Raw genomic sequence first — 57,671 nt, 5'->3', positions numbered from 1 at the left:
CGCCATTTTGCTGGCGCTGGGAATGCCGGTCGCCTTCGCCGTCGGCCTGAGCGCCGTCGCCGGGGCGCTGTGGATCGATTTGCCGCTGGAGGCGCTGATGATCCAGATCACCAGCGGGGTGAACAAATTTACCCTGCTGGCGATCCCGTTCTTTATCCTCGCCGGGGCGATCATGGCTGAAGGGGGCATCGCCCGCCGGCTGGTGAACTTTGCCTATATTTTTGTCGGCTTTATTCGCGGCGGCCTGTCGCTGGTGAACATCGTGGCCTCGACCTTTTTCGGCGCGATTTCCGGCTCGTCGGTGGCGGATACGGCCTCGATCGGCAGCGTGATGATCCCGGAGATGGAGAAGAAGGGCTATCCGCGCGAATACGCGGCGGCGGTGACCGCGAGCGGATCGGTGCAGGCGATTTTGATCCCGCCGAGCCACAACTCGGTGATTTACTCGCTGGCGGCGGGGGGCACGGTCTCTATCGCCACGCTGTTTATCGCGGGGATCCTGCCGGGGCTGCTGCTGGGCATGGGGCTGATGGTGCTGTGCTTATGCTTTGCGCATAAGCGCGGCTACCCGAAAGGGGAAAAAATTCCGTTTAAGCAGGCGCTGAAAACCATGCTGGACGCGCTGTGGGGGCTGATGACGGTGGTGATTATCCTCGGCGGGATTTTGTCCGGGATCTTTACCGCAACCGAATCCGCCGCCGTGGCCTGCCTGTGGGCGTTCTTCGTCACCATGTTTATCTACCGCGACTACAAGTGGAGCGAGCTGCCGAAGCTGATGTGCCGGACGGTGAAAACGGTCACCATTGTCATGATACTGATTGGCTTTGCGGCGGCGTTTGGCGCGGTGATGACCTATATGCAGCTTCCGTCACGCATCACCGAGTTCTTCACCTCGCTCTCGGATAACAAGTACGTGATCCTGATGTACCTCAACGTCATGCTGCTGCTGATCGGCACGCTGATGGACATGGCACCGATCATACTGATCCTGACGCCGGTGCTGCTGCCGGTGACCAACTCGCTGGGGATCGACCCGGTGCATTTCGGGATGATCATGATGGTGAATCTGGGGATCGGGCTGATCACGCCGCCGGTGGGATCGGTGCTGTTCGTGGCAAGCGCGGTGAGCAAGCAGAAGATCGAACACGTGGTGCGGGCGATGCTGCCGTTTTACGGCATGCTGCTGCTGATACTGGGGATGGTGACGTACATTCCGGCGATATCGCTGTGGCTGCCGGGGGTGTTAGGGATGCAGTGAGGCGTTGGGTTTTCTCCCTCTCCCTGTGGGAGAGGGCCGGGGTGAGGGCATCAGGCCGCACCCCCACTTTTTAGTTCTTACGCAACAATCGCAACGCGTTCGCGGTCACCAGCACCGTTGCCCCGGTATCCGCCAGCACCGCCAGCCACAGCCCGGTGATGCCAAGCAGCGTCGTCACCAGGAAAATGCCCTTCAGACCCAGCGCAATACCAATGTTCTGCCGGATATTGGCGCGGGTCGCGCGTGCCAGGCCAATCATCTGCGCCAGCCCGGTCAGGCGGTTGTGCGTCAGCGCCGCATCGGCGGTTTCCAGCGCCACGTCCGTGCCGCTGCCCATCGCAATCCCGATGGTGGACGCCTTCATCGCCGGGGCATCGTTAATGCCGTCGCCGACCATCGCCAGCGGCGCACGGGCGTTCAGCTCCGTCACCGCGCTGACCTTGTCCGCAGGCAGCAGCCCGGCCCGGAACTCCAGCCCCAGCTCGCCCGCAATCGCCGCCGCCGCGCGCGGATTGTCCCCGGTCAGAATAACGCCCTGAACGCCGAGTTCATGCAGCGCGGCGACCGCCTCTTTCGCATCCTCGCGCAGCGTATCGCGCAGGGCCAGCACGCCCTTCGCCACGCCGTCCTGCATCACGCTCACCACCGTCTGTCCGGCCTGCTCCAGCGCATGAACCTGTGCGGCAGGGGAGTGACCCGCCGCGACAATCACGACCTTCGTCCCCTCGACGACGGCCTCGATCCCGGAGCCAACCAGCGCACGCTGTGCGCTTGCCGCCGGGATCGTTAATCCCCGCGACTGCGCTTCACGCACAATCGCCTGCGCCAGCGGGTGCGTCGAGCCTTGCTCTACCGCCGCGGCCAGCGCCAGCAGCGCGTCTTCGCTCATATCCTGCGGATAAATTCCGGTCACCTGCGGTTTACCCACGGTCAGCGTCCCGGTTTTATCGAACGCGACCTGCTGAACCTGGCTCAGCTGCTCCAGCGCGGCACCGCCTTTAATCAGCGCCCCGCGACGGGCGGCGGCGGCAAGGCCAGAGGTAATGGCCGCAGGCGTTGAAATCACCAGCGCACACGGGCAGCCAATCAGCAGCAGCGTCAGCCCCTTGTAGATCCACCCCTCCCACGGCGCGCCAAACAGCAGCGGCGGAACGAGGGCCACCAGCAGCGCCACCAGCATAATGGCGGGCGTGTAGATACGGCTGAAGCGGTCGATAAAACGCTCGACGGGCGCGCGGCGCTCTTCGGCTTCTTCAATAAGCTTCAGAATGCGGTCAATGGCGCTATCGCCCGGCTCGGAGAGCACCGTCAGCTGCACCAGACGGTCAACGCTGGTGGCGCCCGCAGGCACTTTTTCACCCGCCGCGCGCTCGACCGGAATCGACTCCCCGGTCAGGGCGCTTTCGTCGAAGCTGGCCGTGATGGAGATAAGCATCCCGTCGGCAGGCAGACGCCCGCCCGCGGAGACCTCAATCACATGCCCCGGGCGCAGGGCGCTGATGGCCACGGTCTTACGTTCGCCGTTCACCACCTGCGTGGCGGTTTCAGGCTTGAGCGCCATCAGCGCGCTAACGCCCTTACGCGCGCGGCTTGCGGCCCAGCCCTCAAGGCGCTCGCCAATCAGGAACAGCAGCAGCACCATCGCCGCCTCCGCCGTCGCGCCGATAAACAGCGCGCCAATGGCGGCCACGCTCATTAGGGTTTCAATGGCGAACCAGCTTCCGCTTTTCATCAGCTGCAGGGCCTGACGCGCAATCGGGAACAGCCCGACCAGCGTGGTGGCGATAAAGGCCAGATTGCCGAGAGGATGGTTGAACTGCTCCAGCCCCCAGCTAATCGCCATCATCACAATAAGCGCGATCAGGGGCAGGTTTTCTTTAAGAGGTGAGGATGTTTGCGCAGGCGCCGCTTCGCTTCGCAGGGAATAGCCCGCCTTGCTGACGGCGGTTTCAACCTGTTTACTGATGTCGGTTTCGGCGCTGACCAGCAGTTTTTCCGTGGCGAACAGCACCTGAACGTGGCTCACGCCCGGCACCTGTTTGACCGCGTTTTCCACCTTGCGGGCGCAGGCGGCGCAGTCCATGCCGTTAACCACCCAGCTATAGCGAGTGCCGCTTTCGGGCAGCGGTTGAGTTTGCGTTTCGCACGCGCCTTCGCAGCAGCAGGCGTCTTTTGCAGGCTCGGGAGTGAGTTTAAGTGCCGAAAATTGCGGCACTTTTTTGCTTGTCTCTGGCGTCGACATGGTAGTCTCCGGTAATGATAATTTTCTCATTAGCCGCAGCATACACTCTGGAGTCGACTCCAGAGTCAAGCGTTATTTAGATGTACAGGGAACGCACAATCAGGAAGTGTCCGGCGAAGTAGCAGGCCGCCGCAATGGCGTTATCTGCCCGGAAACGGCGGCGATAATGGCTGCCCAGCCAGACAATATTGCCGATCAGCAGCAGCGCGGCGCCGAAGAAGGCGGACATCGCCGTCGACGTTGGGCGGAAGAACCACAGTTCGCCCGCCAGCCACACCATCACCAGCGTCATGGCGATAAAGGTACAGATGGGCCAGCGCATCTCTTCAAGCCGCGTCCAGATCACCGCGATCAGCAGCGCGCCAATCGCCAGCAGCACCAGCGGCAATGGCCAGAAGAAAGAGAGCGTCATCTGGCTGGCAAAATATAGGGTATAAAGCAGGTGCGACAGGAAGAAGGCACCCACGGCGTAGAGCAACCGCTGGCGCGGAAGCAGGGTTAAGGCATCACCAATCAGCGACGCGCACAGGCCCGCGAGCACCAGATAGCTGATGGCGTTAAACATCGGTGCCTGCCAGGCGAGCAGAAGCAGGAGAAGCAGTGTGACGGGTTTAAATAACCAGCGCTGCCACGCAGGCCCGCGATAAGATGCATCGACGAAGAGCCACGCGGACAAACAGACAGCGATAAATGACCAAAGCATATTAACTCCCTGTATCTGTTAAGACTGAATAATCAGTTTCTGATTCAGTGTAGTGACGCGGGCGGGCGTTTGGCAATGACGGATAAGGCAAGGTATCCTGAATTCCGCATAATCTGATGGGATTTAAGAATGAGCAAGATGCCGCTTTTTTTCATTGTGGTGGTGGCGATTATTGTTATCGCCGCGTCGTTTCGTTTTGTTCAGCAGCGCCGGGAAAAGGCCGACAACGACGCCGCGCCGCTGCTCCAGAAACAGGTCGTGGTGACCAACAAACGTGAGAAAGCGCTCAACGACCGCCGTTCGCGCCAGCAGCAGGTAACGCCCGCGGGCACCGTGATGCGCTATGAGGCGAGCTTCCGACCACAGGGCGGCGGGCTGGAGATGACGTTCCGCCTGGAGGCGCAGCAGTATCATCAGCTGACCGTGGGGGAGAAAGGGACGCTAAGCTACAAAGGGACGCGGTTTGAAGGATTCAGGGCGGAGCAGTAACGCCGGGCGGCACTGCGTTTGCCCGGCCTACGGGGTTTTGTAGGCCCGGTAAGCGAAAGCGCCACCGGGCGATAGCGCGCACCTTACTTGTTCGCCTGCGCCTTAAACTTCTTCATCCATACCAGCAGTTCAAACACGCCGAAAATAAACACCCGCAGCTGCTGCCAGCCTGTCATCTGCGGGCCGTCCTTCGGCAGGCCGTTTTTCAGCATCACCATCTGCAACGCGTGCATAAACGAGGTAAAAATCAGCGCCACGTTGACGAAAATATTCATCGGGCGCGGGAACGGGTGGACCAGGTTCAGCAGCAGAAACGCCCAGACGCCCAGCATCAGTAAACGGCCCAGATTAATCAGTACCGGCATCGGATTCTCCTTGTGCGTGTCGGTGATACAGACGATAGGCCACCTGGCCTGCCACCTTTTCTCGGTGCAAATCCCAGTGCGCAGGCACGGGCGGTAAACCGTTTTCGACTTCGCTTTCTACGTAAATTTGCGCGCCATCCGCCAGCCAGCCGTTATTTTCCAGCAGCGCCAGAGTCTCTTCCAGCAGCCCCTTACGAAACGGCGGATCGACAAACACCACGTCGTGCGCCGTGCCCGGCTGCGCCAGAAACGCGAGGCTGTTGGTGTTCACCACTTTCGCGTTCGTCGCTTTCAGGGTAGCCAGATTCTGCTGAAGCTGCTGGGACACGCTGCGATCCATCTCCAGCAGGGTAGCGCTGGCGGCGTAGCGGGAAAGGGCTTCCAGACCTAAAGCTCCGCTTCCGGCGAAGCAGTCCAGGCAACGGGCATCTACCATAGAAGGGGCGAGCCAGTTAAACAGCGTTTCTCTTACGCGGTCGGTCGTTGGGCGCAAGCCGGGGCTATCCGGCACCGGCAATTTCCGGCCTCGCCACTGGCCGCCGATAATACGAATTTGTCCGGCCTGGCGGTTGGTTTTTTTCATTTCAGGAAAGCTCTGTTAACAATTGGCCTGCGATTGCGGGCGGTGATGTCAATTAAGTAAAGTGTTAGACTATTTCATCATTTTTTTAGCTTCCATGTATATAGCGCCGCGAGGAGTGTAGTCGCAGATGGCAAAACAAAAAAAACGTGGCTTCTTTTCCTGGCTGGGCTTCGGTGAAAAAGAGCAAGAAACAGAACAGAAAACCGAAGAGCAACAGGCCGTTGAGGAGCAAACGCCACCTGAAACGCCTGTTGAAACCGCCGCGAGTGTAGAGGCAGAAGAACCCGTCCACAGCAAAGAAGAGATTGAATCCTTTGCTGAAGAGGTGGTTGAGGTCACCGAGCAGGTTCAGGAGAGCGAAAAGCCAGAACCCGTTGTGATTGAACCCGTTACCGAAGCGCCGCAGGCGGTGATTGAACACGAAGCGCTGCCGCTGCCGGAAGAGGTGAAGGTCGAAGAGGTCTCTGCCGAAGAGTGGCAGGCTGAAGCGGAAACCGTGGAAATTGTTGAAGCGGTAGAAGAAGAGGCGGAACGCGAGCCGGAACTCACCGACGAGGAGCTTGAAGCGCAGGCGCTGGCGGCAGAGGCCGCTGAAGAGGCGGCGATCGTGGTGCCGGTTGCGGAAGAAGACGAGCCGGTTGAAGAGATTGCCCAGGAGCAGGAAAAGCCGACCAAAGAGGGCTTCTTCGCGCGCCTGAAACGCAGCCTGCTTAAAACCAAAGAGAACTTAGGTTCCGGATTTATCAGTCTGTTCCGCGGCAAGAAGATCGACGATGATCTCTTTGAAGAGCTGGAGGAGCAGCTGCTGATTGCCGACGTTGGCGTTGAAACGACCCGTAAAATCATCACCAGCCTGACCGAAGGGGCGAGCCGCAAACAGCTGCGCGACGCCGAAGCGCTGTACGGTTTGCTGAAAGATGAGATGGGCGAAATTCTCGCAAAAGTTGACGAACCGCTTAATATTGAAGGCAAAACGCCATTTGTTATTCTGATGGTTGGCGTGAACGGCGTGGGTAAAACCACCACTATCGGCAAGCTGGCGCGTCAGTTCGAGCAGCAGGGCAAATCGGTGATGCTGGCGGCGGGTGACACCTTCCGTGCGGCGGCGGTTGAGCAGTTGCAGGTCTGGGGCCAGCGCAACGACATCCCGGTGATTGCGCAGCATACCGGCGCGGATTCCGCCTCGGTTATCTTTGACGCTATCCAGGCGGCCAAAGCGCGTAACGTGGATGTGCTGATTGCCGATACCGCAGGGCGTTTGCAGAACAAATCGCACCTGATGGAAGAATTGAAGAAAATCGTCCGCGTGATGAAGAAGCTGGACGAAGACGCACCGCATGAAATTATGCTGACTATCGATGCCAGCACCGGGCAGAACGCCATTAGCCAGGCGAAGCTGTTCCATGAAGCGGTAGGACTGACCGGGATCACGCTGACCAAGCTGGACGGCACCGCCAAAGGCGGGGTGATCTTCTCCGTGGCCGACCAGTTCGGCATTCCTATCCGTTATATCGGTGTGGGCGAGCGTATTGAGGATTTACGTCCGTTTAAATCGGACGACTTTATTGAGGCACTTTTTGCCCGAGAGGATTAACAATGATTCGCTTTGAACACGTCAGCAAGGCCTATCTCGGTGGGAGACAAGCGCTGCAAGGGGTAACGTTCCACTTGCAGCCAGGCGAGATGGCATTCCTGACCGGCCATTCCGGCGCGGGGAAAAGTACCCTGCTCAAGCTTATCTGTGGGATCGAACGGCCAAGCGCCGGGAAAATCTTCTTCAGCGGCCACGACATCAGCCGTCTGAAAAACCGTGAGGTGCCGTTCCTGCGTCGCCAGATCGGCATGATTTTCCAGGATCACCATTTGCTGATGGATCGCACCGTCTTCGATAACGTGGCGATCCCGCTGATTATCGCCGGTGCCAGCTATGATGACATTCGCCGCCGCGTATCGGCGGCGCTGGATAAGGTCGGGCTGCTGGACAAAGCGAAGAACTTCCCGATCCAGCTTTCCGGCGGTGAACAGCAGCGCGTGGGCATTGCCCGTGCGGTGGTGAACAAACCCGCCGTTCTGCTGGCGGATGAACCTACCGGTAACCTCGACGATGCCCTGTCCGAAGGGATTTTGCGTCTGTTTGAGGAGTTCAACCGCGTAGGGGTAACGGTATTGATGGCAACGCACGACATGGGGCTTATCTCCCGTCGTTCATACCGTATGCTGACGCTGAGCGACGGTCATTTGCACGGAGGCCTGGGTGAATAAGCGTGACGCAATGAATCAAATCCGGCAGTTCGGAAACCGTTTTGACCGTTTCCGTAAACCGCAGGGTGGCGGCGGTGATAACCGCAATACGCCGAAGCGCGCGAAGGCGGCGCCTAAACCGAATTCGCGTAAAACCAACGTTTTCAACGAGCAGGTGCGCTACGCCTTCCACGGCGCGTTGCAGGATCTGAAAAGCAAACCGCTGGCGACCTTCCTGACGGTGATGGTGATCGCCATCTCCCTCACGCTGCCGAGCGTGTGCTACATGGTCTATAAGAACGTAAACCAGGCGGCTTCGCAGTACTATCCTTCGCCGCAAATCACCGTCTATCTCGACAAAGCGCTCGACGATGACGCCGCCGCGCAGGTGGTGGGGCAGCTTCAGGCCGAGCAGGGGGTCGATAAGGTTAACTATCTCTCCCGTGAAGAGGCGCTGGGCGAGTTCCGCAACTGGTCAGGCTTTGGCGGTGCGCTGGATATGCTGGAAGAGAACCCGCTGCCTGCGGTGGCGGTGGTCAATCCGAAGCTCGATTTCCAGGGCACCGAAGCGCTCAACACGCTGCGTGACCGCATTACCCGCATCAAAGGCATCGATGAAGTGCGCATGGACGACAGCTGGTTTGCGCGTCTGGCGGCGCTGACCGGGCTGGTAGGGCGCGTGTCGGCAATGATCGGCGTGTTGATGGTGGCGGCGGTGTTCCTCGTCATCGGTAACAGCGTGCGCCTGAGCATCTTTGCCCGTCGCGATACCATTAACGTGCAAAAACTGATTGGTGCGACGGATGGATTTATCCTCCGCCCGTTCCTTTACGGCGGCGCGTTATTAGGTTTTTCTGGTGCATTTCTTTCATTGATATTGTCAGAAATTTTGGTGCTGCGGCTCTCGTCTGCCGTCACCGAAGTGGCGCAGGTTTTCGGCACGCGATTTGATATCAGTGGCTTAGGCTTCGATGAGTGCCTGTTACTGCTGCTGGTCTGCTCGATGATTGGGTGGATCGCCGCGTGGCTGGCGACGGTGCAACATTTACGTCACTTTACTCCCGAATAATAAAAGCGTGGTATAATCTTTCCCTGCACCGAGCTGTTCGCTTGCAGGGAAAGAGTCCCTGTTTTCTCTTCCCCCGCACTATCATCTCCATGTCACATTTTGTGCGTAATTTATTCACGCGTTGCACTGGAACTTGTGGATAAAATCACTGTCTGATAAAAGAGTGAATGCTATTCTCGTTGCTCAAACGCTTTGGCATGGTTGTTGCCTGATGGGGATAACCTGGGCCAGAAGAGACCAAATTGAGAGGAATGAATGACCAAAGAAATGCAAACTTTAGCTTTAGCCCCTGTTGGTAACCTGGAATCTTACATCCGGGCTGCGAACACCTGGCCGATGTTAACGGCCGAGGAAGAAAAGGAGCTTGCTGAAAAGCTGCATTACCAGGGCGATCTGGAAGCAGCTAAAACGCTGATCCTGTCTCACCTGCGCTTTGTTGTTCACGTTGCTCGTAATTATGCGGGCTACGGCCTGCCGCAGGCAGACTTGATTCAGGAAGGTAACATCGGTCTGATGAAGGCTGTACGTCGCTTCAACCCGGAAGTGGGTGTGCGACTGGTTTCCTTCGCCGTACACTGGATCAAAGCCGAAATTCATGAATACGTTCTGCGTAACTGGCGTATCGTGAAGGTCGCCACGACAAAAGCGCAGCGTAAACTGTTCTTCAACCTGCGTAAAACCAAGCAGCGTCTGGGCTGGTTCAATCAGGATGAAGTTGAAATGGTGGCGCGCGAGCTGGGCGTTTCCAGCAAAGACGTGCGTGAGATGGAATCCCGAATGGCCGCGCAGGACATGACCTTTGACATGTCTTCCGACGACGACGCATCTGACAGCCAGCCAATGGCGCCGGTCCTGTACTTGCAGGATAAAACCTCTAACTTTGCCGACGGCATCGAAGAGGACAACTGGGAAGACCAGGCCGCGAACAAGCTGACTCATGCGATGGAAGGCCTCGACGAGCGTAGCCAGGATATTATCCGTGCCCGCTGGCTGGACGAAGACAACAAGTCCACCCTCCAGGAACTGGCTGACCGCTACGGTGTCTCCGCTGAACGTGTTCGTCAGCTTGAGAAAAACGCCATGAAAAAACTTCGCGCCGCTATCGAAGCGTAATTTCTGCGAAGTACCGATAACCCTCGAATGAAAATTCGGGGGTTTTTGTTTTTTTAGCGCCCGATCTGGCGAATTTTCACCCTCTGGCAAACACTTACTGATGCGCTAAGCATGTGAATGTCTCAGGGGGACAGGGTGAAAAATAAAGAACTGAACGACCGGCGTTTGCAGGCGACGCCGCGCGGTATCGGCGTGATGTGTAACTTCTATGCCGACAAAGCCGAAAACGCTACGCTGTGGGATGTTGAAGGCAATGAGGTCATCGATTTTGCCGCCGGGATCGCCGTGCTGAACACCGGACATCGCCATCCAAAAGTTATCGCCGCCATCGAAAAACAACTCCACGCCTTTACCCATACCGCGTATCAAATCGTCCCGTACGAAGGCTACGTCGCGCTCGCTGAACGCATCAACGAACGCGTGCCGATTGATGGCCCGGCCAAAACGGCCTTCTTCTCAACGGGGGCCGAAGCGGTCGAAAACGCGGTAAAAATTGCCCGCTCCTATACCAAACGCCCCGGCCTTATCACCTTCGGCGGCGCGTTCCACGGCCGTACCTTTATGACCATGGCGCTCACCGGCAAAGTCGCGCCGTATAAAATCGGCTTCGGCCCGTTCCCTGGCTCGGTCTACCACGCGCAATACCCCAATACGCTGTACGGCGTGAGCTCTCAGGATGCGATTAAAAGCGTCGAGCGCATCTTCAAGGCCGATATCGCCCCGGATCAGGTGGCGGCCATCATTCTTGAACCTGTTCAGGGCGAGGGCGGTTTCAACGTCGCCCCCGCTGATTTTATGCAGGCGCTGCGCGCGCTGTGTGATACCCACGGCATTCTGCTGATTGCCGATGAAGTGCAGTCCGGCTTTGCCCGCACCGGGAAACTGTTCTCAATGGAGCACCACTGCGTGAAGCCCGATCTGATCACCATGGCGAAAAGCCTGGCGGGCGGAATGCCGCTGTCGGCGGTCTCGGGCCGGGCAGAGGTGATGGATGCGCCCGCGCCGGGCGGTCTGGGCGGGACTTACGCTGGTAACCCGCTGGCGATTGCCGCCGCCCACGCGGTGCTGGACGTGATTGAGGAAGAAGATCTCTGCACCCGCTCGGCGCATCTGGGTCATCATCTGGTCGAGGTGCTTAACAAAGCGAAAGCGGATTGCCCGTATATCGCTGATATTCGCTCGCAGGGCTCAATGGTGGCGGTAGAGTTTAACGATCCCGACACCGGGCAACCGTCGCCGGAATTTACCCGCCAGGTGCAGGAGCGCGCGTTGCAGGAAGGGCTGCTGCTGCTGAGCTGCGGCGTATACGGCAACGTGATCCGCTTCCTTTATCCGCTCACCATCCCCGAAGCGCAGTTCCGCCAGGCGCTGGATATTATTTCTGCCTCGCTGACTCGATAAAGCCCAACGCCCGGCCTGAACCGTGGCCGGGCTTATCATATATTCATTTCAAATTTGCTATTCCAAAATCATAAAAATGGGGTATGTTTTAGCAGAGTGTGCTGAAAAAGCGCGGGCGGCATACCTATAATTGAAATAAAGCGCTACACAACAACATCACAACAATCGTTATAACCATAACAATGGGGATTCTCAGGATGAACATGAAGGGTAAAGCGTTACTGGCAGGATGTATCGCGTTGGCATTTAGCTCCGTGGCGCAGGCAGATATCAAAGTCGCCGTCGTCGGCGCAATGTCCGGCCCGGTAGCCCAGTACGGCGACCAGGAATTTACGGGAGCAGAACAGGCGGTTGCAGACATTAATGCGAAGGGCGGTATTAAAGGCGAAAAGCTGCAAATCGTAAAATATGATGATGCCTGCGACCCGAAACAGGCGGTTGCGGTTGCGAACAAAGTGGTTAACGACGGCATTAAGTACGTTATCGGCCACCTGTGCTCCTCCTCTACTCAGCCTGCGTCTGACATCTACGAAGACGAAGGTATTCTGATGATCACCCCGGCGGCGACCGCACCGGAGCTGACCGCGCGTGGCTACAAGCTGATCCTCCGCACCACCGGTCTGGATTCCGATCAGGGCCCGACCGCTGCGAAATACATTGTCGACAAAGTGAAGCCGAAGCGCATCGCTATCGTGCATGACAAACAGCAGTACGGCGAGGGTCTGGCACGCTCCGTGCAGGACAACCTGAAAAAAGCGAAGGCTGACGTGGTCTTCTTCGACGGTATCACCGCCGGTGAGAAAGACTTCTCCACGCTGGTGGCGCGTCTGAAGAAAGAGAATATCGATTTCGTTTACTACGGCGGCTACCACCCGGAAATGGGTCAGATCCTGCGCCAGGCGCGTGCGGCTGGTCTGAAAACCCAGTTTATGGGACCAGAAGGCGTGGCGAACGTTTCCCTGTCTAACATCGCGGGCGAGTCTGCCGAAGGGCTGCTGGTGACCAAGCCGAAGAACTATGACCAGGTTCCGGCGAACAAACCGATCGTAGACGCCATCAAGGCGAAGAAACAGGATCCAAGCGGCGCGTTCGTCTGGACCACCTACGCGGCGCTGCAATCCTTGCAGGCGGGCCTGAACCAGTCGGCCGACCCGGCTGAAATCGCGAAATACCTGAAGGCGAACTCCGTGGAAACCGTGATGGGGCCGCTGTCATGGGACGAGAAGGGCGATCTGAAGGGCTTCGAGTTCGGCGTGTTTGACTGGCATGCTAACGGTACGGCGACTGACGCCAAATAATTCTGGTGCAGGTTGATGCCCTCACCCTAACCCTCTCCCACAGGGAGAGGGGATTGTCCGGTGTTCTCCCTCTCCCCGTGGGAGAGGGCCGGGGTGAGGGCATCAGGCCGCACAAATCAACCCTGGCGTTTTTCCCACCCGTTCGTCTGCGCCGTAAACCCTAACGCCTGCATAAACGCCGCCATCACGCCGCGATCTTCTACGCCCACGTCGGCCATCCACCAGGCGGTCACGCTCGGGTTTTCACGTATCACTTCTTCAATCAAATACTGCCCGACGCCGCGACGGCGGGTCACGTCACGCACGCGCAGCGAGTCCAGCGCGCCCTGCGTACCGCTCAGGGTGACGCGCACGGCGGCCAGCAGACGCTCGTTAAAGCGGGCGGCGTAAATGCGGTGATTCTCGTCGACGGCCAGCGACGAAGAGGAGTATTCCGGCCAGATCTTGCCCAGGTCGATATGATCCTGGTCGCTAAAGGTCACCAGACGGACGATTGTCAGTTTCATTAGCTACATGTCCAAATCAAAAAGAGTAGGGGCAGTGTACTCAATTTATTCCACCAGCGGCTTTCTCTTTTTAATCCATTTGCCAGGTGATTAGTTTTTTGACAGGGCGATGTGCAGTCTGAAAACACATGGATCGAAAAATAAGCAGGATTTTTACCTGAAAGGTAGTGATTTATTCGGCGCTTTGTACCGTTATTTTATGCTGCCAACTGCGCTTTTATTTGTTTATCTCTGCCAGAATTCAGAATATTATCTTTGCTTAATCGCCTGAAAAATAGAGATTTTAGTCTGGTTTTTGTAAAAAGACTGCGCTAAATCATTAAAGGCACTGGTAAAAATAGCGTTGTTCATTAAAAGTACAGAATGCTTTTTAACCATAATAAAACAAAATATAAACATCACGAATGGGGATTCAGAGATGAAACGGAACGCGAAAGCATTAATCGCGGGAATGGTTGCACTGGCGATTTCGCAGGCAGCTATGGCGGAAGATATTAAGGTTGCGGTTGTAGGCGCAATGTCCGGTCCGGTTGCCCAGTGGGGCGATATGGAGTTCAACGGCGCGCGTCAGGCAATCAAAGACATCAATGCCAAAGGCGGGATCAAAGGCGACAAGCTGGTGGGCGTGGAGTATGACGACGCCTGCGATCCTAAACAGGCCGTCGCGGTCGCCAACAAAATTGTTAACGATGGCATCCAGTACGTGATCGGCCATCTGTGCTCATCGTCCACCCAGCCCGCGTCGGATATCTACGAAGACGAAGGCATTCTGATGATCACCCCGGGCGCGACTAACCCGGAACTGACCCAGCGCGGCTATGAGCACATCATGCGTACCGCCGGGCTGGACTCCTCTCAGGGCCCTACCGCCGCGAAATTCATCCTCGACAACGTCAAGCCACAGCGCATTGCCATTATTCATGACAAGCAGCAGTACGGCGAAGGCCTGGCGCGCTCCGTGCAGGACGGCCTGAAAAAAGGCGGCGCGAACATCGTCTTCTTTGACGGCATTACCGCAGGCGAGAAAGACTTCTCCGCGCTGATCGCCCGTCTGCAAAAAGAGAATATCGACTTCGTCTACTACGGCGGCTACTACCCGGAAATGGGCCAGATGCTGCGTCAGGCGCGCGCCACCGGCCTGAAAACCCAGTTTATGGGGCCAGAGGGCGTGGGCAATGCCTCCCTGTCCAACATCGCGGGCGATGCGGCGGAAGGGATGCTGGTAACAATGCCAAAACGCTATGACCAGGATCCGGCGAACAAAGCTATCGTGGATGCGCTTAAGGCGCAGAAGAAAGATCCGAGCGGTCCGTACGTCTGGATCACCTACGCGGCGGTGCAGTCTCTGGCGACCGCGCTGGAGCGCACCGGCAGCAAAGAGCCGCTGGATATTGTGAAAGATTTAAAAGCACACGGGGCGAACACCGTGATTGGGCCGCTGAACTGGGATGAGAAAGGCGATCTGAAGGGATTTGAATTTGGTGTCTTTAAGTGGCACGCCGACGGTTCATCCTCGGTCGCCAAATAATTATCCCACCGCCCGGTGCGCCGGGCGGGTATAAAAAGGTTTGCATATGTCCGAGCAGTTTCTCTATTTCTTGCAGCAGATGTTTAACGGCGTCACGCTGGGAAGCACCTACGCGCTGATCGCCATCGGCTACACGATGGTTTACGGCATTATCGGCATGATCAACTTCGCCCACGGCGAGGTCTACATGATCGGCAGCTATGTCTCCTTTATGATTATCGCCGCGCTGATGATGATGGGCATCGACAGCAGCTGGCTGCTGGTCGCCGCCGGGTTTGTCGGTGCGATTGTGATTGCCAGCGCCTACGGCTGGAGCATCGAACGCGTCGCCTATCGGCCGGTGCGCAGCTCCAAGCGCCTGATCGCGCTCATCTCCGCCATCGGGATGTCTATTTTCCTGCAAAACTACGTCAGCCTGACCGAAGGGTCGCGCGACGTGGCGCTGCCAAGCCTGTTTAACGGCCAGTGGATTGTGGGGGCGAGCGAAAACTTCGCGGCCACCATCACCACCATGCAGCTGGTTATCTGGGTCGTGACCTTCATCGCGATGCTGGCGCTGACGCTGTTCATCCGTTACTCCCGCATGGGGCGCGCCTGCCGTGCCTGCGCGGAAGACCTCAAAATGGCGAGCCTGCTTGGGATTAACACCGACCGCGTGATTGCGCTGACCTTCGTGATCGGCGCCGCCATGGCTGCGGTCGCAGGTGTCCTGCTCGGTCAGTTCTACGGCGTAATCAACCCGTACATCGGCTTTATGGCCGGGATGAAGGCCTTCACCGCAGCGGTACTGGGCGGTATCGGCAGTATTCCGGGCGCGATGATTGGCGGGCTGATCCTCGGCGTGGCGGAAGCGCTCTCCTCGGCGTATCTCAGTACCGAATACAAAGACGTGGTGTCGTTCGCCCTGTTGATTCTGGTGCTGCTGGTCATGCCTACCGGTATTCTGGGCCGTCCGGAGGTAGAGAAAGTATGAAACCGATGCATTTTGCAATGGCGCTGCTCTCTGCCGCCATGTTCTTCATCCTCGCGGGCGTCTTTATGGGCGTCCAGTTAGGGCTCGATGGCACAAAGCTGGTGGTTAACACCGCGCCGGATATCCGCTGGCAGTGGGTCTTTATCGGCACAGCAGTGGTGTTCCTGTTCCAGCTGATCCGCCCTGTGTTCCAGAAGACGCTTAAAAACGTTTCCGGGCCGAAGTTCGTCTTACCGGCGATCGACGGCTCAACCGTGAAGCAGAAGCTGTTCCTCGTGGCGCTGCTGGTGGTTGCGGTAGCGTGGCCGTTTATGGTGTCGCGCGGCACGGTGGATATCGCCACCCTGACCATGATCTACGTGATTCTGGGCCTCGGCCTGAACGTGGTGGTCGGGCTGTCTGGCCTGCTGGTGCTGGGCTACGGCGGTTTTTACGCTATTGGTGCCTACACCTTCGCGCTGCTGAACCACTATTACGGCCTCGGCTTCTGGACCTGCCTGCCGCTGGCGGGGCTGGTCTCTGCCGCTGCGGGCTTCCTGCTCGGCTTCCCGGTGCTGCGCCTGCGCGGTGACTATCTGGCGATTGTGACCTTAGGCTTCGGCGAAATCGTGCGTATTCTGCTGTTGAACAACACCGAAGTGACCGGCGGCCCGAACGGCATCAGCCAGATCCCGAAACCGACCTTCTTCGGCCTGGAGTTCAGCCGCAGCGCCCGTGAGGGCGGCTGGGATACCTTCAGCAACTTCTTCGGCGTGAAGTACGACCCGTCCGACCGCGTGATCTGGCTCTATCTGGTGGCGCTGCTGCTGGTGGTGATTACCCTGTTTGTGATCAACCGACTGCTGCGGATGCCGCTGGGCCGCGCGTGGGAAGCGCTGCGTGAAGACGAAATCGCCTGCCGCTCCCTGGGCCTGAACCCGACCCGCATCAAGCTGACCGCGTTTACCATCAGCGCCGCGTTTGCCGGTTTCGCCGGGACGCTGTTCGCCGCGCGTCAGGGCTTTGTCAGCCCGGAATCCTTCACCTTTGCCGAATCCGCCTTTGTGCTGGCGATTGTGGTGCTGGGGGGGATGGGCTCGCAGTTTGCCGTTATCCTTGCCGCCATCCTGCTGGTGGTGTCGCGCGAGCTGATGCGTGACTTCAACGAGTACAGCATGCTGATGCTGGGCGGTTTGATGGTGCTGATGATGATCTGGCGTCCGCAGGGCTTGCTGCCGATGACCCGCCCACAGCTGAAGCTGAAACGCACCCAGGCAAAAGGAGAGCAGGCATGAGCCAGCCATTATTATCCGTTAACGGCCTGATGATGCGTTTTGGCGGCCTGCTGGCGGTCAACAACGTAAATCTGGATCTGCACAAGAAAGAGATTGTCTCCCTGATTGGCCCGAACGGCGCGGGGAAAACCACGGTCTTTAACTGCCTGACCGGCTTCTACAAGCCGACGGGCGGCACTATCATGCTACGCGACCAGCATCTTGAAGGCTTACCGGGCCAGCAGATTGCCCGCATGGGCGTGGTGCGTACCTTCCAGCACGTACGCCTGTTCCGCGAGATGACGGTGATTGAGAACCTGCTGGTGGCACAGCATCAGCAGCTCAAAACCGGGCTGTTCTCCGGCCTGCTGAAAACCCCGGCCTTCCGCCGCGCGCAGGATGAAGCGCTCGACCGCGCCGCCACCTGGCTGGACCGTATCGGCCTGCTCCAGCACGCCAACCGTCAGGCGAGCAACCTGGCCTACGGCGATCAGCGCCGTCTGGAGATCGTGCGCTGCATGGTCACCCAGCCGGAAATCCTGATGCTCGACGAACCCGCTGCCGGCCTAAACCCGAAAGAGACCAAAGAGCTGGACGAGCTGATTGCCGAGCTGCGCGATCATCACGACACCACCATTCTGCTGATTGAGCACGACATGAAGCTGGTGATGGGCATTTCTGACCGTATCTACGTGGTAAACCAGGGCACGCCGCTGGCAAACGGGACGCCGGAAGAGATCCGCAACAACCCGGACGTGATCCGCGCATACCTTGGTGAGGCATAAGATGGAAAAAGCGATGTTAACGTTCGACAAGGTGAATGCGCACTACGGCAAGATCCAGGCGCTGCACGACGTTAGTCTGCATATCAATCAGGGGGAGATCGTCACCCTGATCGGAGCCAACGGCGCGGGTAAAACCACGCTGCTCGGCACCCTGTGCGGCGATCCGCGCGCCACCAGCGGGCGGATTGTGTTTGATGATAAAGACATTACCGACTGGCAGACCGCCAAAATCATGCGCGAAGCGGTAGCGATTGTCCCGGAAGGGCGTCGCGTGTTTTCCCGCATGACGGTGGAAGAGAACCTGGCGATGGGCGGTTTTTTTGCTCACCGCGACCAGTATCAGACCCGCATCAAGTGGGTGTATGAACTCTTCCCGCGCCTGTGGGAGCGCCGCATCCAGCGTGCGGGCACCATGTCCGGCGGTGAACAGCAGATGCTGGCAATCGGCCGCGCGCTGATGAGCCAGCCGCGCCTGCTGCTGCTCGACGAGCCGTCGCTCGGGCTTGCGCCGATCATCATCCAGCAGATTTTCGACACCATCGAGCAGCTTCGCAAAGAGGGGATGACCATCTTCCTCGTGGAGCAAAACGCCAACCAGGCGCTGAAGCTCGCCGACCGTGGCTACGTGCTGGAAAACGGCCGCGTGGTGCTCTCGGATACCGGCGACGCGCTGCTGGCGAACGAAGCGGTGCGGAGCGCGTATTTGGGCGGTTAATCGCATTTCCCCCTCACCCTAACCCTCTCCCTCAAGGGAGAGGGAACCGATCGCCTTTCTCCCTCTCCCTGTGGGAGAGGGTCGGGGTGAGGGCACCAGACCGCACTCAACCACATAAACCCCTTCACATAACCATCATCCCTCTGACGCCTGGTTGTCACGATTCTGTAAATAAACAGTTATTTTTCTGTCATTCGAGCATGTCATGTTACCTCGCGAGCATAAAACGCGTGATATCGCGCATCCGGCACAATAAGAGAGATGACAATGACATCGTTACGACACACGGCTTTGGGTCTGGCACTGGGTCTGGCTTTTGCGACGAACGCAATGGCCGTGACGACCATTCCGTTCTGGCATTCCATGGAAGGGGAGTTGGGTAAAGAAGTTGACTCCCTGGCGCAGCGTTTCAACGACACCCACCCGGATTACAAAATTGTGCCGGTGTACAAAGGCAACTACGAGCAGAGCCTGAGCGCGGGCATCGCGGCGTTCCGTACCGGCAACGCCCCTGCGCTGTTACAGGTTTATGAAGTGGGTACCGCCACCATGATGGCCTCCAAAGCCATCAAGCCGGTCTATGAAGTCTTCAAGGACGCGGGCATCAGCTTCGACGAGTCTCAGTTCGTGCCGACCGTGTCCGGCTACTACACCGATTCCAAAACCGGGCATCTGCTGTCCCAGCCGTTCAACAGCTCCACCCCGGTGCTGTACTACAACAAAGACGCCTTTAAGAAAGCCGGGTTAGATCCGGAACAGCCGCCAAAAACCTGGCAGGATCTGGCCGCGTACACCGCGAAGCTGAAAGCCGCAGGCATGAAGTGCGGCTACGCCAGCGGCTGGCAGGGCTGGATCCAGATTGAAAACTTCAGCGCCTGGCACGGCCTGCCGGTTGCCACCAAAAACAACGGCTTCGACGGCACCGACGCGGTGCTGGAGTTCAACAAGCCGGAGCAGGTGAAGCACATCGCGCTGCTGCAAGAGCTGAACAAGAAGGGCGATTTCAGCTATTTCGGGCGTAAAGACGAATCCACCGAGAAGTTCTACAACGGCGACTGCGCCATCACCACCGCTTCTTCCGGCTCGCTGGCGGATATCCGTCACTACGCCAAATTCAACTACGGCGTGGGCATGATGCCCTACGACGCTGACGTGAAGGGCGCGCCGCAGAACGCCATCATCGGCGGGGCGAGCCTGTGGGTGATGCAGGGCAAAGACAGCGGCACCTATAAAGGCGTCGCCGAGTTCCTCGACTTCCTGGCGAAGCCGGAAAACGCCGCCGAGTGGCATCAGAAAACGGGCTATCTGCCGATTACCAAAGCCGCGTATGACCTGACTCGCGAGCAGGGCTTCTACGACAAGAACCCGGGGGCGGATATCGCGACGCGCCAGATGCTGAACAAGCCGCCGTTGCCGTTCACCAAAGGCTTGCGTCTGGGCAACATGCCGCAGATCCGTACCATCGTGGACGAAGAGCTGGAAAGCGTGTGGACCGGTAAAAAAACGCCACAGCAGGCGCTGGATTCAGCGGTAGAGCGCGGGAACCAGCTGCTGCGCCGCTTTGAGCAGTCGACGAAATCGTAAACGGGTTGTGCGGCCTGATGCCCTCACCCCAGCCCTCTCCCACGGGGAGAGGGTGAAAACCGAAACCGCCACCCGGCACTGTTCAGGAACCAAATCTCAATGTCATCATCCCGTCCGGTGTTCCGTTCCCGCTGGCTGCCGTACCTCCTGGTCGCGCCGCAGCTGGTGATCACCGTTATCTTCTTTATCTGGCCTGCGGGCGAAGCGCTGTGGTATTCGGTACAAAGCGTCGATCCGTTCGGGCTCTCCAGCCAGTTTGTTGGCCTCGCGAACTTCGCCGCCCTCTGGCACGACAGCTACTACATCGACGCCTTCTGGACGACGATCAAATTCAGCACCCTCGTCACCGTGAGCGGGCTTGTCGCCTCGCTGTTCTTCGCCGCGCTGGTGGATTACGTGGTGCGCGGCAGCCGGATTTATCAGACCCTGATGCTGCTGCCCTACGCCGTGGCGCCCGCCGTCGCCGCCGTGCTGTGGATCTTCCTGTTTAACCCCGGTCGGGGCCTGATTACCCATTTTCTGGCGGAATTCGGCTACGACTGGAACCACGCCCAGAACAGCGGTCAGGCGATGTTCCTGGTGGTGTTCGCCTCGGTGTGGAAGCAGATCAGCTATAACTTCCTGTTCTTCTTTGCCGCGCTGCAATCCATTCCGCGCTCGCTGGTGGAAGCCGCCGCAATTGACGGCGCAGGCCCGGTGCGCCGCTTCTTCAGGCTGGCGCTGCCGCTGATCGCCCCGGTGAGTTTCTTCCTGCTGGTGGTCAATCTGGTGTACGCCTTTTTCGACACCTTCCCGGTGATCGACGCCGCCACCGCTGGCGGGCCGGTACAGGCCACCACCACGCTGATTTATAAAATCTACCGCGAAGGCTTTGCGGGGCTCGATCTCTCAGCCTCAGCCGCCCAGTCGGTGGTGCTGATGTTCCTCGTCATCATCCTCACGGTGGTGCAGTTCCGCTATGTTGAAAGTAAGGTGCGCTACCAATGATTGAGAACCGTCGCGGGCTGACGATTTTCAGCCATACCATGCTGATTCTCGGGATTATCGTCATCCTGTTCCCGCTATATGTGGCCTTTGTCGCCGCCACGCTCGACACCAAAGCGGTGTTCGACACGCCGATGACGCTCATCCCCGGCACGCACCTTTTTGAGAACATGAAAACCATCTGGACGCAGGGCGTGGGCGCTAACAGCGCGCCGTTCTGGCTGATGATGCTCAACAGCTTCATCATGGCGTTCGGCATTACGGTGGGCAAAATCACGGTGTCGATGCTCTCGGCCTTCGCCATCGTCTGGTTCCGCTTTCCGCTGCGTAACCTCTTCTTCTGGATGATTTTCATCACCCTGATGCTGCCGGTCGAAGTGCGTATCTTCCCGACGGTGGAGGTGATCGCTAACCTCGGGATGCTCGACAGCTACGCGGGGTTAACCCTGCCGCTGATGGCCTCGGCCACCGCCACCTTCCTGTTCCGCCAGTTCTTTATGACCCTGCCGGACGAGCTGATTGAGGCCGCGCGCATTGACGGCGCGTCGCCGATGCGCTTTTTCCGCGACATCGTGCTGCCGCTGTCGAAAACCAACCTCGCGGCGCTGTTTGTGATCACCTTTATCTACGGCTGGAACCAGTACCTGTGGCCGCTGCTGATTATTCAGGACGTCAACCTCGGCACCGCCGTGGCGGGCATCAAAGGCATGATCGCCACCGGCGAAGGCACCACCCTCTGGAACCAGGTGATGGCGGCGATGCTGCTCACCCTTATCCCACCCGTAGTCATTGTTTTAGCCATGCAGCGTGCGTTTGTCCGCGGCCTGGTCGATAGCGAGAAATAAGATGGCAGGTTTAAAACTTCAGGCAGTTACCAAAAGCTGGGACGGTAAAACCCAGGTCATTCAGCCGCTCACCCTCGACGTGGCGGACGGCGAGTTTATCGTGATGGTCGGCCCGTCCGGCTGCGGCAAATCTACCCTGCTGCGCATGGTGGCGGGGCTGGAGCGCGTTACGTCCGGGGATATCTGGATCGACCGCCAGCGCGTCACCGAGATGGAGCCGAAGGACAGGGGCATCGCGATGGTGTTCCAGAACTACGCGCTTTATCCGCACATGAGCGTGGAAGAGAACATGGCCTGGGGGCTGAAAATTCGCGGGATGGGCAAGGGCCATATCGAGGAGCGTGTGAAAGAGGCGGCGCGCATTCTGGAGCTGGACGGACTGCTGAAGCGCCGCCCGCGCGAGCTCTCCGGCGGGCAGCGTCAGCGCGTGGCGATGGGCCGCGCCATCGTGCGCGATCCGGCGGTGTTCCTGTTCGACGAGCCGCTCTCGAACCTCGACGCTAAGCTGCGCGTGCAGATGCGCCTGGAGCTTCAGCATCTGCACCGTCGTCTGAAAACTACGTCGCTTTACGTCACCCACGATCAGGTCGAAGCCATGACCCTCGCCCAGCGGGTGATGGTGATGAATAAAGGCATCGCCGAGCAGATTGGCACCCCGGTGGAGGTGTACGAAAAACCGGCCACCCGCTTTGTGGCGAGCTTTATCGGCAGCCCGGCGATGAACCTGCTGGAAGGGCGCATCAGCAGTGCGGGGACGCACTTTGAGCTGGAAAGCGGGATGGCGTTGCCGATCAACTGGTACTATCGCGGCTACGCCGGGCGTAAAATGACGCTCGGCATCCGCCCGGAGCATATTGCGCTCAGTACCCAGGCGGAAGGTGGCGTGCCGCTGGTGATGGACACGCTGGAGATGCTCGGTGCAGACAACCTGGCGCACGGACGCTGGGGCGAGCAGAAGCTGGTGGTGCGGCTTGCGCATCAGGAGCGCCCGAAAGCGGGCAGCACGCTGTGGCTGCATCTGCCGGAAAATCACCTGCACTTTTTTGACGGTGAAACAGGACAACGCATATGAGTAACTGGCCCTATCCCCACGTCGTCGCCCACCGCGGCGGCGGCAAGCTGGCACCGGAGAACACCCTGGCAGCCATCGACGTGGGCGCGCGTTTTGGTCACACGATGATCGAGTTTGACGCCAAGCTGTCGAAAGACGGCGAAATCTTCCTGCTGCACGACGATAACCTCGAGCGCACCAGCAACGGCTGGGGCGTGGCGGGCGAACTGCCGTGGCACGACCTGCTGAGGGTGGATGCCGGAAGCTGGTTTAGCCGCGAGTTTACGGGCGAACATTTACCGCTGCTTGCAGAGGTCGCGGACCGCTGTCGTCAGCACGGCATGATGGCGAATATCGAAATCAAACCCACCACCGGCACCGGGCCGCTGACGGGGAAGGTGATTGCGCTGGCCGCGCGCGAGCTGTGGCAGGGGATGACACCGCCGCTGCTCTCGTCGTTTGAGATTGACGCGCTGGAAGCCGCACAGAAGGCGGTACCCGAGCTGCCGCGCGGGCTGCTGCTGGATGAATGGCGGGAAGACTGGCGCGAACTCACGACCCGCTTAGGCTGCGTGTCGATTCACCTTAATCACAAGCTGCTGGACGAGGCGCGGGTGAAGGTGTTGAAAGAGGCGGGGCTGCACATTCTGGTGTACACCGTCAACAAACCCCAGCGCGCCGCCGAGCTGCTGCGCTGGGGTGCCGACAGTATCTGTACCGATGCGATTGACCGCATCGGCCCGGACTTTAGTTCTGCGGATTATTAAGCATTCCACCGCTCGGCTGGGCCGGCAGCATATGCTGCTGGCCGCTGCTGAGCGTATTGCCCCCGCCTAACATCCCGCCGTTTTTGTTTTGCAGCGGCTGCTCACGCACCTGACCCTGCTGAATACGCTGGGTATTGGTGTTCATCTGGTTTTGCAGATTTTGCTGCTGCATCTGGGTCTGGGTGCGTAACTGCTGGTTGAGCATCCCTTTCTGCTGCTGTTGCTGGCTCATCATCTCGTTTTGCATACGCTGCTGGCTCGGAATGACGTAGCCCTGCTGGTTAGGGTTGTTCAGGGTGTTGAGTGGCTGTGCGAGCGCGGCGAACGGAAGCAGCGCGGTCAGAATCAATAAGCGTTTCATTGTCATCTCCTCCTTTTGAGGCCTTCCTTAAGTTTACCCTGATTTCACCATGACGATGATTTTTTAGGAGTTGTGAACCAGGCTTAAGCGGGGAATATGGGCCCCTTCACCTGGAGAACAATAATGATGAAACCAACGTTTTTGCGCTGGGTAGCGATCGCTGCGCTGATGGCCGGCGGCACGTTTAGCGTGGCGGCCAACCCGCCAGCGGCTCCGCCAGTGTCCTACGGCGTGGAGGAGGATGTTTTCCATCCCGTGCGGGCGACGCACGGCATGGTGGCCTCGGTGGATGCGCTGGCCACGCAGGTGGGTGTCGATATTCTCAAACAGGGCGGTAACGCGGTGGATGCGGCGGTGGCGGTGGGCTACGCGCTGGCGGTGACGCACCCGCAGGCGGGTAACCTGGGCGGCGGCGGCTTTATGATGCTGCGCACCAAAGAGGGCAAAACCACGGCGATCGACTTCCGCGAAATGGCGCCGAATCAGGCGTCGCGGGATATGTTCCTCGACGATCAGGGCAACCCTGACAGCAAAAAATCCCTGACCTCGCATCTGGCGTCCGGCACGCCGGGCACCGTCGCGGGCTTCTCGCTGGCGCTCGAAAAATACGGCACCCTGCCGCTCAATAAAGTGGTGCAGCCTGCCATCAAGCTGGCGCGGGACGGCTTCGTGGTGAACGACGCGCTGGCGGACGATCTCAACACCTACGGCAGCGAAGTGATCCCGAATCACGAGAACAGCAAGGCGATCTTCTGGAAAGAGGGGGAGCCGCTGAAGAAGGGCGACAGGCTGGTGCAGAAGAACCTCGCCAAAAGCCTGGAGCTGATTGCTGAAAACGGCCCGGATGCATTCTATAAAGGCGCCATTGCCGACCAGATTGCCGACGAGATGAAAAAGAACGGCGGGCTGATTACCAAAGCGGATCTGGCGGAATACAAAGCGGTGGAGCGCGAGCCGATTAGCGGCACCTACCGGGGCTATGAGGTCTTCTCCATGCCGCCGCCGTCCTCCGGCGGCATTCATATCGTGCAGATCCTCAACATTCTGGAAAACTTCGATATGCACAAGTTCGGCTTCGGCAGCGCGGACGCCATGCAGGTGATGGCGGAAGCGGAAAAACGCGCCTACGCCGACCGCTCGGAATACCTCGGCGACCCGGACTTCGTGAAGGTGCCGTGGCAGGCGCTGACCAACAAAGCCTATGCCAAATCCATCGCCGACGAGATTGATATCAACAAGGCTAAGCCGTCGAGCGAGATCCGCCCCGGCAAGCTGGCCCCGTACGAGAGCAACCAGACCACCCACTTCTCGGTGGTGGATAAAGAGGGTAACGCGGTGGCGGTGACCTACACGCTCAACACCACCTTCGGCACCGGAATTGTGGCGGGCAACAGCGGCATTCTGCTCAATAACGAAATGGACGACTTCTCCGCCAAGCCGGGCGTGCCGAACGTCTACGGCTTAGTGGGTGGCGACGCCAACGCCGTCGGGCCGAAAAAACGTCCGCTGTCCTCCATGTCGCCGACCATCGTGGTGAAAGACGGGAAAACCTGGCTGGTGACGGGCAGCCCGGGCGGTAGCCGCATCATTACTACCGTGCTGCAAATGGTGGTCAACAGCATCGACTTCGGCATGAACGTGGCGGAAGCGACCAACGCCCCGCGCTTCCACCACCAGTGGCTGCCGGACGAGCTGCGCGTGGAGAAGGGCTTTAGCCCGGACACGATTAAACTGCTGGAGCAGCGCGGTCAGAAGGTGGCGGTGAAAGAGGCGATGGGCAGCACCCAGAGCATTATGGTCGGGCCGGACGGTGCGCTGTTCGGCGCGTCGGATCCGCGTTCGGTGGATGATTTAACGGCGGGGTATTGAACAGTTGCCGGGTGGCGCTGCGCTTACCCGGCCTACGTTTTTATTCCCTCTCCCTGTGGGAGAGGGTTAGGGTGAGGGCAACAAACTACTTCATCCGCGCCATATAATACGCATCAACATACTCGCCGTTGCGCAGGGCGAACTTCTTGCCGGTCCCTTCGATTTCAAAACCAAACTTGCGGTACAGCGCCAGCGCCGACGGGTTATCGCTAAACACCGTCAGCTCAATACGTTCGATGCGCAGCCAGTTATCGCACAGGTTGATCATCTCACGCATCAGCGCGCTGCCCACGCCACGGCCCTGAGCATGGGCGGCAACGCTGATGCCAAAGCTCGCCACGTGGCTGCGTCGCGGACTGGCTTCGATCTGGAGCGCCAGGTCGCCGACGATCGTGTCGTCAATGCAGGCCACCAGACGTCGTTGCCCCGGTTTAGGCAGCAGGCGTTCCTGCCAGTACTGGAGGGAAGGATGAGGTAGCTGTAGCGTGTCGTGATACACCCCTGGATGCGTATAATTCTGGCGGAAAGCCTCGGCATCGGTCAGTTCAGCGTGGCGTATCACTATCTCACTCATTCCTTAATCCTCAGTTAGTTAACGGTCACTTCCAACATCAGCGAGTTTGAAAGCGGAGTCAATCGCTAATTTTTGCAAAAAGTATTGGACAAGTGCGAATGAGAATGATTATTATTGCTCTGCATTCAGGACGACCCCTACGGGAACCTGAAAGCACGACATTGCTCACATTGCTTCCAGTATTACTTTAGCCAGCTTCTAGCTGGCTTTTTTTTGCGCGTTTTCCGCTACTTCGCTTTCCTGCTCTCGGTGGCTTTCGGCGCAGCACCCGCTTCCGATACGCTCTCTTTCACCAGGCCCACCACGTTGGTTTTTTCCACGACGGCAGGCAGCACTTCGGCATTGCCGCTGAAGGCACCGCCTTTTTTCACCGCCAGCGTGCGATAGGCGATGGTGCCGGATACCTGACCATGCTCGCAGATTTCAATGGTGTCGCTGCTGCACTGTCCGGTGACGCTGCCGTCGATAATCAGCTCGCGGCTGATGATGTTCCCCTCGACGCGGCCGCCGCGCATGATTTTGATCATGCTCTCTTTCGACTCGATATTGCCGATAAGCTCGCCGTGAACGTAAACGTGGCCGCCCGATACGATATTGCCCTCAAAACGCACGTCGCTGGCGATCACCGTGGTGCCGTGTTTTTCGGCGGCGGTTGGCTCTTTTTCGCTCACGGCGGCGGGCGGGGTAACGTCTGGCGTCTGCACGTCAGCCACTTTGCTTTTCTTAAACATAACAATAACCTGCCTGAATAAAGGGGGGAGAATAAAGGCCACTAAAGACAAGGCCGCGAAAGACCACGCGAATCGCGTTTCTTCGAAACACCAGAAGATCAGCGCAATCAGCCAGAAGAGGAGCGCACTGCTTAAAGCGAGATGTTTTCTTTCCATAGAAACCCGGCGCGACTCCTTCGCGGTACACAGAATTGAGCGCACCTTATCCGGTTTTTTCACCGCAGGGTCAAGGCAACGCCGCGATTTTCAGATTTGATAAAGCACTATTGTTAATATTCTCACGAGGTTGCGCTAAGGTGGAAGGAGTGACCATAACAAGGATTGAGCCATGACATTACATTGCGCATTTATTGGATTTGGTAAAAGCACGACCCGGTATCACCTTCCGTATGTCCTCAACCGTAAAGACAGCTGGCACGTCGCCCATATTTATCGCCGCAGCGCGAAGCCAGAAGAGCAATCCCCCCCGTATTCCCACATTCATTTCACCAGCGATCTGGATGAGGTGCTGAACGACCCGCAGGTGAAGCTAGTAGTGGTATGTACCCACGCCGACAGCCATTTCGACTACGCGAAACGGGCGCTGGAAGCGGGCAAAAACGTGCTGGTGGAAAAACCCTTCACCCCAACCATTGCCGAAGCGAAAACGCTGTTTGAACTGGCAAAAAGCAAAGGGCTGACCGTCACGCCGTATCAGAACCGTCGCTTTGACAGCTGTTTCCTGACGGCGAAAAAGGCGATTGAGAGCGGCAAGCTCGGTGAGATTGTGGAAATCGAAAGCCACTTTGACTACTACCGCCCGGTGGCGGAAACCAGGCCGGGCCTGCCGCAGGACGGCTCCTTCTATGGCCTGGGCGTCCACACGATGGACCAGATTATCTCCCTGTTTGGTCGCCCGGATCACGTGGCGTATGACATCCGCAGCCTGCGCAACAAGGCCAATCCGGACGATACCTTTGAAGCCCAGCTGTTCTACGGCGACCTCAAAGCTATCGTCAAAACCAGCCATCTGGTGAAAATCGACTACCCGAAATTTATCGTTCACGGCACCAAAGGCTCGTTTGTGAAGTACGGCATCGATCAGCAGGAGACCAGCCTGAAGGCCAATATCATGCCGGGCGAACCGGGCTTTGCGGCGGATGATTCCGTGGGCGTGCTGGAGTACGTCAACGACGCGGGCGTGACGGTGAAAGAGGAGCTGAAGCCGGAAACCGGCGACTATGGACGCGTCTACGATGCGCTGTTTGACACCCTCACTCACGGCACACCGAATTACGTCAAGGAATCTGACGTTCTCACTAACCTTGAAATCCTCGAACGGGCCTTCGAGCAGGCTTCTCCTGCCACGGTAACCCTCGCGAAATAAGCAAAATCGGCTCCTCTGCGCTTGTTCATAATTTTTGAACAGAGGAGTCAATTTTCACCCTCTATGATCCCAGACCGTTTGCGTCCACACTTACTCCATCGAAACGAACTGAGGGTGAAAACAATGATCTACTTACGCAAAGCAAACGAACGTGGTCACGCGAATCATGGCTGGCTGGACTCATGGCATTCATTCTCGTTTGCCGACTACTACGACCCGAACTTCATGGGCTTCTCCGCACTTCGCGTGATTAACGACGACGTGATTGATGCAGGCCAGGGCTTCGGTACTCACCCGCACAAAGACATGGAAATCCTGACCTACGTGCTGGAAGGGGCGGTTGAGCACCAGGACAGCATGGGCAACAAAGAGCAGGTGCCGGCGGGCGAGTTCCAGATTATGAGCGCGGGTACCGGGGTGCGTCACTCGGAGTACAACCCGAGCAAAACGGAAAAACTGCACCTGTATCAAATCTGGATCATCCCAGAAGAAACCGGCATCACGCCGCGCTACGAGCAGCGCCGCTTCGACGCCAAACAGGGCAAACAGCTGGTGCTGTCCCCGGATGCGCGTGAAGGTTCCCTGAAAGTGCATCAGGATATGGAGCTGTACCGCTGGGCGCTGGCAAAAGACGAACAGTCTGTGCATCAGATTGCCGCGAACCGCCGCGTGTGGATCCAGGTCGTGAAGGGCGAAGTGTCCATTAACGGCACCAAAGCCACCACCGCCGATGGTCTGGCCGTGTGGGACGAGCAGGCGCTCTCCGTTCACGCCGACAGCGAAAGCGAAATTCTGCTGTTCGACCTGCCGCCGGTGTAATAAATCATAAATAAATGCCCATCCTTCCCTTTGACAGGGGAAGGATGGGCTTTGTCCGTGATAAACTGAGCAAATCTCTCACTTCAAGATTTCTCAGGACGATGAAAAAGAAACGCCCCGTACTTCAGGATGTCGCCGATCGCGTCGGTGTGACCAAAATGACGGTCAGCCGGTTTTTACGTAACCCGGAACAGGTTTCCGTGGCGTTGCGTGGCAAGATTGCCGCGGCCCTTGATGAACTGGGTTATATCCCCAACCGCGCACCCGATATTCTCTCCAATGCGACCAGCCGTGCGGTGGGCGTCCTGCTCCCTTCCTTAACCAACCAGGTTTTCGCCGAAGTGCTTCGCGGCATTGAAAGCGTCACCGACGCGTTCGGTTATCAGACCATGCTCGCGCACTACGGGTACAAGCCGGAACTGGAAGAGGAACGTCTTGAATCGATGCTTTCCTGGAACATCGACGGGCTGATCTTAACGGAACGTACCCACACACCCCGCACGCTCAAAATGATTGAAGTGGCCGGCATCCCGGTGGTGGAACTGATGGACAGCCAGTCCCCGTGCCTCGATATCGCCGTGGGCTTCGATAACTTCGAGGCAGCGCGTCAGATGACGGCGGCCATCATCGCGCGCGGTCATCGTCACGTCGCCTATCTGGGGGCGCGTCTTGATGAACGTACTATCATCAAACAGAAGGGATACGAGCAGGCGATGCTCGACGCCGGTTTAACCCCGTACAGCGTGATGGTGGAGCAATCCTCTTCCTATACGTCGGGTATTGAGCTGATGCGTCAGGCGCGTCGTGAGTATCCGCAACTGGACGGTATTTTCTGTACCAATGACGACCTTGCGGTAGGGGCGGCGTTTGAGTGTCAGCGTCTGGGGCTGAAGATCCCGGATGATATGGCGATTGCCGGTTTCCACGGCCACGACATCGGCCAGGTGATGGAGCCGCGTCTGGCGAGCGTCCTGACCCCGCGCGAGCGCATGGGCCGTATTGGCGCAGAACGCCTGCTGGCGCGCATTCGTGGCGAAGTGGTTACCCCTAAAATGTTAGATTTAGGTTTCACCTTGTCACCAGGTGGATCTATTTAATCCGACAAATTTGAAGTAGCTCACACTTATTCACTTCTCGCACGTTTGGATATTGCTTCTCTTTTGCCCCGGCAGGACAATGTTACCGATAACTGTTACCCGTAACAATTGACTGAGGGACACCCTTTGAGCACGACTAATCACGATCACCACGTTTACGTTTTGATGGGCGTTTCCGGTAGCGGTAAGTCAGCCGTGGCCAGCGAAGTGGCGCATCTTATTCATGCGGCGTTTCTTGATGGCGACTTCCTCCATCCGCGCAGCAACATCATGAAAATGGCGTCCGGCGAGCCGCTGAACGACGACGACCGCAAACCGTGGTTGCAGGCGCTGAATGACGCCGCGTTCGCGATGCAGCGTACCAATAAAGTGTCGCTGATCGTCTGCTCCGCGCTGAAAAAAACCTACCGCGACCTGCTGCGTGACGGCAATCCGAACCTCTCTTTCATCTATCTGAAAGGCGATTTCGACGTCATTGAAAGCCGTCTGAAGGCGCGTAAAGGCCACTTCTTCAAAACCCAGATGCTGGTAACGCAGTTTGAAGCGTTGCAGGAGCCGGGTGCGGATGAAGACGATGTATTAGTGGTTGATATCGATCAGTCACTGGAAGGTGTTGTCGCCAGCACCATCGAGGTTATTAACAAAAGGCAGTAAGTTTTGAGTACATTAACGCTTGTTTTAACGGCAGTTGGCTCCGTATTGCTGCTGCTGTTTTTGGTGATGAAAGCGCGTATGCACGCTTTCGTTGCTTTGATGGTGGTGTCTATTGGTGCAGGTCTTTTTTCCGGCATGCCGCTCGACAAGATCGCAGCGACAATGGAAAAGGGGATGGGCGGCACGCTGGGTTTCCTGGCGATTGTCGTGGCGCTTGGCGCGATGTTTGGCAAGATTTTGCATGAAACGGGGGCCGTCGATCAGATTGCCGTCAAGATGCTGAAATCCTTCGGCCACAGCCGTGCGCACTATGCGATTGGTCTGGCAGGGCTGATTTGCGCGCTGCCGCTGTTCTTTGAAGTGGCCGTGGTGCTGCTGATTAGCGTTGCGTTTTCGATGGCGCGCCACACCGGCACTAACCTCGTGAAGCTGGTCATTCCGCTGTTTGCGGGCGTGGCGGCGGCCGCAGCCTTCCTGCTGCCGGGACCTGCGCCGATGCTGCTGGCCTCCCAGATGCACGCGGATTTCGGCTGGATGATCCTGATTGGCCTGTGCGCGGCGATCCCGGGGATGATTATCGCCGGCCCGCTGTGGGGCAACTTCATCAGCCGTTACGTTGAGCTGCACATTCCTGACGATATCTCCGAGCCGCACCTGGGCGAAGGCAAAATGCCTTCCTTCGGCTTCAGCCTGTCGCTGATCCTGCTGCCGCTGGTGCTGGTGGGTCTGAAAACCATCGCCGCGCGCTTCGTGCCGGTCGGGTCTTCTGCCTATGAATGGTTTGAGTTTATCGGCCACCCGTTCACCGCGATTCTGGTGGCGTGTCTGGTGGCGATTTACGGCCTGGCGATGCGTCAGGGGATGCCGAAAGACCGCGTGATGGAGATCTGCGGCGCGGCGCTGCAACCGGCGGGTATCATTCTGCTGGTGATCGGTGCGGGCGGCGTGTTCAAGCAGGTGCTGGTCGATTCCGGCGTGGGCCCGGCTCTGGGCGAAGCGCTGACCGGGATGGGCCTGCCGATTGCGCTGACCTGCTTCGTGCTGGCGGCGGCGGTGCGTATTATCCAGGGCTCTGCAACCGTAGCGTGCTTAACGGCGGTGGGTCTGGTGATGCCGGTGATTGAACAGCTGAACTACTCCGGTGCGCAGATGGCTGCACTTTCTATTTGTATCGCGGGTGGTTCGATTGTGGTCTCACACGTGAACGACGCTGGCTTCTGGCTGTTCGGTAAATTTACCGGCGCCACCGAAGCGCAGACCCTGAAAACCTGGACGCTGATGGAAACCATCCTCGGTACGACGGGTGCGATTGTCGGGATGATTGCGTTTACGCTGTTGAGCTGATTTGGGTTTTGTCGGGTGGCAGGCAGAGGAGTTTGTGCGGCCTGATGCCCTCACCCCGGCCCTCTCCCACGGGGAGAGGGTGCAAACATTAAAAAAGGCAACTTACGTTGCCTTTTTGCGTTTACCTATCCTTTCATCCACGCCCGGATCCCGTCCAGGAACATCTGGGTTGCCATCATTACCAGAATCAGCCCCATCAGACGCTCCAGCGCGTTCACCCCTTTCTCACCCAGCAGGCGCAGGAACAGCGACGATTGCAGCAGGATGATGAACGTCCCGCCCCAGGCGATCAGCAGGGCTATCACCAGATGGCTCATCTGATTCGGATACTGATGCGACAGCAGCATCAACGTCGCCAGAATCGTCGGCCCGGCGACCAGCGGGATCGCCAGCGGCACGATAAACGGCTCCTCACCCGCAGGCAGGCCGCTGCTGCTGCCCTCGGCGCTCGGGAAAATCATCTTGATAGCGATCAGGAACAGGATAATCCCGCCGGAGATCGAGACCGTTTCCGCGCGCAGGTTAAGGAAGGCGAGGATCTTCTCGCCCGCGAACAGAAAGATAAACATCACCAGCAGGGCGATGAGCAGTTCGCGGATCATAATGGCCCGGCGGCGCTTCGGTTCGGTGTGCTTCAGTACCGACATAAAAATCGGCAAATTCCCGAGGGGATCCATAATCAGGATCAACAAAACCGCGGCGGAAATGATTTCACTCATCGTTACTTATCCCTGATACTTATTTTGAACATGATGATGATTAGCTGCTTTTCTGATTGCCGCGCGATCATCGATTAATTTCGCTTGCGACTTTGGCAGCATTTTGTAAGGTGAAGCATATCCCAGTTCAATACTGGCTTGCACAATCAGCACACACCTCTCCAGGAAAAAAATGCTATGAAAAACGTTGGTTTTATCGGCTGGCGCGGAATGGTCGGCTCTGTTCTCATGCAACGCATGGTTGAAGAGCGCGATTTTGACGCCATCCGCCCGGTCTTCTTCTCCACTTCCCAGCTCGGTCAGGCGGCGCCTGCATTTGGCGGCGCGACCGGCACGTTGCAGGACGCATACGATCTGGAAGCGCTGAAGGCACTCGACATTATTGTGACGTGTCAGGGCGGCGATTATACCAACGAAATCTATCCAAAGCTGCGTGAAAGCGGCTGGCAGGGCTACTGGATTGACGCCGCGTCTTCGCTGCGCATGAAAGACGATGCCATCATTATTCTTGACCCGGTTAACCAGGATGTCATCACCGACGGCCTGAACAACGGGGTGAAAACCTTCGTCGGCGGTAACTGCACCGTCAGCCTGATGCTGATGTCCCTGGGCGGCCTGTTCGCGCAGGATCTGGTGGAGTGGGTCTCTGTTGCCACCTATCAGGCGGCGTCCGGCGGCGGCGCGCGCCACATGCGTGAGCTGCTGACCCAGATGGGCCAGCTGCACCAGAGCGTGGCGACCGAGCTGGCAAACCCGGCGTCCGCTATTCTCGATATCGAGCGTAAAGTCACGCAGCTGACCCGCAGCGGCGAGCTGCCGGTAGATAACTTCGGCGTGCCGCTGGCCGGTGGCCTGATCCCGTGGATCGACAAACAGCTGGATAACGGCCAGACCCGCGAAGAGTGGAAAGGCCAGGCCGAGACCAACAAAATCCTCGCGACTGCGAGCACCATTCCGGTTGACGGCCTCTGCGTGCGCATCGGCGCGCTGCGCTGCCACAGCCAGGCCTTCACCATTAAACTGAAAAAAGATGTTTCTATCCCGACCGTCGAAGAGCTGCTGGCCGCGCACAACCCGTGGGCGAAAGTGGTGCCAAACGATCGCGATATCACCATGCGTGAACTGACCCCGGCGGCCGTAACCGGCACGCTGACCACGCCGGTAGGCCGCCTGCGCAAGCTCAACATGGGGCCGGAGTACCTCTCCGCGTTCACCGTGGGCGACCAGCTCCTGTGGGGCGCAGCAGAGCCGCTACGCCGTATGCTCCGCCAGCTGGCGTAATAATCTGTTAACTACCGGGGGTGATTTTCACCCCCTTTTTTTGCGTACTACATGGAGTAAAACGCGGATGTCTTATTTTTTATCAGGAGTGATGTAGAGCGTTGGCTATGCTTTAAGGAAGATTTATTTCTTACCTGAGGTAGGACGGAGCAGAGAGGAGCACCGTTCAGGTCACATTAAAAAATCGCACCCGGGCGCATATAAGGGGCGATCACAAAAAAACAGGATGAGTATCATGTCTGATCGTGTGGATAGACACGTTATTAATGCGCTTATTGCGGGTCATTTTGCCGACCCTTTTTCAGTGTTGGGAATGCACCGTACAGACGCCGGACTGGAGGTTCGGGCGCTGTTACCAGACGCGACAGAAGTATGGGTTATTGAGCCGAAAACCGGCCGCAAAGTCGGTAAGCTGGAATGCCTCGACTCGCGCGGCTTTTTTTCGGGCGTCATGCCCCGTCGTAAAAATCCTTTCCGCTACCAGCTCGCCGTTATCTGGCACGGCCAGCAAAACCTGATTGACGACCCTTATAGCTTCGGCCCGCTGCTGAAGGAGATGGACGCCTGGCTGCTCTCCGAAGGCACCCACCTGCGCCCGTATGAAACGCTCGGCGCACATGCGGATACGATGGACGGCATTACCGGCACCCGCTTTGCCGTCTGGGCACCTAACGCCCAGCGCGTGTCCGTGGTTGGGCAGTTCAACTACTGGGATGGACGCCGCCACCCGATGCGCCTGCGCCGTGAAACCGGCATCTGGGAGCTGTTCATCCCCGGCGCGCACAACGGCCAGCTCTACAAATTTGAGCTGATCGACGTTAACGGCAAGCTGCGCATTAAGGCCGACCCTTACGCTTTCGAAGCGCAGATGCGCCCGGACACCGCCTCGCTGATTTGCGGCCTGCCGGAAAAAATTACCCAAAGCGAGGAGCGCAAGCAGGCCAACCGCTTTGACGCGCCTATATCTATTTATGAAGTGCATCTGGGCTCATGGCGTCGCCACACCGACAACAACTTCTGGCTCAGCTACCGCGAGCTGGCCGATCAGCTGGTGCCTTACGCCAAATGGATGGGCTTCACCCACATTGAGCTGCTGCCGGTTAACGAGCACCCGTTCGACGGCAGCTGGGGCTATCAGCCCACCGGGCTATATGCGCCGACCCGCCGCTTCGGCACGCGCGACGACTTCCGCTATTTCATCAGCGCCGCCCACGCAGCGGGGCTGAACGTGATCCTCGACTGGGTGCCGGGCCATTTCCCGTCCGACGATTTTGGCCTGTCCGAATTTGACGGTACCGATCTCTACGAACACAGCGACCCGCGTCAGGGCTATCACCAGGACTGGAACACCCTGATCTACAACTATGGCCGTCGCGAAGTGACCAACTATCTGGTGGGCAACGCGCTCTACTGGATCGAACGCTTCGGCATTGACGCCCTGCGCGTCGACGCGGTGGCGTCGATGATTTACCGCGACTACAGCCGCAAAGAGGGGGAGTGGGTCCCTAACGAATTTGGCGGGCGTGAAAACCTCGAAGCTATCGATTTCCTGCGCAACACCAACCGCATTCTCGGCGAGCAGGTCGAAGGCGCGGTGACGATGGCGGAAGAGTCCACCGACTTCCCGGGCGTGTCCCGTCCGCCGTCAATGGGCGGGCTGGGCTTCTGGTACAAGTGGAACCTGGGCTGGATGCACGACACGCTGGATTACATGAAGCTCGACCCGGTGTACCGCCAGTATCACCACGACAAGCTCACCTTCGGGCTGCTTTATAACTACACCGAAAACTTCGTGCTGCCGCTCTCACACGATGAGGTGGTACACGGCAAAAAATCCATTCTCGACCGGATGCCGGGCGACGCGTGGCAGAAGTTTGCCAACATGCGCGCCTACTACGGCTGGATGTTCGCCTTCCCCGGCAAAAAGCTGATGTTCATGGGCAACGAATTTGCCCAGGGCCGCGAGTGGAATCACGACACGAGTCTGGACTGGCACCTGCTGGAAGGCGGCGACAACTGGCACCACGGCGTGCAGCGTCTGGTGCGGGATCTGAACCTGACCTATCGCCACCACAAAGCCCTGCACGAGCTGGACTTCGACCCGTACGGCTTCGAGTGGCTGGTGGTGGATGACCACGCGCGCTCGGTATTTATCTTCGTGCGCCGCGACAAGGCGGGCAATGAGATCATCGTTGCCAGCAACTTTACGCCGGTTCCTCGCCATCAGTACCGCTTCGGCGTGAATCAGGCCGGGAAATGGCGCGAAATCCTGAATACCGATTCGATGCACTATCACGGCAGCAACGAGGGTAACGGCGGCCTGGTGCAAACCGATGCCATCGAAAGCCACGGTCGCCCTGACTCTCTGAGCATCACGCTGCCGCCGCTCAGTACCATCTGGCTGGTTCGGGAGGGGGAATGACGCAGCTGACGGCAGGCAGGCCCGCTCCGCTCGGGGCGAGCTTTGACGGCAAGGGGGTGAACTTCACCCTCTTTTCAGCCCATGCGGAGCGGGTCGAGCTGTGCGTGTTTGACGGAAAAGGCCACGAGCATCGCTACGACCTGCCGGCCCGCACGGGGGACACCTGGCACGGCTATCTGGCCGGTGGAAAGCCGGGAATGCGCTACGGTTTTCGCGTTCACGGCCCGTGGGAGCCTGCTCTGGGGCACATCTTTAACCCGGCGAAGCTGCTGGTGGATCCTTGCGCCCTGCGCGTGGAGGGCGAGTTTAAAGACGACCCGATCTTCCACGCGGGCTACGACGCGCCGGACGGCCGCGACAGCGCGGTGCTGGCTCCTAAAAGCGTGGTGGTGAAAGACCAGTACGACTGGGAAGAGGATGCGCCGCTCAGAACGCCGTGGGGCAATACCGTCATCTACGAAGCGCACGTTAAAGGGCTGACCTATCTGCACCCGTCGATCCCAAACGAGATCCGCGGCACATACCGGGCGCTCGCGCATCCGGAAATGATCGCCTATTTAACGCATCTCGGGATCACCGCGCTGGAGCTGCTGCCCGTCGCCTGTTTTGCCAGCGAGCCGCGCCTGCAACGGCTCGGGCTGACCAACTACTGGGGCTATAACCCGCTGGCGATGTTCGCGCTCGATACCCGCTATGCGGTCGATCCGGAGCGCGCGCGGGATGAGTTTCGCGATGCGGTTAAAGCGCTGCATCAGGCGGGGATCGAGGTGATTCTGGACGTGGTGTTGAACCACAGCGCGGAAGGCGATCTCGACGGCCCGATGCTCTCCCTGCGCGGAATTGATAACCGTAGCTATTATTGGATCAGGGAGGATGGCGATTACTACAACTGGACCGGTTGCGGTAACACGCTGAATCTCAGCCATCCGGCCGTAACCGACTACGCTTATGAGTGCCTGAAATACTGGGTCGAGACCTTCCACATCGACGGTTTCCGTTTCGACTTAGCCACGGTGATGGGCAGAACCCCGGCGTTCGACCCGCAGGCGCCGCTGTTTGAGGCGATCAAAAACTGCCCGGTGCTCTCGCAGGTCAAGCTCATCGCCGAGCCGTGGGACATCGGGGAAGGCGGTTATCAGGTGGGGAACTTCCCGCCGCTGTTTGCCGAGTGGAACGATCGCTATCGCGACAGCGTACGCCGCTTCTGGCTGGAGAGAAGTTTGTCTCTTGGCGAGCTGGCCGGGCGCTTTGCGGGCTCCAGCGATCTGTATAAACGTGACGGAAAAGCGCCGTCGGCGACCATTAACCTGGTGACGGCGCACGATGGTTTTACCCTGCGCGACTGCGTTTGTTTCAACCAGAAACACAATGAGGCAAACGGAGAAGAGAATCGCGATGGCACTAACAATAACCATAGCTTTAATCATGGTATAGAAGGGCTGGGCGGTAGCCTCGACATCATCGAGCGACGTCGCGACAGCGTTCACGCGCTGCTGACCACGCTGCTGCTGTCGCAGGGCACGCCTATGCTGCTGGCGGGTGATGAACACGGGCACAGCCAGCACGGCAACAACAATGCCTATTGCCAGGATAACTCTCTGACCTGGCTTGAGTGGGAGAAGGCGAACAGCGGGCTGATGCATTTTACCGCCGCGCTGATCCACCTTCGCCAGACCATCCCCGCGCTGACGCAAAACCAGTGGTGGGAAGAGGGGGATGGCAACGTTGTCTGGTTAAACAAGGCGGCACAGCCGTTAAGCGCGCAGGAGTGGCAAAGCGGTACGCCGTGTCTGCAAATCCTGCTTTCGGATCGCTGGCTTATCACCTTTAACGCCACGCAGGACGTGGTGGATTTTGCGTTACCTGATGGGGAGTGGCACGCCATTCCACCTTTTGCCGGGGAGGATAACCCGGTGGTTGTGGCAGTCTGGCATGGACCTGCGCACGGAGTGTGTGTGTTCCAGAGATGATAAAAAAGGAGTTAGTCATGGTTAGGTTAGAGAAAAACGATCCCTTAATGTTGGCCCGCCAGCTACCATTAAAAACGGTTGCCCTCATCCTCGCAGGTGGACGCGGTACCCGTCTGAAAGATTTGACCATCAAGCGCGCCAAACCGGCCGTTCACTTTGGTGGTAAGTTCCGTATTATCGACTTTGCACTGTCCAACTGCCTTAACTCCGGCATTCGCCGTATTGGCGTCATTACGCAGTATCAGTCGCACACGCTGGTTCAGCACATTCAGCGCGGCTGGTCATTCTTCAGCGAAGAGATGAACGAGTTTGTCGACCTGCTGCCCGCCCAGCAGCGCGTTCACGGTGAAAACTGGTATCGCGGCACCGCCGATGCGGTGACGCAGAACCTCGACATCATTCGCCGCTACGGCGCGGAATACATCGTGATTCTGGCGGGCGACCATATCTACAAGCAAGACTACTCCCACATGCTGATCGACCATGTCGAAAAAGGGGCTCGTTGCACCGTGGCGTGTCTGCCGGTGCCCGTTGCCGAGGCGACGGCGTTCGGCGTGATGCACGTAGACGCTGACGACAAGATCATCGATTTCGTTGAAAAACCGGCTAATCCGCCGACCATGCCGGGGGACGACACCAAGTCTCTCGCCAGCATGGGGATCTATGTCTTTGATGCCGATTACCTTTACGAGCTGCTGGAAGAAGACGACAAAGACGAAAACTCCAGCCACGACTTCGGCAAAGACATCATCCCGAAAATCACGCAGGCTGGCATGGCTTATGCACATCCGTTCCCGTTGTCCTGCGTACAGTCTGACCCGAATTCAGAGCCGTACTGGCGCGACGTCGGAACGCTGGAAGCCTACTGGAAGGCGAACCTCGATCTGGCCTCCGTGACCCCTGAACTGGATATGTACGACCAGAACTGGCCGATCCGTACCCACATGGAATCGCTGCCGCCGGCGAAGTTCGTGCAGGACCGTTCCGGCAGCCACGGCATGACCCTGAACTCGCTGGTCTCCGGCGGGTGCATTATCTCCGGGTCGGTGGTGGTGCAGTCGGTGCTGTTCCCGCGCGTGCGGGTGAATTCATTCTGTAATATCGACTCGGCAGTCCTACTGCCGGATGTCTGGGTCGGACGCTCGTGCCGTCTGCGCCGCTGCGTCATCGACCGCGCGTGCGTCATTCCTGAAGGCATGGTGATTGGCGAAAACGCGGAAGAGGATGCGCGCCGCTTTTACCGTTCGGAAGAAGGGATCGTGTTGGTAACACGAGAAATGCTGCGGAAATTGCAGGTCAAACAGGAGCGCTAATGCAGGTTTTACATGTGTGTTCAGAGATGTTCCCGTTACTAAAGACGGGCGGTCTGGCGGATGTTCTTGGCGCATTACCCGCGGCGCAAATCGCAGGCGGCGTAGATGCCCGGGTCTTGTTACCCGCCTTTCCTGATATCCGGCGCGGCATTCCTGACGCTCAGGTCGTGACCCGCCGGGATACGTTCGCCGGACGCATCACGTTATTGTTTGGGCGTTTCAACGGTGTGGGCGTCTACCTGATTGATGCCCCGCATCTGTACGACAGACCGGGAAGCCCTTACCACGACACCAACCTGTTCGCCTACCCGGACAACGTGTACCGCTTTGCGCTGCTCGGCTGGGTGGGGGCGGAGATGGCCTGCGGGCTGGATCCGTTCTGGCGGCCAAACGTGGTTCACGCCCACGACTGGCACGCGGGGCTGGCTCCAGCGTACCTTGCGGTGCGCGGCCACCCGGCGAAATCGGTCTTTACGGTACACAACCTGGCGTATCAGGGCATGTACTACGCCCATCACATGAACGATATCGATCTGCCCTGGTCGTTCTACAACATGCACGGGCTGGAATTTAACGGGCAGATCTCGTTCCTGAAGGCGGGGCTGTACTTTGCCGATCACATTACGGCTGTCAGTCCGACCTACGCGCGCGAAATCACCCAGCCGGAGTTTGGCTACGGCATGGAAGGGTTGCTGCAACAGCGCCACCGTGAGGGCCGTCTGTCGGGCATTCTCAACGGCGTTGACGAGAAGATCTGGAACCCGGAAACCGACCTGCTGCTGGCCTCCCGCTATAACCGTGATTCGGTGGAAGACAAAGCGGAAAACAAACGCCAGCTGCAAATCGCGATGGGGCTGAAGGTTAACGACAAGGTGCCGCTGTTTGCCGTGGTCAGCCGTCTGACCAGCCAGAAAGGGCTGGATCTGGTGCTGGAGGCCCTGCCGGGGCTGCTGGAGCAGGGTGGGCAGCTGGCGCTGCTGGGCGCGGGCGATCCGGTCTTGCAGGAAGGGTTCCTCGCCGCCGCCGCCGAACATCCGGGGCAGGTTGGGGTGCAAATCGGCTATCACGAAGCCTTCTCGCACCGCATCATGGGCGGGGCGGACGTGATCCTGGTGCCGAGCCGTTTTGAGCCGTGCGGTCTGACTCAGCTTTACGGCCTGAAATACGGCACCCTGCCGCTGGTGCGCCGCACGGGCGGGCTGGCGGACACGGTATCGGACAGCTCATTAGAAAATCTGGCGGACGGTATCGCCAGCGGATTCTCGTTTGAAGACAGTAATGCCTGGTCGCTGTTAAGAGCGATTCGGCGTGCTTTCGTATTGTGGTCCCGTCCTTCTTTGTGGCGTTACGTTCAACGCCAGGCGATGGCCATGGACTTTAGCTGGCACGTTGCGGCGCAGTCATACCGCGACCTTTATCAACGCTTGATGTAACGAGGCGAGTCACTGATATGAATGCACCTTTTAGCTACTCTTCACCGACACTCAGCGTCGAGGCGTTAAAGCACTCCATCGCCTACAAGCTGATGTTCACCATCGGGAAAGATCCGGTTATCGCCAACAAGCACGAGTGGCTGAACGCCACCCTGTTTGCGGTGCGCGACCGTTTAGTGGAACGCTGGCTGCGCTCTAACCGCGCCCAGCTGTCGCAGGAAACGCGTCAGGTCTATTACCTGTCGATGGAGTTTTTGATTGGCCGCACCCTGTCCAACGCGCTGCTGTCGCTCGGCATTTACGAAGACGTCAAAAACGCGCTGGAAGAGATGGGGCTGGATTTAGAAGAGCTGATTGACGAAGAGAACGACCCGGGCCTCGGCAACGGCGGCCTGGGGCGTCTGGCGGCCTGCTTCCTCGATTCGCTGGCGACCCTGGCGCTGCCGGGACGCGGCTACGGCATTCGCTACGACTACGGCATGTTCAAGCAGAACATCGTGGAAGGGCGGCAGAAAGAGTCCCCGGACTACTGGCTGGAGTACGGTAATCCGTGGGAGTTCAAGCGCCACAACACCCGCTATAAGGTGCGCTTCGGCGGACGCATTCAGCAGGAGGGCAAAAAATCCCGCTGGGTCGAAACCGAAGAGATCCTCGCCGTGGCCTATGACCAGATCATCCCCGGCTACGACACCGATGCGACCAACACGCTCCGCCTGTGGAGCGCCCAGGCCAGTAGCGAAATCAACCTCGGTAAATTCAACCAGGGCGACTACTTCGCGGCGGTGGAGGATAAAAACCACTCCGAGAACGTGTCCCGCGTGCTGTATCCGGATGACTCGACCTACTCGGGCCGCGAGCTGCGCCTGCGTCAGGAGTATTTCCTGGTCTCCTCGACCATTCAGGACATCCTGAGCCGCCACCATCAGCTGCACAAAACCTACAGCAACCTGGCCGAAAAAACCGCTATCCACCTGAACGATACCCACCCGGTGCTGTCGATCCCCGAGCTGATGCGCCTGCTGATCGACGAGCACAAGTTTAGCTGGGACGACGCCTTCGAGGTGACCTGCCAGGTCTTCTCCTACACCAACCACACGTTGATGAGCGAAGCGCTGGAAACCTGGCCGGTGGACATGATGGGCAAAATCCTGCCGCGCCATTTGCAGATCATCTTTGAGATTAACGACTACTTCCTGAAGACGCTTCAGGAGCAGTACCCGAACGACACCGGCCTGCTGAGCCGCGCGTCGATCATCGACGAATCCAACGGCCGCCGCGTGCGCATGGCCTGGCTGGCGGTGGTGATCAGCCACAAGGTCAACGGCGTATCCGAGCTGCACTCGAACCTGATGGTGCAGTCCCTGTTTGCCGACTTTGCGAAAATCTTCCCGACCCGCTTCTGCAACGTGACCAACGGCGTCACCCCGCGCCGCTGGCTGGCGCTGGCGAACCCGCCGCTCTCTGAGGTGCTGGATGAGCATATCGGGCGCACCTGGCGTACCGATTTGAGCCAGCTTACCGAGCTTGAGCAGCACATTGATTTCCCGACGGTGAACAAAGCCGTGCGTGAAGCCAAGCTGATGAACAAAAAGCGTCTGGCGGTCTATCTGGCGATGCACCTTAACGTGGTGGCAAACCCGAAAGCGCTGTTCGACGTGCAGATCAAACGTATTCACGAGTACAAACGCCAGCTGATGAACGTGCTGCACGTCATCACCCACTACAACCGGATCAAGGCCGATCCGACCGCTGAATGGGTGCCGCGCGTGAAGATCTTCGCCGGGAAAGCCGCGTCCGCGTATTACATGGCGAAGCACATCATTCATCTCATCAACGACGTAGCGAAGGTAGTGAACCAGGATCCGGATATCGGCGATAAGCTGAAGGTGGTGTTTATCCCGAACTACAGCGTGAGCCTGGCGCAGCTGATCATTCCGGCGGCGGATCTCTCCGAGCAGATTTCCACGGCGGGGACGGAAGCGTCCGGCACCAGCAACATGAAGTTTGCCCTTAACGGCGCGCTGACCATCGGCACGCTGGACGGCGCGAACGTCGAGATGCTTGAGCACGTGGGGGCGGATAATATCTTTATCTTCGGCAACACCACCGAAGAGGTGGAGGCGCTTCGCAAGGAGGGCTACAAGCCGCGCGAGTACTACGAGCAGGATGAAGAGTTACGTCAGGTGCTGACGCAGATCGGCACCGGCCTGTTCAACCCGGAGGAGCCGGGCCGCTATCGCGACCTGGTGGATTCGCTGATTAACTTTGGCGACCACTATCAGGTGCTGGCGGACTACCGCAGCTACGTGGATTGTCAGGACAGGGTGGACGAGCTGTACCGCCAGCAGGAGAAGTGGACCAGCGCCGCGATGTATAACATCGCCAATATGGGCTATTTCTCGTCTGACAGAACCATCAAAGAGTATGCCGATTCGATCTGGCATATCGATCCGGTGCGGTTGTAAAAGCAACCCCTCACCCCAGCCCTCTCCCCGAAGGGGAGAGGGTGTTAAAGTCCCCTCTCCCCTCCGGGGAGAGGGTTAGGGTGAGGGGGCACCAGCCCGCACCGATCGAGTAGGCCGGGTAAGGCGGAGCCGCCACCCGGCTTTTTTTCACTCACGACGCCAGCGACAGCTCACCCTTTCCCGCATGCTGCGCCAGCCACTGCGCCACGCGAGACTGCTGCTCAGCGTTGAGCCACATCCCCTCTTTGGTACGACGCCAGATAGCATCGTCCAGACGGCGCACCCACTCGTGCTCCACCAGATAACGCAGTTCGGCTTCGTACAGCTCGTGACCGAAGTTCTCCCCGAGATCGGCAAGGGATTTCGCCTCGCCTAAAATCCACTCGGTATTGCTGCCGTAGGTCCGGGCATAGTGTCGGGCCATGGATTCGGTAATAAACGGATAACGACGGCGCAGCTTCGCTGCAAAGTCGTCGCGGTTGCCTTCGATATCGCCACCCGGCAGCACCGCGTCCTTCGTCCACGCCTGGCCGATGCCTTTATAGTACGGTGTCAGTTTTTCCAGCGCGTGCTCGGCGAGCTTGCGGTAGGTGGTGAGCTTGCCGCCAAACACCGACAGCAGCGGCGCCTGACCGTCTACGTCGTGGATGTCGAGGGTGTAATCACGGGTGATCGCCTGCGGTGAATCGGACTCGTCATCGCACAGCGGACGCACGCCGGAGTAAGTCCAGACCACGTCATCGCGCGTCAGCTGTTTCTTGAAGTGCGCGTTGTACACTTTGAGCAGGTAGTTCACCTCGCTCTCTTCGATATCGACGTGCTTCGGATCGCCTTTGTACTCCACGTCGGTGGTGCCGATGATGGAAAACTCGTCCATCCACGGGATCACAAACACGATGCGCTTATCTTCGTTTTGCAGAATGTAGGCCTGCTTCTGGGTATGGACACGCGGCACCACGATATGGCTGCCCTTGATCAGGCGGATACCGTACGGAGAAGGCAGGTGCATCCCGTCGTCGAAGAACTGTTTCACCCACGGGCCGGTGGCGTTCACCAGACCGCGCGCTTTCCAGCTGAACGTTTCGCCGGTGTCGATATCTTCCGCTTCCACGATCCACAGGCCGTTTTCACGACGGGCAGAGGTGGCGCGGGTGCGGGTTTTCACCTCGCCGCCTTTTTTCACCACCATCTGCGCGTTCGCCAGCACCAGACGGGCATCGTCCACCCAGCAGTCGGAATATTCGAATCCGCGCACGATTTCAGGCTTAAGCACCGATTCTGAGCCAAAACGCAACCCGGTCGAACCCGGCAGGCTGGTGCGTTTACCCAGGTGATCGTACATAAACAGACCAATGCGGATCATCCACGCCGGGCGCAGGTGCGGGCGGTGTGGCAGGCGAAAGCGCATTGGAATAGCCAGATGAGGCGCCATTTTCAGCAGCACCTCGCGTTCGGCCAGCGCTTCGCTCACCAGACGGAATTCGTAGTGTTCCAGATAGCGCAGGCCACCGTGGATCAGCTTGGAACTGGCGGACGACGTCGCGCAGGCGAGGTCGTTAGCTTCCAGCATCAGCACGGACAAACCGCGTCCTGCGGCATCGACCGCAATACCGGCACCGTTGATGCCACCGCCTATCACAATCAGATCTTTGGTTTCCATATCACCCTCACGCACTTTCGTTAAAGCTCAGAAATGTTCGATATCGCTCATAATAGCAAAGGAACGCGCTTTTGGTAACATCAAAAAAACAATTTAGAGTGATATGGATAACATAATGGCGTTTCCCCGCCGCCAGGACGTACACTACGGGGTAACATTGTGCGACTTACTTTTCTCCCTCTCCCTGTGGGAGAGGGCTGGGGTGAGGGCATCAGAGCGCACCCAACCTGAATAACAGAAAGAGATCTCCATGGAACAGTTTGAATGTATTAACGTTGAAGAAGCGCACCAGAAAATGCACAAAGGAACGGCAGTGCTGGTGGATATCCGCGATCCGCAAAGTTTCGCGATGGGCCATACGCCGGGCGCGTTTCACCTGACCAACGACACCCTGGGCGCGTTTATGCGCGATAACGACTTTGAAACCCCGGTGATGGTGATGTGCTATCACGGCAACAGCAGCAAAGGCGCTGCGCAGTACCTGCTCCAGCAGGGCTACGATGCGGTTTACAGCGTGGACGGCGGCTTTGATGCCTGGCACCGTCATTTCCCGGCAGAAGTTGAATACGCGTTTGAGCGCTGATACCGCTATACTGTCCCCTTTTGTGTGGAAATAAGCGACTGCCGCCCATGTTGATGATTACCTCTTTTACCAATCCGCGCGTTGCCCAGGCGTTTGTCGATTACATGGCGACGCAGGGCGTTATCCTGACGATTCAGCAACATACGCAAACCGACGTCTGGCTGGCAGACGAAAGCCAGGCCGCGCGCGTAAATGCCGAACTGGCGCGTTTTCTTGAAAATCCCGGCGACCCGCGTTACCTGGCCGCAAGCTGGCATTCCGGTCAGACGAACAGCGGGCTGCGCTACAGCCGCTTTCCGTTTCTTGCCACCCTGCGCGAGCGCGCGGGGCCGCTGACCCTGCTGATGGCGGCGGCGTGTGTTGTCGTCTTTATCATCATGAACGTGGTGGGCGATCAGCAGGTGATGATTGCCCTTGCTTGGCCTTACGATCCGTCCGTGCAGTTTGACGTCTGGCGTTACTTCACCCACGCGCTGATGCACTTCTCGGTGATGCATATCCTCTTTAACCTGCTGTGGTGGTGGTATCTCGGCGGCGCGGTGGAGAAACGCCTGGGCACCGGAAAGCTGCTGGTGATCACCATCATCAGCGCCCTGCTCAGCGGCTACGTGCAGCATAAATTTAGCGGCCCGTGGTTTGGCGGGCTGTCGGGCGTGGTCTATGCCCTGATGGGCTATGTCTGGCTGCGCGGCGAGCGCGACCCGCAAAGCGGCATCTATCTGCAACGTGGTTTAATAACCTTTGCGTTAATATGGCTAATTGCCGGATGGTTTGATCTGTTTGGTATGTCCATCGCCAACGGCGCGCACGTCACCGGGCTGGCCGTGGGTCTGGCAATGGCCTTTGCCGACACGCTTCATGCGCGAAAACGAACATAATTCCCAGGGATATTTCATGAAACAAACACAACGTCATGACGCCATTATCGAACTGGTAAAAAAACAGGGATACGTCAGCACCGAAGAGCTGGTCGAGCAGTTTGCCGTCAGCCCGCAGACCATTCGCCGCGATCTGAACGATCTCGCGGATCAGAACCGTATTTTGCGCCACCACGGCGGCGCGGCGCTGCCGTCCAGCTCGGTCAACACCCCGTGGCACGACCGTAAGGCGACGCAAACGGAAGAAAAAGAACGCATCGCCCGCAAGGTGGCGAGCCAGATCCCGAACGGCGCGACGCTGTTTATTGATATCGGCACCACGCCGGAGGCGGTGGCCCACGCGCTGCTTGAGCACGAAAACCTGCGCGTGGTGACCAACAACCTGAACGTTGCGAATACCCTGATGCAGAAAGACGACTTCCGCATCATCCTGGCCGGTGGCGAGCTGCGCAGCCGCGACGGCGGGATTATCGGCGAAGCGACCCTCGATTTTATCTCTCAGTTCCGCCTCGATTTCGGCATTCTCGGGATCAGCGGCATCGACAGCGACGGCTCGCTGCTGGAGTTTGACTACCACGAAGTGCGCACCAAGCGCGCGATTATCGAAAACTCACGCCACGTGATGCTGGTGGTGGATCACTCCAAGTTTGGTCGTAACGCGATGGTGAACATGGGCAGCATCAGCCTGGTGAATGCGGTCTATACCGACGTGATGCCGCCAGCGGGGGTGTTGCAGGTAATTAAAGAAAATAATGTGCAGTTAGAGCTGTGCTAAAAGCCGTTCTCCCTCTCCCTGTGGGAGAGGGCCGGGGTGAGGGCATCAGGCCGCACAAAAATTACACTCCATACCCCATCATCTTCAACAGCTGCTGCGCATGTTGCACCGCGTCCTGACGGTGCGCCACGCCGAGCTTCTGATACAAATTACGAATATGCGTTTTGATGGTGGTCGCCGCGACCGCCAGCTCTCCCGCAATCTGCTCGTTGCTGTAGCCTGAATAGATCAGCCCCAGAACCTGCCACTCGCGCTGGGTGAGCGGGCTAGTGCGGATAAGTTCCGGCACTTCCGGGTGGTTCAGCAGACGCTCCACGAAGTTCTCGTCAAAGTGCGCAAACTTGTGGCGATGATGCTGGTTAATCTCGCGCAGGATGCGCTGGGCGCGGTGCTGATCCAGCTCCGGCAGCGTGTTGAGCTGAATAAGCTGGCGCAGCTGCTGGGCCATCACTTCGCCTTCAATCACAAAATGGCTGATAAACCCGGTGCGGTTGGCGAGCTGTAACGCTTCCAGCAGTACGCGCTGGGCGTCGTTTTTACGCCCCGCCTGCCAGTAAAGCTGGTTTTGCAGCAGCAGGTTGCGGTTTAAATCGCTCATCAGGCGCAGGCTGCGGGCGTTTTCGTTTAGCTCTTCCAGCACGATCTCGGCAGGCTCAAAGTCGCCGAGCAGGATCTGCACGCGGGCGATGTTGCGCCACTGGCTTTGCAGGAAGTGGTTGTTGGCAAACTCCGGTTTCGGCGTGTGGCGCAGCCAGTTGGCGGCCGATTTTTTATCGCCGGTCATCTGCCAGTAAATCACCCGCACCTTATCGGCGTTCGATACCCAGTCGCTGTGGTACTGACCGTTGCCGAGCAGGTTTTCCAGGCGGTTAAGGTGATTGCGGGCGTTATCCAGATCGCCGCGCGCCAGCGAGCACTGCACCAGCAGCGCCAGACACTGCAACTGCTGCTGCGGCTGGAAGCCCGACAGCACGTCGACGCCGTGGCGGGCAGAGCTTTCGGCCTCGTCCAGACGCGACCACGCCCACAGCAGCTGGGCGCGAATACGCAGCAGGAACTCGTGCATCGGCAGCTGTTCCAGATGCTGATCGCGAACCAGCTGGAACGCCTTCTCCTGGTTCTCCCAGGCGGCTTGCAGGAAGCCCTGGGCAAACAAAATCTCGCTCTGCTGGATCAGGCTCCAGAGCGCGTAGTGCCAGACGTCGTGGCGGCGGGCCATCTGTTCCGTCTGCTGCATCAGCGCCAGGGAGCGGGTGAGATCGCCTTTGCAGTGCAGCACCTCACCGTGTACCGAGGTCGCCACGATGCGGCTGTAGAAGTTCGCCAGCGGCAGCTCGTCGAGCGCCACCATCGCCAGCCGTTCAGCCTCTTCCGGATCGCCATCGTTAATCGCCACCTGCGCGCGCAGGGCGTTAAACTCGCCGTGCAGGGTCGGATCCATTTCGCTTTCCATCTCCTGCTCGGCGCGCGCCAGCAGGGTGTTCACTTCGCTGTAGCGGTGCTGGCTCTGCATCAGCCAGGCCTGAAGCAGCACCAGGCGCGGGTTCTCCAGCAGGCTTTCCCACGGCAGCGCTTTTAGAGACTCTTCCAGCAGGGTCAGCTCGCTGTGGTTAAACAATCCCCACGCGTGGTTAAGCAGGATGTCGCGCAGCATATTGGCGTCACCCGCGGCGAGCGCGTGGTGAATGGCCTCGCTCGGGAACCCTTGCGCCATCCAGCTTTCTGCGGCGGCGCGGTGGATGTCCGGCAGCTCAACGGCCAGCTCCCACTGGCAGCGCTGGCGCAGGAAGCTGCCAAACAGCGGGTGATAGCTAAACCACTCGCCGGGATCGTCCATGCGCGTCAGGAACAGGCCCTGACGTTCAATCTCTTCAAGCTGAAGCTGGCCGTTCTCAATGCCGGTCACGCGGACAATCAGCGCGTCGTTCATCGAGCGCAGCAGGGAGCTTTTCAGCAGGAAATGGCGGGTGGAGAGGTCAACGCTGTCGAGCACTTCGTCCACCAGATAGTCGGACAGGTGGCTGGCGTTGATCCCGGACAGTCGACGCGCGGACTGGTGCGTCGGGCTGTTATTCTGGCGAGCGGAGAGGGCAATCAGCTGGAGCGCGGTCGCCCATCCGGCCACGTCGTCGCACAGGCGGCTGCTCTCGGCGGCCTCAATCGGCGACGTCAGGCGGCAGTCGAAGAACTGCTTGGCTTCCTGATGGGTAAAGGCGAGCTGCTGGCTGCCCACTTCCAGAAGCTGGTCGCGCACGCGCAGGTTCGCAATACCGAGCTGCGGCAGGTTGCGCGACAGCACCACCAGGGTGAGATTCTCCGGCTGATGGCGCAGGAAGAAACGCATCGACTCATGAATCACCGGGTTAGTGATCAGATGGTAATCATCAATCACCACGTAGAGCGGGCGATGCCATTCGGCGAGTTCGATAAAGAGCTGTGAAAAAAGCGAAGAGAGGCTCGCATACTGGCGTTTTTGCACCATCACTTCGCTGGTCACGCAGTGGCCGTTGGTGGCCTGCTGAATAGCGGCAATCAGATAGCTGGCGAAACGCTCCTGCTGGTTATCACCCTCATCCAGAGAGTACCAGCCAAGATCGCTTTTCCCTGCGGCCCATTGCGAAATGAGCGTTGTTTTTCCATAACCCGCAGGGCTCGTCACCAGCGCCAGTCGGAAATTATGCGCGCCGGAAAGTTTAGCCAGCAGACGCTCGCGCACCACCGTGTGGTCAAGGCGAACCGGGCGACTTAATTTGGACGGAATCAACATAGTTTTCACTTCACTGTGGGGAACGAGAGAATTTATTTTTTTTGCGCTTCGTAATTAATGGATATAAGGTCGGCCAGAAAGGAAGTTATTGCAAGTTATGTCTAATTTTTGTGCCTCTGAATTTGCACTGTGTCACAAAATATTCTTATAGGTGCTGGAACTTTCTGAAATGGCCCACATCCCGCGTGGATGCTGGATTGTATGCATTTAGTGCGCTTAAATTGTAACTGGTTTCAGAAAGGTATAATGACGTCAAAGTTAATTAAGTTTCGGTAAAGTTGACCGGGTTTAATAGTCACCTGAGACAAACCTCATTTCTGAAAATATTATTCAACGTAAGTAATCATTTCCACGCGGATCAATTTCCCTCGAAACTGCTTTTCATTTTTTACCCTTCTGATGGGCTATCTTTACCCATTAGGGTCACAGGCAAACTATGCTCACTAAGTGGCCTCGATCACACTTTTACGCTCATCCCCGCTACTCCTCCCTGTCTAATCCCCGACAGGAGGAGGAAGAGGAGAAATGAGCCAGGCACACTAGCGCCAACGTGTTTTTTCTTTCAACAGGATGCCGATTCCCTATGTCACAGCCTACTTTCAACAAAGCTCAATTTCAGGCTGCCCTGACGCGTCAGTGGCAGCGTTTTGGTTTACATGCTGCAAACGACATGACGCCTCACCAGTGGTGGCAGGCCGTGAGCGGTGCGCTCGCAGAGCAGCTGGACGCTCAACCGGTGGCGAAGCCCGTGAAAGGCCAGCGTCACGTTAACTACATTTCAATGGAGTTCCTGATTGGTCGCCTGACCGGCAACAACCTGCTGAACCTCGGCTGGTATCAGGACGTGGGCGATGTGCTGAAAGAGCATGACATCAACCTGACCGATCTGCTGGAAGAAGAGATTGACCCGGCGCTGGGCAACGGCGGCCTGGGTCGTCTGGCAGCCTGTTTCCTGGATTCAATGGCGACCGTCGGGCAGTCGGCGACGGGCTATGGCCTGAACTACCAGTACGGCCTGTTCCGCCAGTCCTTCGTGGACGGGCATCAGACGGAAGCGCCGGACGACTGGCACCGCAATACCTACCCGTGGTTCCGCCACAACGCGCAGCTCGATGTGCAGGTGGGGATTGGCGGTAAAGTGACCCGACAGGGGCTGTGGGAGCCGGCGTTCACCATTACCGGTGAAGCCTGGGATCTGCCGGTGCTCGGCTACCGCAACAGCGTGGCGCAGCCGCTGCGCCTGTGGCAGGCGAAGCACGCGCATCCGTTCAACCTGACCAAATTCAACGACGGCGATTTCCTGCGCGCCGAGCAGCAGGGCATCGACGCCGAAAAGCTGACCAAAGTGCTCTACCCGAACGACAACCATCTGGCGGGCAAAAAGCTGCGCCTGATGCAGCAGTACTTCCAGTGCGCCTGCTCAGTGGCGGATATCCTGCGCCGTCATCACCTGGAAGGCCGCAAGCTGGCGCAGCTGCCGGACTTCGAAGTTATCCAGCTGAACGACACCCACCCGACGATTGCTATCCCGGAACTGCTGCGCGTGCTGATTGATGAACATCAGCTGAGCTGGGACGACGCCTGGGCCATCACCAGCCGCACCTTCGCCTACACCAACCACACCCTGATGCCGGAGGCGCTGGAGTGCTGGGACGAGAAGCTGGTGAAAACCCTGCTGCCGCGCCACATGCAGATCATCAATAAAATCAACGACCAGTTTAAAATTCTGGTGGAGAAAACCTGGCCGGGCGACGACGCGGTCTGGGCGAAGCTGGCGGTGGTTCACGACAAACAGGTGCGCATGGCGAACATGTGCGTGGTGAGCGGCTTTGCGGTCAACGGTGTGGCGGCGCTGCACTCGGATCTGGTGGTCAAAGATCTGTTCCCGGAATACCACCACCTGTGGCCAACCAAATTCCATAACGTGACCAACGGCATCACGCCGCGCCGCTGGATCAAGCAGTGCAACCCGCTGCTGGCGGCCCTGCTCGACAAGACCCTGAAGAAAGAGTGGGCCAACGATCTGGACCAGCTCATCAACCTGGAAAAACAGGCCGACAACGCCAAATTCCGCGAGCAGTACCGCGCGATCAAGCTTCAGAACAAGGTGCGTCTGGCGGAGTTCGTGAAGGTGCGTACCGGCATTGAGATCAACCCGAACGCCATCTTCGATATTCAGATTAAGCGCCTGCACGAGTACAAGCGTCAGCACCTGAACCTGCTGCACATTCTTGCGCTCTACAAAGAGATCCGCGAGAACCCGCAGGCCGACCGCGTGCCGCGCGTGTTCCTGTTCGGGGCGAAAGCCGCGCCGGGCTACTACCTGGCGAAGAATATCATTCTGGCCATCAACAAAGTGGCGGAAGCGATCAACAACGACCCGAAAGTGGGCGACAAGCTGAAGGTGGTGTTCCTGCCCGATTACTGCGTATCGGCGGCGGAAATGCTGATCCCGGCGGCGGATATCTCCGAGCAGATCTCTACCGCAGGTAAAGAGGCCTCCGGCACCGGCAACATGAAGCTGGCCCTGAACGGCGCGCTGACCGTGGGAACCCTTGACGGCGCGAACGTCGAAATCGCCGAGAAGGTCGGAGAGGAGAACATCTTTATCTTCGGTAACACCGTTGAGCAGGTAAAAGCCATCAAGGCCAAAGGCTACGATCCGGTGAAATGGCGTAAGAAAGACAAAGTGCTTGATGCGGTGCTGAAGGAGCTGGAAAGCGGCAAATACAGCGACGGCGATAAGCACACCTTTGACCAGATGCTGCAAAGCCTCGGCAAGCAGGGCGGCGACCCATACCTGGTGATGGCGGACTTCGCGGCCTACGTTGAGGCGCAGAAGCAGGTGGACGTGCTCTACCGCGACCAGGACGCCTGGACCCGCGCGTGCATTCTGAACACTGCCCGCTGCGGCATGTTCAGCTCCGACCGCTCAATCCGTGATTATCAGGCTCGTATCTGGCAGGCAAAACGCTAAGGAAGCGCAATGGATAGCAAACGTCTGGACAGTGCCGCGCAGGCGGCGGGGATCGGCCTCAGTTATATCAATGCTCACGGCAAACCACAGTCAATTGGCGCTGACACCAAAAGACGTTTGCTGGACGCCATGCACAAAGCCGACGCGAAAGCGTCGGCAGCGCCGGTGCCACCCGTAAAGGTCTTCACCGCCGGCAAGAAGATGCCGCTGGCGGTAGAGGGACGCGGCGAGTTTAGCTGGCTGCTCACCACCGAAGAGGGGCAGCAGCACAAAGGCCACGCCACCGGCGGTAAAACCCTGAACCTTCCGGCAAAGCTGCCGGAGGGATACCACACCTTAACCCTGACCCAGGACGACAGGCGTTTTCACTGCCGCCTGATCGTCGCGCCGAAGCGCTGCTACGAGCCGCAGGCGCTGCTCGACGGTAAAAAGCTGTGGGGCGCGTGCGTGCAGCTTTATACCCTGCGCTCCGACAGCAACTGGGGCATTGGCGATTTCGGCGATCTGAAAAAGATGCTGGCCGACGTGGGCGAGCGCGGCGGCGCGTTTATCGGCCTCAACCCGATCCACGCGCTCTATCCGGCGAACCCGGAGAGCGCCAGCCCGTACAGCCCGTCGTCCCGCCGCTGGCTGAACGTGATTTATATCGACGTTAACGCGCTGGACGATTTCAAAAACAGCAAAGAGGCGCAGGCGTGGTGGAAGCTCGATACCACGCAGCAGATGCTTAAGCACGCGCGCGACGCCGACTGGGTGGACTACTCGACGGTGACCTCCCTGAAAATGGCCGCGCTGCGCCTGGCGTGGAAAGGGTTCTCTCAACGCGACGACGAGCAGATGTCGGCGTTCCGCCAGTTTATTTTGCAGGAGGGCGAGAGCCTTTACTGGCAGGCGGCGTTTGATGCGCTTCATGCGTATCAGGTGAAAGAGGATGAGCTGCGCTGGGGCTGGCCGGTATGGCCGGAAGCGTACCAGCGCGTCGACACGCCGGAGGTGAAAGCCTTCTGCGAAGAATACGCCGATGAGGTGGAGTTCTACCTGTGGCTTCAGTGGCTGGCGTACAGCCAGTTCGCCGCCTGCTGGCAGGTGAGCCAGGGCTATAAGATGCCGATTGGCCTGTACCGCGATCTGGCGGTGGGCGTGGCGGAAGGGGGCGCGGAAACCTGGTGCGACCGCGAGCTGTACTGCCTGAAAGCCTCCGTCGGGGCGCCACCGGATATTCTTGGCCCGCTCGGCCAGAACTGGGGGCTGCCGCCGATGGATCCGCACGTCATGGCCGCCCGCGCCTACGAGCCGTTTATCGACCTGCTGCGCGCCAACATGCAGAACTGCGGCGCGCTGCGTATCGACCACGTGATGTCGGTGCTGCGTCTGTGGTGGATCCCGTACGGCGAAACCGCCGACCACGGCGCCTACGTGCAGTATCCGGTGGACGATCTGCTGTCGATTCTGGCCCTGGAGAGTAAGCGTCATCAGTGTATGGTGATTGGCGAAGATCTGGGGACCGTACCGGTTGAGATCGTTAGCAAACTGCGCGACAGCGGCGTTTACTCCTACAAAGTGCTCTATTTTGAAAACGACCACGAGAAGACCTTCCGCGCGCCGCAGGCGTATCCGGAACAATCAATGGCTGTCGCGACGACGCATGATCTTCCTGTGCTGCGCGGCTACTGGGAAAGCGGCGACCTGACCCTCGGCAAAACCCTCGGCCTGTATCCGGACGAAGAGGTGTTGCGCGGGCTGTATCAGGATCGCGAGCTGTCGAAGCAGGGGCTGCTCGACGCGCTGCACAAGCACGGCTGCCTGCCAAAACGCACCGGGCATAAGGCCTCGTTGATGAAGATGACGCCTGCCCTGAACCGGGGTTTGCAGCGCTATATCGCCGACAGCAACAGCGCGCTGCTGGGGCTTCAGCCGGAAGACTGGCTGGACATGACTGACCCGGTGAACATTCCGGGGACCAGCTACCAGTACAAGAACTGGCGGCGTAAGTTATCCACCACCATTGAGAAGATGTTTGCCGACGACGGGGTGAACAGGCTGATCAAGGATTTGGATAAACGCAGGCGGGCAGTGAGTAAGAAGCGGTAATTTTCCCTCACCCTAACCCTCTCCCGGGGGGAGAGGGAACCGATCGAGCCCCTCGCCCCTATGGGGAGAGGGGTTGGGGTGAGGGGTTAAAGCGCCATATTCAGCAGCAGACACCCGACCAGGCCGCACACGGAAATAATGGTTTCCAGCATTGACCAGGACTTGATGGTTTCACCAATCGTCAGGTTGAAGTACTCCTTGAACAGCCAGAAGCCCGGATCGTTAACGTGAGAGAAAATCACGCTACCGGAACCGACCGCGATCACCATCAGCTCAGGGCTAACGCCGGTGGTCGCAATCAGCGGGGCAACAATCCCGCCCGCCGTAATCGCCGCCACGGTGGCAGAGCCGAGCGCGATACGCAGTACCGCCGCGATAGACCACGCCATGAAGATCGGAGACAGGTTGGTTTCATGCATCATGGACGCGATGTATTTGTCCACGCCGCTGTCGACCAGAACCTGCTTGAACGCACCGCCGCCGCCGATAATCAGCAGCATCATCGCGATGATTTTGATGGACGAGGTCAGCGTGTCGTTAATCTGATCCATAGAACGACCGCGGTTCAGACCGAAGGTAAACATCGCAATCAGCACCGCAATCAGGGTCGCCATGACCGGGTCGCCGAGGAACTCCGCCACGGAGAGGAACGGGTGACCTTTTGGCAGGATCATCTCCGCAATCGCGCGCATTGCCATCAGCACGACCGGCACCAGAGAGGTCCAGACGCTGACGCCAAAGCCAGGCATCTCTTCTTCGGTGAAGGTTTTCGCGTTGTACAGACCTTCCGGGATGGGCTTATCGATACCCTTCAGCGTGCGGGCAAAGACCGGACCGGCGAGGATAACGGTTGGGATCGCCAGAATCGTACCGAACAGCAGGGTTTTACCCATGTCGGCGTGGAAGATGGTCGCGATAGCGGTTGGACCCGGGTGCGGAGGCAGGAAGCCGTGGGTAACGGACAGCGCCGCCGCCATTGGCACACCGACGTACAGCAGCGGGATATTGGCCGCCGCAGCGATGGTGAACACCAGCGGCAGCATCAGCACGAAGCCCACTTCATAGAACAGCGCGAAGCCCACGGTGAAGCCGGTTAACACCACGGCCCACTGGATGTGTTTCTTGCCGAACTTTGCAATCAGCGTGGTCGCGATACGCTGCGCGCCGCCGCAGTCTGCCAGCATTTTACCGAGCATGGCGCCGAAGCCCATGATCAGCGCCAGGCTGCCGAGCGTGCCGCCAACCCCGGCTTTAATGGAGCTGATAACTTTTACCAGCGGCATCCCTTGCATCAAACCGACTGCAAGCGCCACCAGAACCAGAGCGATAAATCCGTTCATTTTGAAACGGATCATCAACAGCAGTAATAAGACTACACCGATAGCTACGATGACTAATGGCATGATTTACCTGGCCTTTAATTGTTATGGGTAACGTCATTGTTTCAACGACAGGTTCCGTTTGTCCCAACTGGGAACAGAGTGGTAACGGCACTAATACTGATGCCTGTGAAACTGTTTAGTTTAGTCGGCTGTTATGAGGGTGCTTAGTGCCCACGCGAATGATACGGGTAACATAGAGCGATTGAGAATCACCCAGGATGGCAAAATTTAAATTATGAGACACAGGTCAACATATGGGGAGGGGGAGGAGCGGACAAACAAAAGCCGGGTGGCGGCTTCGCCTTACCCGGCCTACGATGCTAAGCGACGTTTGTAGGCCCGGTAAGCGTCAGCGCCACCGGGCAAAACAGACGGGTACGATATTTG

The 57,671-nt window shown here is 58.4% G+C and carries 48 protein-coding genes (1 of these 48 running past the window's edge); 35 read left to right on the top strand and 13 right to left on the bottom strand.

Going from position 1 to position 57,671, the window contains the following annotated elements:
• On the top strand, positions 1-1,258 hold the 3' portion of the coding sequence (locus ACSVHP_RS14055; RefSeq protein ID WP_447552206.1) for a TRAP transporter large permease. It extends 29 nt beyond the left edge of the window; only the last 1,258 of its 1,287 coding nucleotides appear in the window; its start codon lies off the left edge, out of view; its stop codon occupies positions 1,256-1,258.
• Between the two features lie 70 nt (positions 1,259-1,328).
• Here the strand turns inward: ACSVHP_RS14055 and zntA are convergent, their stop codons facing one another.
• Both zntA and ACSVHP_RS14045 read right to left on the bottom strand, forming a co-directional pair.
• The gene (zntA, locus tag ACSVHP_RS14050; protein WP_447552205.1) at positions 1,329-3,500 is read right to left on the bottom strand and encodes a Zn(II)/Cd(II)/Pb(II) translocating P-type ATPase ZntA; all 2,172 of its coding nucleotides are present in this window, start codon (positions 3,498-3,500) and stop codon (positions 1,329-1,331) included.
• Positions 3,501-3,576: 76 nt separating this feature from the next.
• Positions 3,577-4,203, bottom strand: coding sequence for a lysoplasmalogenase (locus tag ACSVHP_RS14045; RefSeq protein WP_234675745.1), 627 nt, complete (start codon positions 4,201-4,203; stop codon positions 3,577-3,579).
• Positions 4,204-4,332: 129 nt separating this feature from the next.
• Between ACSVHP_RS14045 and ACSVHP_RS14040 the strand changes: the two genes are divergently transcribed.
• Complete coding sequence (locus ACSVHP_RS14040; RefSeq protein ID WP_447552204.1) at positions 4,333-4,692, top strand: DUF2500 domain-containing protein; 360 nt, start codon at positions 4,333-4,335, stop codon at positions 4,690-4,692.
• An 83-nt stretch (positions 4,693-4,775) separates the two neighbouring features.
• Here ACSVHP_RS14040 and ACSVHP_RS14035 read toward each other — a convergent pair whose 3' ends face one another.
• Both ACSVHP_RS14035 and rsmD read right to left on the bottom strand, forming a co-directional pair.
• On the bottom strand, positions 4,776-5,057 hold the full coding sequence (locus ACSVHP_RS14035) for a DUF1145 family protein (RefSeq protein ID WP_417314039.1): 282 nt from the start codon (positions 5,055-5,057) through the stop codon (positions 4,776-4,778).
• Entirely contained in the window at positions 5,041-5,640 is a 600-nt protein-coding gene (gene rsmD / locus ACSVHP_RS14030; RefSeq protein WP_447552203.1) for a 16S rRNA (guanine(966)-N(2))-methyltransferase, read from the bottom strand. The genes ACSVHP_RS14035 and rsmD overlap by 17 nt, the downstream gene beginning before the upstream one ends.
• A gap of 127 nt (positions 5,641-5,767) precedes the next feature.
• Here rsmD and ftsY point away from each other — a divergent pair, with 127 nt between their 5' ends.
• The 6 genes from ftsY (at position 5,768) to livJ (ending at position 12,762) form a co-directional block, all read left to right on the top strand.
• Positions 5,768-7,234: a signal recognition particle-docking protein FtsY gene (gene ftsY, locus ACSVHP_RS14025; protein ID WP_447552202.1), complete on the top strand. Its 1,467-nt coding sequence runs from the start codon at positions 5,768-5,770 to the stop codon at positions 7,232-7,234.
• Between the two features lie 2 nt (positions 7,235-7,236).
• On the top strand, positions 7,237-7,902 hold the full coding sequence (gene ftsE, locus ACSVHP_RS14020; RefSeq protein ID WP_234675737.1) for a cell division ATP-binding protein FtsE: 666 nt from the start codon (positions 7,237-7,239) through the stop codon (positions 7,900-7,902).
• The gene (gene ftsX / locus ACSVHP_RS14015; protein WP_417313866.1) at positions 7,895-8,950 is read left to right on the top strand and encodes a permease-like cell division protein FtsX; all 1,056 of its coding nucleotides are present in this window, start codon (positions 7,895-7,897) and stop codon (positions 8,948-8,950) included. Before ftsE ends, ftsX begins: the two co-directional genes overlap by 8 nt.
• A gap of 255 nt (positions 8,951-9,205) precedes the next feature.
• A complete protein-coding gene (rpoH, locus tag ACSVHP_RS14010) occupies positions 9,206-10,063 on the top strand; it encodes an RNA polymerase sigma factor RpoH (protein ID WP_028017959.1) in 858 nt (285 codons plus the stop codon).
• Between the two features lie 135 nt (positions 10,064-10,198).
• Positions 10,199-11,464 (top strand): 4-aminobutyrate--2-oxoglutarate transaminase, encoded by a 1,266-nt coding sequence (locus ACSVHP_RS14005; protein ID WP_447552201.1) that lies wholly within the window; start codon positions 10,199-10,201, stop codon positions 11,462-11,464.
• Positions 11,465-11,661: 197 nt separating this feature from the next.
• Complete coding sequence (gene livJ / locus ACSVHP_RS14000; protein WP_234675733.1) at positions 11,662-12,762, top strand: branched chain amino acid ABC transporter substrate-binding protein LivJ; 1,101 nt, start codon at positions 11,662-11,664, stop codon at positions 12,760-12,762.
• Between the two features lie 116 nt (positions 12,763-12,878).
• Here livJ and panM read toward each other — a convergent pair whose 3' ends face one another.
• On the bottom strand, positions 12,879-13,268 hold the full coding sequence (panM, locus tag ACSVHP_RS13995) for an aspartate 1-decarboxylase autocleavage activator PanM (protein WP_447552200.1): 390 nt from the start codon (positions 13,266-13,268) through the stop codon (positions 12,879-12,881).
• 418 nt (positions 13,269-13,686) lie between these two features.
• Between panM and livK the strand changes: the two genes are divergently transcribed.
• From livK to ugpQ, 10 genes are all read left to right on the top strand, one after another.
• The gene (livK, locus tag ACSVHP_RS13990) at positions 13,687-14,796 is read left to right on the top strand and encodes a high-affinity branched-chain amino acid ABC transporter substrate-binding protein LivK (RefSeq protein WP_417313869.1); all 1,110 of its coding nucleotides are present in this window, start codon (positions 13,687-13,689) and stop codon (positions 14,794-14,796) included.
• A 46-nt stretch (positions 14,797-14,842) separates the two neighbouring features.
• Positions 14,843-15,769, top strand: coding sequence for a high-affinity branched-chain amino acid ABC transporter permease LivH (livH, locus tag ACSVHP_RS13985; RefSeq protein ID WP_047646901.1), 927 nt, complete (start codon positions 14,843-14,845; stop codon positions 15,767-15,769).
• Entirely contained in the window at positions 15,766-17,043 is a 1,278-nt protein-coding gene (locus tag ACSVHP_RS13980; RefSeq protein WP_447552199.1) for a high-affinity branched-chain amino acid ABC transporter permease LivM, read from the top strand. The genes livH and ACSVHP_RS13980 overlap by 4 nt, the downstream gene beginning before the upstream one ends.
• Positions 17,040-17,807, top strand: a complete 768-nt coding sequence (gene livG, locus ACSVHP_RS13975; protein ID WP_008500101.1) for a high-affinity branched-chain amino acid ABC transporter ATP-binding protein LivG — start codon at positions 17,040-17,042, stop codon at positions 17,805-17,807. The genes ACSVHP_RS13980 and livG overlap by 4 nt, the downstream gene beginning before the upstream one ends.
• A 1-nt stretch (position 17,808) precedes the next feature.
• Positions 17,809-18,522 (top strand): high-affinity branched-chain amino acid ABC transporter ATP-binding protein LivF, encoded by a 714-nt coding sequence (livF, locus tag ACSVHP_RS13970; protein WP_234675728.1) that lies wholly within the window; start codon positions 17,809-17,811, stop codon positions 18,520-18,522.
• 267 nt (positions 18,523-18,789) lie between these two features.
• Positions 18,790-20,106 (top strand): sn-glycerol-3-phosphate ABC transporter substrate-binding protein UgpB, encoded by a 1,317-nt coding sequence (ugpB, locus tag ACSVHP_RS13965; RefSeq protein ID WP_447552198.1) that lies wholly within the window; start codon positions 18,790-18,792, stop codon positions 20,104-20,106.
• Between the two features lie 99 nt (positions 20,107-20,205).
• Positions 20,206-21,093: a sn-glycerol-3-phosphate ABC transporter permease UgpA gene (gene ugpA, locus ACSVHP_RS13960; RefSeq protein WP_234675726.1), complete on the top strand. Its 888-nt coding sequence runs from the start codon at positions 20,206-20,208 to the stop codon at positions 21,091-21,093.
• Positions 21,090-21,935: a sn-glycerol-3-phosphate ABC transporter permease UgpE gene (gene ugpE, locus ACSVHP_RS13955; RefSeq protein WP_234675725.1), complete on the top strand. Its 846-nt coding sequence runs from the start codon at positions 21,090-21,092 to the stop codon at positions 21,933-21,935. The genes ugpA and ugpE overlap by 4 nt, the downstream gene beginning before the upstream one ends.
• Before the next feature lies 1 nt (position 21,936).
• On the top strand, positions 21,937-23,007 hold the full coding sequence (locus tag ACSVHP_RS13950; RefSeq protein WP_447552197.1) for a sn-glycerol-3-phosphate import ATP-binding protein UgpC: 1,071 nt from the start codon (positions 21,937-21,939) through the stop codon (positions 23,005-23,007).
• Complete coding sequence (gene ugpQ / locus ACSVHP_RS13945; protein WP_447552196.1) at positions 23,004-23,753, top strand: glycerophosphodiester phosphodiesterase; 750 nt, start codon at positions 23,004-23,006, stop codon at positions 23,751-23,753. The genes ACSVHP_RS13950 and ugpQ overlap by 4 nt, the downstream gene beginning before the upstream one ends.
• On the opposite strand, the gene ACSVHP_RS13940 is transcribed toward ugpQ, so the two are convergent.
• Positions 23,734-24,114, bottom strand: coding sequence for a DUF2756 family protein (locus tag ACSVHP_RS13940; protein WP_447552195.1), 381 nt, complete (start codon positions 24,112-24,114; stop codon positions 23,734-23,736). The genes ugpQ and ACSVHP_RS13940 overlap by 20 nt on opposite strands.
• Before the next feature lie 123 nt (positions 24,115-24,237).
• On the opposite strand from ACSVHP_RS13940, the gene ggt reads away from it, so the two are divergent.
• Positions 24,238-25,983, top strand: a complete 1,746-nt coding sequence (ggt, locus tag ACSVHP_RS13935; protein WP_234675721.1) for a gamma-glutamyltransferase — start codon at positions 24,238-24,240, stop codon at positions 25,981-25,983.
• Positions 25,984-26,068: 85 nt separating this feature from the next.
• On the opposite strand, the gene yhhY is transcribed toward ggt, so the two are convergent.
• Together yhhY and ACSVHP_RS13925 are read right to left on the bottom strand one after the other, a co-directional pair.
• Positions 26,069-26,557 carry an N-acetyltransferase gene (gene yhhY / locus ACSVHP_RS13930; protein ID WP_447552194.1) on the bottom strand — a complete coding sequence of 163 codons (489 nt, stop codon included), beginning with the start codon at positions 26,555-26,557 and terminating at the stop codon, positions 26,069-26,071.
• A 227-nt stretch (positions 26,558-26,784) separates the two neighbouring features.
• Positions 26,785-27,444: a bactofilin family protein gene (locus ACSVHP_RS13925; protein WP_447552193.1), complete on the bottom strand. Its 660-nt coding sequence runs from the start codon at positions 27,442-27,444 to the stop codon at positions 26,785-26,787.
• A gap of 172 nt (positions 27,445-27,616) precedes the next feature.
• Here ACSVHP_RS13925 and ACSVHP_RS13920 point away from each other — a divergent pair, with 172 nt between their 5' ends.
• From ACSVHP_RS13920 to gntU, 5 genes are all read left to right on the top strand, one after another.
• Positions 27,617-28,654: an oxidoreductase gene (locus ACSVHP_RS13920; protein ID WP_417313878.1), complete on the top strand. Its 1,038-nt coding sequence runs from the start codon at positions 27,617-27,619 to the stop codon at positions 28,652-28,654.
• Between the two features lie 123 nt (positions 28,655-28,777).
• Positions 28,778-29,473 (top strand): pirin family protein, encoded by a 696-nt coding sequence (locus tag ACSVHP_RS13915; RefSeq protein ID WP_003861565.1) that lies wholly within the window; start codon positions 28,778-28,780, stop codon positions 29,471-29,473.
• A gap of 101 nt (positions 29,474-29,574) precedes the next feature.
• On the top strand, positions 29,575-30,570 hold the full coding sequence (gntR, locus tag ACSVHP_RS13910; RefSeq protein ID WP_234675717.1) for a gluconate operon transcriptional repressor GntR: 996 nt from the start codon (positions 29,575-29,577) through the stop codon (positions 30,568-30,570).
• A 126-nt stretch (positions 30,571-30,696) separates the two neighbouring features.
• Positions 30,697-31,224 (top strand): gluconokinase, encoded by a 528-nt coding sequence (gene gntK / locus ACSVHP_RS13905; RefSeq protein WP_234675716.1) that lies wholly within the window; start codon positions 30,697-30,699, stop codon positions 31,222-31,224.
• Between the two features lie 3 nt (positions 31,225-31,227).
• Positions 31,228-32,568, top strand: coding sequence for a gluconate transporter (gene gntU / locus ACSVHP_RS13900; RefSeq protein ID WP_417313879.1), 1,341 nt, complete (start codon positions 31,228-31,230; stop codon positions 32,566-32,568).
• Positions 32,569-32,693: 125 nt separating this feature from the next.
• Here gntU and yhgN read toward each other — a convergent pair whose 3' ends face one another.
• Together yhgN and ACSVHP_RS13890 are read right to left on the bottom strand one after the other, a co-directional pair.
• Positions 32,694-33,287 (bottom strand): NAAT family transporter YhgN, encoded by a 594-nt coding sequence (gene yhgN / locus ACSVHP_RS13895; RefSeq protein ID WP_003861574.1) that lies wholly within the window; start codon positions 33,285-33,287, stop codon positions 32,694-32,696.
• A 6-nt stretch (positions 33,288-33,293) separates the two neighbouring features.
• Entirely contained in the window at positions 33,294-33,440 is a 147-nt protein-coding gene (locus ACSVHP_RS13890; RefSeq protein WP_234675714.1) for a hypothetical protein, read from the bottom strand.
• 24 nt (positions 33,441-33,464) lie between these two features.
• Here ACSVHP_RS13890 and asd point away from each other — a divergent pair, with 24 nt between their 5' ends.
• The 6 genes from asd to glgP all read left to right on the top strand — a co-directional run bounded on the left by asd (position 33,465) and on the right by glgP (position 44,171).
• Positions 33,465-34,568, top strand: coding sequence for an aspartate-semialdehyde dehydrogenase (gene asd / locus ACSVHP_RS13885; protein ID WP_417314375.1), 1,104 nt, complete (start codon positions 33,465-33,467; stop codon positions 34,566-34,568).
• Between the two features lie 235 nt (positions 34,569-34,803).
• On the top strand, positions 34,804-36,990 hold the full coding sequence (gene glgB / locus ACSVHP_RS13880; protein WP_417314376.1) for a 1,4-alpha-glucan branching enzyme: 2,187 nt from the start codon (positions 34,804-34,806) through the stop codon (positions 36,988-36,990).
• Positions 36,987-38,960, top strand: a complete 1,974-nt coding sequence (glgX, locus tag ACSVHP_RS13875; RefSeq protein WP_447552192.1) for a glycogen debranching protein GlgX — start codon at positions 36,987-36,989, stop codon at positions 38,958-38,960. The genes glgB and glgX overlap by 4 nt, the downstream gene beginning before the upstream one ends.
• Positions 38,961-38,977: 17 nt before the next feature.
• A complete protein-coding gene (gene glgC, locus ACSVHP_RS13870) occupies positions 38,978-40,273 on the top strand; it encodes a glucose-1-phosphate adenylyltransferase (RefSeq protein WP_234675710.1) in 1,296 nt (431 codons plus the stop codon).
• A complete protein-coding gene (glgA, locus tag ACSVHP_RS13865; protein ID WP_417314381.1) occupies positions 40,273-41,706 on the top strand; it encodes a glycogen synthase GlgA in 1,434 nt (477 codons plus the stop codon). Before glgC ends, glgA begins: the two co-directional genes overlap by 1 nt.
• A 17-nt stretch (positions 41,707-41,723) precedes the next feature.
• Positions 41,724-44,171: a glycogen phosphorylase gene (gene glgP, locus ACSVHP_RS13860; protein ID WP_447552191.1), complete on the top strand. Its 2,448-nt coding sequence runs from the start codon at positions 41,724-41,726 to the stop codon at positions 44,169-44,171.
• A 151-nt stretch (positions 44,172-44,322) separates the two neighbouring features.
• On the opposite strand, the gene glpD is transcribed toward glgP, so the two are convergent.
• Positions 44,323-45,831 carry a glycerol-3-phosphate dehydrogenase gene (gene glpD, locus ACSVHP_RS13855; protein WP_447552190.1) on the bottom strand — a complete coding sequence of 503 codons (1,509 nt, stop codon included), beginning with the start codon at positions 45,829-45,831 and terminating at the stop codon, positions 44,323-44,325.
• Positions 45,832-46,081: 250 nt separating this feature from the next.
• On the opposite strand from glpD, the gene glpE reads away from it, so the two are divergent.
• From glpE to ACSVHP_RS13840, 3 genes are read left to right on the top strand one after another with little or no spacing between them, the layout of a single operon-like run.
• Positions 46,082-46,414 (top strand): thiosulfate sulfurtransferase GlpE, encoded by a 333-nt coding sequence (gene glpE / locus ACSVHP_RS13850; protein ID WP_234675706.1) that lies wholly within the window; start codon positions 46,082-46,084, stop codon positions 46,412-46,414.
• Positions 46,415-46,461: 47 nt separating this feature from the next.
• The gene (glpG, locus tag ACSVHP_RS13845; protein WP_447552189.1) at positions 46,462-47,292 is read left to right on the top strand and encodes a rhomboid family intramembrane serine protease GlpG; all 831 of its coding nucleotides are present in this window, start codon (positions 46,462-46,464) and stop codon (positions 47,290-47,292) included.
• 16 nt (positions 47,293-47,308) lie between these two features.
• Positions 47,309-48,067, top strand: coding sequence for a DeoR/GlpR family transcriptional regulator (locus ACSVHP_RS13840; protein ID WP_234675704.1), 759 nt, complete (start codon positions 47,309-47,311; stop codon positions 48,065-48,067).
• Positions 48,068-48,128: 61 nt separating this feature from the next.
• Here the strand turns inward: ACSVHP_RS13840 and malT are convergent, their stop codons facing one another.
• Positions 48,129-50,834 carry an HTH-type transcriptional regulator MalT gene (gene malT, locus ACSVHP_RS13835; protein WP_417314385.1) on the bottom strand — a complete coding sequence of 902 codons (2,706 nt, stop codon included), beginning with the start codon at positions 50,832-50,834 and terminating at the stop codon, positions 48,129-48,131.
• Positions 50,835-51,417: 583 nt separating this feature from the next.
• On the opposite strand from malT, the gene malP reads away from it, so the two are divergent.
• Positions 51,418-53,811, top strand: a complete 2,394-nt coding sequence (gene malP, locus ACSVHP_RS13830; protein ID WP_417314387.1) for a maltodextrin phosphorylase — start codon at positions 51,418-51,420, stop codon at positions 53,809-53,811.
• A gap of 9 nt (positions 53,812-53,820) precedes the next feature.
• On the top strand, positions 53,821-55,902 hold the full coding sequence (gene malQ / locus ACSVHP_RS13825) for a 4-alpha-glucanotransferase (RefSeq protein WP_447552188.1): 2,082 nt from the start codon (positions 53,821-53,823) through the stop codon (positions 55,900-55,902).
• 86 nt (positions 55,903-55,988) lie between these two features.
• Here the strand turns inward: malQ and gntT are convergent, their stop codons facing one another.
• Positions 55,989-57,305: a gluconate transporter gene (gntT, locus tag ACSVHP_RS13820; protein WP_234675700.1), complete on the bottom strand. Its 1,317-nt coding sequence runs from the start codon at positions 57,303-57,305 to the stop codon at positions 55,989-55,991.
• Between the last annotated feature and the right edge of the window lie 366 nt (positions 57,306-57,671).

This window comes from Enterobacter sp. 186315, assembly GCF_053290175.1.
Note: the sequence above shows the minus strand (reverse complement) of the source record. Positions and strands in the feature narration are given on the sequence as shown.

Excerpts from the sequence above, each read along its gene's own strand:
- yhhY (WP_447552194.1), bottom strand. The coding sequence starts at position 26,557 with ATGAGTGAGATAGTGATACGCCACGCTGAACTGACCGATGCCGAGGCT.
- rsmD (WP_447552203.1), bottom strand. The coding sequence starts at position 5,640 with ATGAAAAAAACCAACCGCCAGGCCGGACAAATTCGTATTATCGGCGGC.
- zntA (WP_447552205.1), bottom strand. The coding sequence starts at position 3,500 with ATGTCGACGCCAGAGACAAGCAAAAAAGTGCCGCAATTTTCGGCACTT.
- gntT (WP_234675700.1), bottom strand. The coding sequence starts at position 57,305 with ATGCCATTAGTCATCGTAGCTATCGGTGTAGTCTTATTACTGCTGTTG.
- ACSVHP_RS13950 (WP_447552197.1), top strand. The coding sequence starts at position 21,937 with ATGGCAGGTTTAAAACTTCAGGCAGTTACCAAAAGCTGGGACGGTAAA.
- ACSVHP_RS13980 (WP_447552199.1), top strand. The coding sequence starts at position 15,766 with ATGAAACCGATGCATTTTGCAATGGCGCTGCTCTCTGCCGCCATGTTC.
- livH (WP_047646901.1), top strand. The coding sequence starts at position 14,843 with ATGTCCGAGCAGTTTCTCTATTTCTTGCAGCAGATGTTTAACGGCGTC.
- malQ (WP_447552188.1), top strand. The coding sequence starts at position 53,821 with ATGGATAGCAAACGTCTGGACAGTGCCGCGCAGGCGGCGGGGATCGGC.
- glpG (WP_447552189.1), top strand. The coding sequence starts at position 46,462 with ATGTTGATGATTACCTCTTTTACCAATCCGCGCGTTGCCCAGGCGTTT.
- ACSVHP_RS14045 (WP_234675745.1), bottom strand. The coding sequence starts at position 4,203 with ATGCTTTGGTCATTTATCGCTGTCTGTTTGTCCGCGTGGCTCTTCGTC.
- malT (WP_417314385.1), bottom strand. The coding sequence starts at position 50,834 with ATGTTGATTCCGTCCAAATTAAGTCGCCCGGTTCGCCTTGACCACACG.
- ggt (WP_234675721.1), top strand. The coding sequence starts at position 24,238 with ATGATGAAACCAACGTTTTTGCGCTGGGTAGCGATCGCTGCGCTGATG.
- glgC (WP_234675710.1), top strand. The coding sequence starts at position 38,978 with ATGGTTAGGTTAGAGAAAAACGATCCCTTAATGTTGGCCCGCCAGCTA.
- glpE (WP_234675706.1), top strand. The coding sequence starts at position 46,082 with ATGGAACAGTTTGAATGTATTAACGTTGAAGAAGCGCACCAGAAAATG.
- gntR (WP_234675717.1), top strand. The coding sequence starts at position 29,575 with ATGAAAAAGAAACGCCCCGTACTTCAGGATGTCGCCGATCGCGTCGGT.
- ugpA (WP_234675726.1), top strand. The coding sequence starts at position 20,206 with ATGTCATCATCCCGTCCGGTGTTCCGTTCCCGCTGGCTGCCGTACCTC.
- livG (WP_008500101.1), top strand. The coding sequence starts at position 17,040 with ATGAGCCAGCCATTATTATCCGTTAACGGCCTGATGATGCGTTTTGGC.
- panM (WP_447552200.1), bottom strand. The coding sequence starts at position 13,268 with ATGAAACTGACAATCGTCCGTCTGGTGACCTTTAGCGACCAGGATCAT.
- ACSVHP_RS13940 (WP_447552195.1), bottom strand. The coding sequence starts at position 24,114 with ATGAAACGCTTATTGATTCTGACCGCGCTGCTTCCGTTCGCCGCGCTC.
- asd (WP_417314375.1), top strand. The coding sequence starts at position 33,465 with ATGAAAAACGTTGGTTTTATCGGCTGGCGCGGAATGGTCGGCTCTGTT.
- glgX (WP_447552192.1), top strand. The coding sequence starts at position 36,987 with ATGACGCAGCTGACGGCAGGCAGGCCCGCTCCGCTCGGGGCGAGCTTT.
- livJ (WP_234675733.1), top strand. The coding sequence starts at position 11,662 with ATGAACATGAAGGGTAAAGCGTTACTGGCAGGATGTATCGCGTTGGCA.
- ftsE (WP_234675737.1), top strand. The coding sequence starts at position 7,237 with ATGATTCGCTTTGAACACGTCAGCAAGGCCTATCTCGGTGGGAGACAA.
- ACSVHP_RS13925 (WP_447552193.1), bottom strand. The coding sequence starts at position 27,444 with ATGGAAAGAAAACATCTCGCTTTAAGCAGTGCGCTCCTCTTCTGGCTG.
- rpoH (WP_028017959.1), top strand. The coding sequence starts at position 9,206 with ATGACCAAAGAAATGCAAACTTTAGCTTTAGCCCCTGTTGGTAACCTG.
- ugpE (WP_234675725.1), top strand. The coding sequence starts at position 21,090 with ATGATTGAGAACCGTCGCGGGCTGACGATTTTCAGCCATACCATGCTG.
- ACSVHP_RS13920 (WP_417313878.1), top strand. The coding sequence starts at position 27,617 with ATGACATTACATTGCGCATTTATTGGATTTGGTAAAAGCACGACCCGG.
- ACSVHP_RS14040 (WP_447552204.1), top strand. The coding sequence starts at position 4,333 with ATGAGCAAGATGCCGCTTTTTTTCATTGTGGTGGTGGCGATTATTGTT.
- livK (WP_417313869.1), top strand. The coding sequence starts at position 13,687 with ATGAAACGGAACGCGAAAGCATTAATCGCGGGAATGGTTGCACTGGCG.
- glgP (WP_447552191.1), top strand. The coding sequence starts at position 41,724 with ATGAATGCACCTTTTAGCTACTCTTCACCGACACTCAGCGTCGAGGCG.
- ugpB (WP_447552198.1), top strand. The coding sequence starts at position 18,790 with ATGACATCGTTACGACACACGGCTTTGGGTCTGGCACTGGGTCTGGCT.
- glpD (WP_447552190.1), bottom strand. The coding sequence starts at position 45,831 with ATGGAAACCAAAGATCTGATTGTGATAGGCGGTGGCATCAACGGTGCC.
- malP (WP_417314387.1), top strand. The coding sequence starts at position 51,418 with ATGTCACAGCCTACTTTCAACAAAGCTCAATTTCAGGCTGCCCTGACG.
- livF (WP_234675728.1), top strand. The coding sequence starts at position 17,809 with ATGGAAAAAGCGATGTTAACGTTCGACAAGGTGAATGCGCACTACGGC.
- ACSVHP_RS14035 (WP_417314039.1), bottom strand. The coding sequence starts at position 5,057 with ATGCCGGTACTGATTAATCTGGGCCGTTTACTGATGCTGGGCGTCTGG.
- glgA (WP_417314381.1), top strand. The coding sequence starts at position 40,273 with ATGCAGGTTTTACATGTGTGTTCAGAGATGTTCCCGTTACTAAAGACG.
- glgB (WP_417314376.1), top strand. The coding sequence starts at position 34,804 with ATGTCTGATCGTGTGGATAGACACGTTATTAATGCGCTTATTGCGGGT.
- ACSVHP_RS13840 (WP_234675704.1), top strand. The coding sequence starts at position 47,309 with ATGAAACAAACACAACGTCATGACGCCATTATCGAACTGGTAAAAAAA.
- ugpQ (WP_447552196.1), top strand. The coding sequence starts at position 23,004 with ATGAGTAACTGGCCCTATCCCCACGTCGTCGCCCACCGCGGCGGCGGC.
- ftsY (WP_447552202.1), top strand. The coding sequence starts at position 5,768 with ATGGCAAAACAAAAAAAACGTGGCTTCTTTTCCTGGCTGGGCTTCGGT.
- ACSVHP_RS13915 (WP_003861565.1), top strand. The coding sequence starts at position 28,778 with ATGATCTACTTACGCAAAGCAAACGAACGTGGTCACGCGAATCATGGC.
- yhgN (WP_003861574.1), bottom strand. The coding sequence starts at position 33,287 with ATGAGTGAAATCATTTCCGCCGCGGTTTTGTTGATCCTGATTATGGAT.